Annotated in this window: 46 protein-coding genes (1 of these 46 cut by a window edge); 9 read left to right on the top strand and 37 right to left on the bottom strand. The window is 43.4% G+C overall.

Going from position 1 to position 57,671, the window contains the following annotated elements:
• A protein-coding gene (locus ACFP56_RS18185; protein WP_379237212.1) for a thioredoxin family protein crosses the window boundary here: on the top strand, positions 1 to 49 show its 3' end. Its footprint begins 275 nt before the window's first position; the window shows 49 of its 324 coding nt (coding positions 276–324); the start codon falls outside the window, past its left edge; the stop codon is at positions 47 to 49.
• A 37-nt stretch (positions 50 to 86) separates the two neighbouring features.
• Here ACFP56_RS18185 and ACFP56_RS18180 read toward each other — a convergent pair whose 3' ends face one another.
• Positions 87 to 1,379, bottom strand: a complete 1,293-nt coding sequence (locus tag ACFP56_RS18180) for a TraB/GumN family protein (protein ID WP_379237210.1) — start codon at positions 1,377 to 1,379, stop codon at positions 87 to 89.
• A 70-nt stretch (positions 1,380 to 1,449) separates the two neighbouring features.
• Positions 1,450 to 2,448: an LLM class flavin-dependent oxidoreductase gene (locus ACFP56_RS18175; RefSeq protein WP_379237208.1), complete on the bottom strand. Its 999-nt coding sequence runs from the start codon at positions 2,446 to 2,448 to the stop codon at positions 1,450 to 1,452.
• A gap of 123 nt (positions 2,449 to 2,571) precedes the next feature.
• On the opposite strand from ACFP56_RS18175, the gene ACFP56_RS18170 reads away from it, so the two are divergent.
• Positions 2,572 to 5,460, top strand: a complete 2,889-nt coding sequence (locus ACFP56_RS18170; protein ID WP_379237206.1) for a DEAD/DEAH box helicase — start codon at positions 2,572 to 2,574, stop codon at positions 5,458 to 5,460.
• A gap of 96 nt (positions 5,461 to 5,556) precedes the next feature.
• Here the strand turns inward: ACFP56_RS18170 and ACFP56_RS18165 are convergent, their stop codons facing one another.
• From ACFP56_RS18165 to ACFP56_RS18075, 19 genes are all read right to left on the bottom strand, one after another.
• The gene (locus ACFP56_RS18165; RefSeq protein WP_379237204.1) at positions 5,557 to 6,561 is read right to left on the bottom strand and encodes an HD domain-containing phosphohydrolase; all 1,005 of its coding nucleotides are present in this window, start codon (positions 6,559 to 6,561) and stop codon (positions 5,557 to 5,559) included.
• 41 nt (positions 6,562 to 6,602) lie between these two features.
• Entirely contained in the window at positions 6,603 to 7,310 is a 708-nt protein-coding gene (locus ACFP56_RS18160) for an HAD family hydrolase (RefSeq protein WP_379237202.1), read from the bottom strand.
• Positions 7,311 to 7,447: 137 nt separating this feature from the next.
• Positions 7,448 to 10,021, bottom strand: a complete 2,574-nt coding sequence (locus ACFP56_RS18155) for a beta-mannosidase (protein ID WP_379237199.1) — start codon at positions 10,019 to 10,021, stop codon at positions 7,448 to 7,450.
• 78 nt (positions 10,022 to 10,099) lie between these two features.
• Positions 10,100 to 11,680, bottom strand: coding sequence for a glycosyl hydrolase (locus ACFP56_RS18150; RefSeq protein WP_379237197.1), 1,581 nt, complete (start codon positions 11,678 to 11,680; stop codon positions 10,100 to 10,102).
• 72 nt (positions 11,681 to 11,752) lie between these two features.
• Positions 11,753 to 11,938, bottom strand: coding sequence for a hypothetical protein (locus ACFP56_RS18145; RefSeq protein ID WP_379237195.1), 186 nt, complete (start codon positions 11,936 to 11,938; stop codon positions 11,753 to 11,755).
• A complete protein-coding gene (locus ACFP56_RS18140) occupies positions 11,907 to 12,068 on the bottom strand; it encodes a hypothetical protein (RefSeq protein WP_379237193.1) in 162 nt (53 codons plus the stop codon). Before ACFP56_RS18140 ends, ACFP56_RS18145 begins: the two co-directional genes overlap by 32 nt.
• Positions 12,069 to 12,829: 761 nt before the next feature.
• Complete coding sequence (locus ACFP56_RS18135; protein WP_379237191.1) at positions 12,830 to 14,536, bottom strand: ABC transporter permease; 1,707 nt, start codon at positions 14,534 to 14,536, stop codon at positions 12,830 to 12,832.
• Between the two features lie 17 nt (positions 14,537 to 14,553).
• On the bottom strand, positions 14,554 to 15,561 hold the full coding sequence (locus tag ACFP56_RS18130; RefSeq protein ID WP_379237189.1) for an ABC transporter ATP-binding protein: 1,008 nt from the start codon (positions 15,559 to 15,561) through the stop codon (positions 14,554 to 14,556).
• A 20-nt stretch (positions 15,562 to 15,581) separates the two neighbouring features.
• Positions 15,582 to 16,670, bottom strand: coding sequence for an extracellular solute-binding protein (locus tag ACFP56_RS18125; protein WP_379237187.1), 1,089 nt, complete (start codon positions 16,668 to 16,670; stop codon positions 15,582 to 15,584).
• Between the two features lie 24 nt (positions 16,671 to 16,694).
• Complete coding sequence (locus ACFP56_RS18120) at positions 16,695 to 17,513, bottom strand: MBL fold metallo-hydrolase (protein ID WP_379237185.1); 819 nt, start codon at positions 17,511 to 17,513, stop codon at positions 16,695 to 16,697.
• Complete coding sequence (locus ACFP56_RS18115; RefSeq protein ID WP_379237183.1) at positions 17,510 to 18,673, bottom strand: GntR family transcriptional regulator; 1,164 nt, start codon at positions 18,671 to 18,673, stop codon at positions 17,510 to 17,512. The genes ACFP56_RS18120 and ACFP56_RS18115 overlap by 4 nt, the downstream gene beginning before the upstream one ends.
• A 309-nt stretch (positions 18,674 to 18,982) precedes the next feature.
• Positions 18,983 to 20,863 carry a molecular chaperone HtpG gene (gene htpG, locus ACFP56_RS18110; protein WP_379237181.1) on the bottom strand — a complete coding sequence of 627 codons (1,881 nt, stop codon included), beginning with the start codon at positions 20,861 to 20,863 and terminating at the stop codon, positions 18,983 to 18,985.
• Positions 20,864 to 21,023: 160 nt separating this feature from the next.
• Positions 21,024 to 22,205, bottom strand: a complete 1,182-nt coding sequence (locus tag ACFP56_RS18105; protein ID WP_379237179.1) for a sn-glycerol-1-phosphate dehydrogenase — start codon at positions 22,203 to 22,205, stop codon at positions 21,024 to 21,026.
• A 152-nt stretch (positions 22,206 to 22,357) separates the two neighbouring features.
• Positions 22,358 to 25,663, bottom strand: a complete 3,306-nt coding sequence (locus ACFP56_RS18100; protein ID WP_379237177.1) for a FecR domain-containing protein — start codon at positions 25,661 to 25,663, stop codon at positions 22,358 to 22,360.
• 31 nt (positions 25,664 to 25,694) lie between these two features.
• Positions 25,695 to 27,263, bottom strand: a complete 1,569-nt coding sequence (locus ACFP56_RS18095) for a stalk domain-containing protein (protein ID WP_379237175.1) — start codon at positions 27,261 to 27,263, stop codon at positions 25,695 to 25,697.
• An 87-nt stretch (positions 27,264 to 27,350) separates the two neighbouring features.
• Complete coding sequence (locus ACFP56_RS18090) at positions 27,351 to 29,231, bottom strand: CHASE2 domain-containing protein (protein ID WP_379237173.1); 1,881 nt, start codon at positions 29,229 to 29,231, stop codon at positions 27,351 to 27,353.
• A 137-nt stretch (positions 29,232 to 29,368) separates the two neighbouring features.
• The gene (locus ACFP56_RS18085; protein ID WP_379237171.1) at positions 29,369 to 29,746 is read right to left on the bottom strand and encodes a RidA family protein; all 378 of its coding nucleotides are present in this window, start codon (positions 29,744 to 29,746) and stop codon (positions 29,369 to 29,371) included.
• Positions 29,747 to 29,806: 60 nt separating this feature from the next.
• Entirely contained in the window at positions 29,807 to 31,078 is a 1,272-nt protein-coding gene (locus ACFP56_RS18080; protein ID WP_379237169.1) for an MFS transporter, read from the bottom strand.
• A gap of 27 nt (positions 31,079 to 31,105) precedes the next feature.
• Positions 31,106 to 31,555 carry a GNAT family N-acetyltransferase gene (locus ACFP56_RS18075; protein WP_379237167.1) on the bottom strand — a complete coding sequence of 150 codons (450 nt, stop codon included), beginning with the start codon at positions 31,553 to 31,555 and terminating at the stop codon, positions 31,106 to 31,108.
• A 180-nt stretch (positions 31,556 to 31,735) separates the two neighbouring features.
• On the opposite strand from ACFP56_RS18075, the gene ACFP56_RS18070 reads away from it, so the two are divergent.
• The 3 genes from ACFP56_RS18070 (at position 31,736) to ACFP56_RS18060 (ending at position 33,447) form a co-directional block, all read left to right on the top strand.
• The gene (locus ACFP56_RS18070) at positions 31,736 to 32,287 is read left to right on the top strand and encodes a ribonuclease domain-containing protein (RefSeq protein WP_379237165.1); all 552 of its coding nucleotides are present in this window, start codon (positions 31,736 to 31,738) and stop codon (positions 32,285 to 32,287) included.
• Positions 32,287 to 32,565, top strand: coding sequence for a barstar family protein (locus tag ACFP56_RS18065; protein WP_379237163.1), 279 nt, complete (start codon positions 32,287 to 32,289; stop codon positions 32,563 to 32,565). The genes ACFP56_RS18070 and ACFP56_RS18065 overlap by 1 nt, the downstream gene beginning before the upstream one ends.
• A gap of 117 nt (positions 32,566 to 32,682) precedes the next feature.
• Positions 32,683 to 33,447, top strand: a complete 765-nt coding sequence (locus tag ACFP56_RS18060) for a GNAT family N-acetyltransferase (protein ID WP_379237161.1) — start codon at positions 32,683 to 32,685, stop codon at positions 33,445 to 33,447.
• 59 nt (positions 33,448 to 33,506) lie between these two features.
• Here ACFP56_RS18060 and ACFP56_RS18055 read toward each other — a convergent pair whose 3' ends face one another.
• Complete coding sequence (locus ACFP56_RS18055) at positions 33,507 to 34,388, bottom strand: TetR/AcrR family transcriptional regulator (protein WP_379237159.1); 882 nt, start codon at positions 34,386 to 34,388, stop codon at positions 33,507 to 33,509.
• Between the two features lie 172 nt (positions 34,389 to 34,560).
• On the opposite strand from ACFP56_RS18055, the gene ACFP56_RS18050 reads away from it, so the two are divergent.
• Positions 34,561 to 36,063, top strand: a complete 1,503-nt coding sequence (locus ACFP56_RS18050) for a DHA2 family efflux MFS transporter permease subunit (protein WP_379237157.1) — start codon at positions 34,561 to 34,563, stop codon at positions 36,061 to 36,063.
• A gap of 117 nt (positions 36,064 to 36,180) precedes the next feature.
• Here ACFP56_RS18050 and ACFP56_RS18045 read toward each other — a convergent pair whose 3' ends face one another.
• The 8 genes from ACFP56_RS18045 to ACFP56_RS18010 form a co-directional block, all read right to left on the bottom strand.
• On the bottom strand, positions 36,181 to 37,011 hold the full coding sequence (locus tag ACFP56_RS18045; protein WP_379237155.1) for a DegV family protein: 831 nt from the start codon (positions 37,009 to 37,011) through the stop codon (positions 36,181 to 36,183).
• A gap of 139 nt (positions 37,012 to 37,150) precedes the next feature.
• Positions 37,151 to 38,122 (bottom strand): cation diffusion facilitator family transporter, encoded by a 972-nt coding sequence (locus ACFP56_RS18040; RefSeq protein WP_379237152.1) that lies wholly within the window; start codon positions 38,120 to 38,122, stop codon positions 37,151 to 37,153.
• A 169-nt stretch (positions 38,123 to 38,291) separates the two neighbouring features.
• Positions 38,292 to 38,504, bottom strand: coding sequence for a hypothetical protein (locus ACFP56_RS18035; protein WP_379237150.1), 213 nt, complete (start codon positions 38,502 to 38,504; stop codon positions 38,292 to 38,294).
• Positions 38,501 to 39,607 (bottom strand): GerAB/ArcD/ProY family transporter, encoded by a 1,107-nt coding sequence (locus ACFP56_RS18030; protein WP_379237148.1) that lies wholly within the window; start codon positions 39,605 to 39,607, stop codon positions 38,501 to 38,503. The genes ACFP56_RS18035 and ACFP56_RS18030 overlap by 4 nt, the downstream gene beginning before the upstream one ends.
• The gene (locus tag ACFP56_RS18025; RefSeq protein ID WP_379237146.1) at positions 39,604 to 40,782 is read right to left on the bottom strand and encodes a Ger(x)C family spore germination protein; all 1,179 of its coding nucleotides are present in this window, start codon (positions 40,780 to 40,782) and stop codon (positions 39,604 to 39,606) included. The genes ACFP56_RS18030 and ACFP56_RS18025 overlap by 4 nt, the downstream gene beginning before the upstream one ends.
• Positions 40,779 to 42,401, bottom strand: coding sequence for a spore germination protein (locus ACFP56_RS18020; protein ID WP_379237144.1), 1,623 nt, complete (start codon positions 42,399 to 42,401; stop codon positions 40,779 to 40,781). The genes ACFP56_RS18025 and ACFP56_RS18020 overlap by 4 nt, the downstream gene beginning before the upstream one ends.
• Positions 42,402 to 42,611: 210 nt before the next feature.
• A complete protein-coding gene (locus ACFP56_RS18015; protein WP_379237282.1) occupies positions 42,612 to 43,460 on the bottom strand; it encodes an ABC transporter ATP-binding protein in 849 nt (282 codons plus the stop codon).
• 244 nt (positions 43,461 to 43,704) lie between these two features.
• Positions 43,705 to 44,595, bottom strand: a complete 891-nt coding sequence (locus tag ACFP56_RS18010) for a LysR family transcriptional regulator (protein ID WP_379237142.1) — start codon at positions 44,593 to 44,595, stop codon at positions 43,705 to 43,707.
• 309 nt (positions 44,596 to 44,904) lie between these two features.
• On the opposite strand from ACFP56_RS18010, the gene ACFP56_RS18005 reads away from it, so the two are divergent.
• Both ACFP56_RS18005 and ACFP56_RS18000 read left to right on the top strand, forming a co-directional pair.
• Entirely contained in the window at positions 44,905 to 45,714 is an 810-nt protein-coding gene (locus tag ACFP56_RS18005) for a lipoate--protein ligase family protein (protein ID WP_379237140.1), read from the top strand.
• A gap of 280 nt (positions 45,715 to 45,994) precedes the next feature.
• Positions 45,995 to 47,773, top strand: a complete 1,779-nt coding sequence (locus ACFP56_RS18000) for a glycoside hydrolase family 13 protein (RefSeq protein WP_379237138.1) — start codon at positions 45,995 to 45,997, stop codon at positions 47,771 to 47,773.
• A 140-nt stretch (positions 47,774 to 47,913) separates the two neighbouring features.
• Here the strand turns inward: ACFP56_RS18000 and ACFP56_RS17995 are convergent, their stop codons facing one another.
• The 5 genes from ACFP56_RS17995 to ACFP56_RS17975 form a co-directional block, all read right to left on the bottom strand.
• Positions 47,914 to 48,600 carry an ABC transporter permease gene (locus ACFP56_RS17995; RefSeq protein ID WP_379237280.1) on the bottom strand — a complete coding sequence of 229 codons (687 nt, stop codon included), beginning with the start codon at positions 48,598 to 48,600 and terminating at the stop codon, positions 47,914 to 47,916.
• Entirely contained in the window at positions 48,584 to 49,507 is a 924-nt protein-coding gene (locus ACFP56_RS17990; RefSeq protein ID WP_379237136.1) for an ATP-binding cassette domain-containing protein, read from the bottom strand. The genes ACFP56_RS17995 and ACFP56_RS17990 overlap by 17 nt, the downstream gene beginning before the upstream one ends.
• A gap of 142 nt (positions 49,508 to 49,649) precedes the next feature.
• Positions 49,650 to 50,585, bottom strand: coding sequence for a sensor histidine kinase (locus tag ACFP56_RS17985; protein WP_379237134.1), 936 nt, complete (start codon positions 50,583 to 50,585; stop codon positions 49,650 to 49,652).
• Positions 50,586 to 50,588: 3 nt separating this feature from the next.
• Positions 50,589 to 51,287 carry a response regulator transcription factor gene (locus tag ACFP56_RS17980; RefSeq protein ID WP_379237132.1) on the bottom strand — a complete coding sequence of 233 codons (699 nt, stop codon included), beginning with the start codon at positions 51,285 to 51,287 and terminating at the stop codon, positions 50,589 to 50,591.
• Positions 51,288 to 51,399: 112 nt separating this feature from the next.
• Entirely contained in the window at positions 51,400 to 52,260 is an 861-nt protein-coding gene (locus tag ACFP56_RS17975; RefSeq protein ID WP_379237130.1) for a hypothetical protein, read from the bottom strand.
• 196 nt (positions 52,261 to 52,456) lie between these two features.
• On the opposite strand from ACFP56_RS17975, the gene ACFP56_RS17970 reads away from it, so the two are divergent.
• The gene (locus tag ACFP56_RS17970; protein WP_379237128.1) at positions 52,457 to 53,965 is read left to right on the top strand and encodes a carboxylesterase/lipase family protein; all 1,509 of its coding nucleotides are present in this window, start codon (positions 52,457 to 52,459) and stop codon (positions 53,963 to 53,965) included.
• A gap of 229 nt (positions 53,966 to 54,194) precedes the next feature.
• Here the strand turns inward: ACFP56_RS17970 and ACFP56_RS17965 are convergent, their stop codons facing one another.
• Entirely contained in the window at positions 54,195 to 55,280 is a 1,086-nt protein-coding gene (locus tag ACFP56_RS17965; RefSeq protein WP_379237126.1) for a response regulator, read from the bottom strand.
• Positions 55,281 to 55,427: 147 nt separating this feature from the next.
• Positions 55,428 to 57,671: S-layer homology domain-containing protein (locus tag ACFP56_RS17960; protein WP_379237124.1), on the bottom strand; the 2,244-nt coding region annotated here is incomplete at its 5' end.

The following is a 57,671-nucleotide window of genomic DNA, read 5'->3' as shown; positions in this document are numbered from 1 at the left end:
GGTGTATGCCATGCAATCCGTCTCCACCTTATATGATCGATTAAAGTAAAAAGCAGCAGAATTCGCATCTGCTGCTTTTTGCACTCCTATAAACGTTCGATTGTATACCCGCGATCCTCAAGCATTTTAATAATACTGTCTGCTCCTGCAAAATGCAGTGCTCCAGCGATAACAAAATACGTATGGTACTCGCCGCTGTTCAAGTACTGTTCGATTTTATCCGTCATTCCCACATTGCGCTTTGTTAACATACCGTCATAATATTCTGGGGAAGAAGTCTTCATGTCATTTGCAATCTTGTCCATTTCCTCAAGGTTGCCTTCTGCCCAAATATTTAGCAAAAAGCCTGTACTGCTGTCAGAAATATCATAGCCCTGTGCTGCATACTCAATCATCGTAATGGTTTGTTGAAGCAATTGCTCCTGTAATTCCTGTGAGAAGCCAGCAAGCATACCATACTGAATCATGTAGGTTTCCAGCTCTCCGTTAGGCAGACCATCCTGCTTTGCAAGCTCTAGGAAGTGAAGGTCAACGCCAAGTCCGGGCTCTGCTCCGCTTGTATCAGCAAGTGAAGAGTATAGAGTATTTACAAACCAAACCTGATAGGTTTCAAACTCCGCAAGCTCCTCACCTTCAAAGCCAATCTCTTTTGCAACTGACATTACAGATTCATATAGCTCAGGAGATAGATGATCCTTCAGCGTAGTTCCATCCTGATAAGTAAACAGTTTTTCGATTTCTAGCGATTCTTCCTCTGAAGGAAGACGCAAAATATCAATTTCTGTTACGACGATGTCAGATTGTTCATAGGCTTGATAGATTTCATCACGCAGTGGATACATGGATACATCTCCAACATGAATGGAACCAAGCATATAAACAGTCTTGTCGCCTTTTGTTACCTTCCATAAGTAGCCTTCAGGTGCAACATGCTCTTCCTCTTCCAGATATCCATAATCATCCTCAATATAAACGGCATTGGCTGCCTTGTCCCAACGAGTCGTTGTGATTGTAACAGGCTCAAGCTCACGAATTGGTGCATAATACGTATGGTTGCGATAAATTAGGTCAAGCTGTTCTGTAACAATCTTATCTTCTTCCGTTACCTGTAACGTATCCAAATGAATGATAGATTCATAATCATACCAATCCAAAATAATTTGCTTCGTAGAAGCTTTGTAACGAACCTCATATTCCAACTCTTCTAAAAAGCTTCTGAGTGGAACATAGGTTTTTCCCTTTTCAACAAAAGCAGGCTCACTTAGAATCAAGCGTTCTCCATTGTAATAGACGGAGATTCCACTTGATGCCGCTTGTGTTGGAAGTGCAAAAGAAAAGACAAGTAAAAGTGCTATAAAACTAGTGAACCATTTCTTCAAGTTGTTTCACCCTCCTAAAAGTCATAGTTTCACTAGTATAGCACATTTCTCCATATATTACCTGTTAAACCTATTCAATTTCTTTCATGACGGATGCAAAAAGCTGAAACGATTTGATCCGGGCGTCAAGATCGAAAATCGAAGCTGTGGCCATAATTTCGTCAACCTCTGTCGATTCAATTAGCTTTTGAATTTTTTCTCGAATCGTTTCCTTGCTTCCAATAATAGATGATCCGATCTGCTGTTCCACCATGAACTTTTCCTGCTCGGTCCACAGTTCATCCATATTTTGAACAGGAGGCTGCAGCGGCGTGCGCTGATTGCGAATAAAACCTAAAAACATCTGCTGCATTGAGGTCGCTAAATAATGCGCCTCTTCGTCCGTATCAGCTGCAATTACATTGACCGCAACCATACTGTATGGCTTAGGCTGGCTGTCTGATGGTACATAAGATTGCTTGTACAGCTTCAGAGCTGGAACGATGTAGGTTGGAGAAAAATGTCCCGCAAAAGCAAACGGGAGTGCTTTTTCTGCAGCAAGCGCCGCACTAAAATCACTTGAGCCTAGCAACCAAATGGGTACATCCGCGCCTTCACCTGGTATCGCACGAATTGCATGCTGTGCATGCTGAGTAGGGTGCATAAAGCGCTGCAGCTCTTCCAGCTGTTCAGGGAAATTTGCACCATTCGTATGTCGTTCGCCTCTTAGGGCGCGCGCCGTAATTGGATCCGTCCCCGGTGCACGGCCCAATCCAAGATCTATACGCCCAGGATATAAGGCATCTAAAGTGCCAAACTGCTCGGCAATTGCAAGCGGGGCATGATTGGGAAGCATAATGCCGCCTGAACCAACCCGAATCGTTTTTGTGTGCGAAGCAACATGACCAATAACGACAGAGGTTGCAGAGCTCGCAATATTGGGGGCGTTATGATGTTCAGCCAGCCAAAAACGAGTATAGCCGCTTTCCTCGGCAACTTGTGCGAGCTTAACGGTACGCTGCAAGGCATCTGCAATGCCTCCGCCTTGAACAATCGGTGCAACATCTAATATCGAAAACGGAATTTTCATCCCTATAGCCTCCTAATCTTATACTGTCCTTCTCCTCTATAGTATCAATTGATGACAAGAGAAGCAAAGTTGGCTCTGAAGCGTTATACTATATCATACAAGCTATTATATGGAGGACATTTTATGGAACTGAATAAGGCGATGCAACTGCTTCAAATTTTTGAGCAGGACAATAAGCCTGGTCAGCGTCGTATGCCTTTGCACTTTTCGTACTTGTGCTTATTGCAGCAGGAGCAGGACGGCTCCTACACCATATCAATCGAATTATCTGCTGGGGTCAAAAAGCTGTTTGTCATTACTAACCCTTATCGATTTCTTGATGCGGTGCTGAATCAGAAGGAATATATGATCTCGCGCAGCTTGCGTTATGATCCAACCATGTATGTGATTGATCATGAATCATTGAAAATATGCCAGCTATTGTGGCAGCAGCTTCAACATTTCACCGCTCAAGTCGCAATTAAAATGAAGCTTGTGCCTATACAAGGGAGCCTATGGAATCGTTTAACGCCGTTGCTAAATCAGCAAAATGTGCAGCTGCAATATTATATGGATCATCTGCCGCTTGATGAGCAGCTGCAGCATTTTACTTCGCTTCAATTTTCAACAGAAAAGCTTCCTGTTTCAATCCATATTGAGGAGGCAAAAGACCAATATAGGCTGAATGGAGAAGCCCTTGGGCAGGTGCTGTTGCTGCCAAGCTATGAGCTTGCTTGTATGAACGGGATTTTGTACGCCTTGTCGTGGGAGCAAGGCATGCAGCTGCTCCAATTAACCCAATTATTAAAGGAAGAGGCTGGTCAACTGCTGCTGACGCATGAAACGCTTGCCCAGTTCCTTGACCAAGCGTTGCCGAAGCTGCAAAAGATGATATCCATTCAGCTTTCAAATGAGATTAGTACGAAATTAACGACCACTCCTATGCAAGCAGTCGTCTATCTCGATCGAATTCGGGAAAGACTCCTTATTGGCATCGAGTTCCGCTACGGGAACCTGTCCATTCAACCGTATCAGCCACCAGGACGCTCTACTCATCATGATTATATCGTGATGCGTGAGCGCGAAAAGGAATCTGCAATCCTTGAGCTGCTCGCTGAGCTGCCTAGTCTGCAAACCGAAGGCGGCATTATTGTGGAGGGAGATGACGATGAGTATCTTTTTTTCCGAACGATACTGCCACGCTTGAAGGAGCTCGCTCAAATCCATGCGACGACAGCTGTTAAGCTGCGTTATGTTACCGAACAGGTATATCCTCAGCTAAAGCTGTCATGGGAGGAAAAAAGCAATTGGCTGCACTACTCCTTTTCGATGGCGGGCATTAGCAACCAAGAGCTGAAACAGCTTCTGGAAGCACTCGTACAAAAAAAGAAATACTATCGATTGTCGCAGGGAACGCTGCTTTCTCTTGAAAATCCGCACTATGAAGCTTTGCTGCGCGTTATGAAGGAGCTTGGATTAACGCATCCTTCGTTATATGACGACCAGATACCGCTTCAGCGAGCTATACCTGCAATGCTTGCACTGGATCAATCTCAAAGCGTAATCCTGTCGCGCAGCCTAAGAAACTTTATTAGTACGATTAAGCAAGGCAATGCTAGTACTTCAGAAATTCCTGAATCGATCATAGCACGACCGCGCGATTACCAGCTGGATGGTTTTCAATGGATGTGCAACCTCGCCCATTACAATCTGGGCGGGATTTTAGCTGATGAAATGGGACTTGGCAAAACACTGCAGGCCATCATGTTTCTTGCAAGTCGTTATGATGAGTGTAACCCCACTTCACATAGGCAGCTTATCGTCACGCCTGCCTCCTTGCTCTATAACTGGGAACAGGAGCTGCGCCAGTTCGCACCAACTTTGAAGGCCGCAGTGCTTGAGGCTAACCAGTTTCAACATAAGGAAGCGCGAGAAAAGTGGATAGACACGCCTATATGGATCGTTTCCTACCAAACGCTGCGGATGCAGCTTAGCATGTTTGCAAGCTTCAGCTTTGAGACTATTATATGCGATGAAGCGCAAGCCTTTAAAAATGACTACACGAAAACTTCGCAGGCGCTTCGTCAATTAACATCTACTTATCGCTTTGCGCTAACGGGCACACCGATTGAGAATCGTCTCGATGAGCTAATATCGATCATGAGCTTTGTTAATCCTGAGCTGTTTCATGAAAAGCACAGATGGCTGGAGCTTTCAAAAACGAAGTTAAAGCAGGTCGTCGCGCCATTCATGCTGCGACGCACCAAAAAGGAAGTGCTGCAGGAGCTGCCGCCTAAGTATGAATCAACCTACAGCGCACCATTAACGATGGAGCAGAAGCAGCTGTATCTCGCTTATTTAGCGAAGCTGCAGGAGGATTCACTGAAGCATTTGGACCCTAAAAAAAGAGGAGAACGGCGTATTAAGATTCTCGCTGGCATTACAAGATTACGGCAAATCTGCTGTCACCCAGCACTTTTTGTAGAGGGCTATAGCGGAGAATCGGCCAAGCTGAACCAATTGCTGCAGCTTGTAGAGGAAAGCTGCAATGCGGGAAAGCGAATTCTTATCTTCTCGCAATTTACATCTATGCTGCGCATCATTTCAGCAGAGCTGGAAATTCGCGGATATCAGCACTTTTATCTGGATGGGAACACGCCTCCTAAAGAACGCATTCAATATGTCGATCAATTCAATCAAGGTGAGCGTGAGCTGTTTCTGCTTTCCTTAAAGGCTGGCGGAACAGGCTTGAATCTGACAGGTGCGGATACCGTCATTCTGTACGACCTATGGTGGAACCCTGCCGTTGAACAGCAAGCTGGAGATCGGGTACATCGTATTGGACAGCAGCAGCCTGTTCATATTATACGATTGGTTGCAGAGGGGACTCTAGAGGATAAAATGATTCAGCTTCAAGAGCGCAAGCAGCAGCTGATCAGCGACATGCTGGAGCAGGATGAGCTAAGCTCCGCCTCATTATCGGAAGAGGATCTGCTGATGCTGCTGGAACATCAGGTATTGGCAGAAGCATAGCTTTCCAGATCCAGCGCCATATCATAAAAGACTCTCCGGAACGTCAGGTTATCACCTGGCTGTTTTGGAGAGCCTTTGCCTTTTGCGTATCAAACCTTAATCTAGTAGACCAGATTCATATAAAGTCACAAGTGCATCGACCACGTCAGAATCAAACTGCCTTCCCTTTTGCTCGACAAGCAGCTCAATCGCCGCCTTCTGACTCCACTTTTCCTTGTATGGGCGTTTAGTGGTTAACGCATCGTATACGTCGACTACACTTACAATACGTGCTTCAAGCGGAATTTCTTCTTCCTTCAGCCTTAACGGATAACCGGAGCCATCCCAGCGTTCATGATGGTGCAAAATAATATTTTTAGCAACTGAAAACTCATGTTCAAACAGCTCATCGTCCAACTCGCCATAGATTTTATCCAAAATATCAACGCCGATATGAGGATGCATTTCGATAATCGTTCGTTCATATGGGGCTAAAGAGCCCGGCTTATATAAAATACCTTCAGGAATTGCTGATTTGCCAATATCGTGCAATATGCTGCCATTTACGACTCGCATCATATATGTAGGATCTAGACCGAGCTGAAACAGCTCATCATAACGCTCCACCAAAAGCTCAGTAAGGCGCTGAACGCGAATAAGATGATTCTCAATGCCTGGATCGCGAATTTCACATGAGATTGCCAGTACTTTGAGTAGGGATCCTTGCAGATTACCCACTCTGTTCTCATCCAAATAATAGCCTCGATCAAGCTGTTCCAGCTCACGAAACACACCTACATAATAGGTTTCCCCTTCTACAACATACGGCGTTATCGTGATGGATGAGTGCCACAATTGACCGCAACGTTTTCGATTGGTAAATACGCCTGACCATGGCTGCGCGTTATGTAAGGCAGCATACATATGCTCATAGGTCTGCTTCGGCGTCAGGCCTGTTCGCAATAGGCCAGCTCGCTTGCCGATAACCTCAGCAGCATGATAACCGGTTATACGCTCATAAGACTCGTTCACTAAGCAGATATGATGCCTCTCATCCGTAATAATGACTGCATCGGATAAGTGCAGCAGCTGATTAAAATACGGGTATAATCGTTCATTCATTATTTCCATTCTATTCACTCTCACTGTTAGTTACTATGCTGTTATATGAAATACTGACGCAGCTCTTCATAGTTTTTGGCTTCTCCTAAAAGCGACATGCCTGCTTCACGCTTCATGCCTCGACAATTGAACCATACAACCTGCCATCCTGCCTGATTTGCTCCTACGACATCGTTACGCCATGAATCACCAACATAGATGCTCTGCTTGGCTGCAATGCCAGTTTCTCTATTGATGAGCTGGAAAATACCTGGATCAGGCTTATCCATGCCATAGACCCCTGATATAAAAATTCGCTGCTTCGGAATAATCTTATCCATTCCAAGCGCCTGAATTTTCTTCCATTGATGCGCTTCTGCACCATTGGTTAACAGTCCAACCTCATGGCCTTGCTCCTGCAGCTCAATTAGAAGCTCCTTAGCCCCTTCATAGCATACGATATTAAATTGACAAGCCAAATATGCCTGCTGTACTCGCTCAGCCTCCTGCTCAGTCAATTCAATCGAAAACTCCTTCAATGCAAGCTGGAATCTCTTCCTTCGCATGAGATTAGTAGAATCGCCTTCCTCCATCTGACCTGCTCCGCCCAGCTCCAGAGACAGCATATCGCTATAAAAGCGCATCCGTTGATAAGCCTGCTCGTACGGAAATGCATGTAGCTGTTCAGTCCATGGCTGAACAGCTGTTCGAAATGGAATTAAATGATCATACAGCGTGTCATCTACATCAAAAAAAATAGCTTTTTTCATCGTGTTGTTTCTCCTAGTCCCCATTGAATTACGTCTATTGTAGCAGAAATAATCCGAGGGTTGTAACAAAAACGATGCAGGCAAGCTCTAATTCAACGAGAGCCTATCTGCATCGTATAAGAAAAATGAATGAATGTTTATGCCTCCGTTGCTACAGAGGTCGAATGAATAACGTGCTCATACATCGATTGAATTTCCACTTTACCTGACTGTGAAGGACGGTAAACCGCTCCACCATCGTAGCTGTTGAATACAACCGTATGAGGTTTGCCAGGGATCAGGTCGAAATAATTGTCTGACCACACTCCTTCATGTTCAGCAATCAGCACGACCTGCTTAGCAACGACATCACTTGTCAACGTTATTATTGTACCGTCTTGCGTATGCTCCTCTTGAACCGTTATCGTTGGTTGTTGGAGCACAAGCTGCTGATTTTTAACGAAGTAATGCTCATATCGTGCAGTCTCGTTATTCTCTCCTAGCCAGGATGCAATCAGCACGACCTCCTCCTTGCGCGAGTCTCCAAGAAGTGCTGGAATCGGCAGACTCTGCACAAGCTGAGACGTATTGCAAGGCGAAGCAATCTCCTTGCTGCTGGACGAAAGCAGCTTCCCTGACAAATGGAACAGCTCAACAGTAAGCACGCCGCTCGTCGCCGTCAATTGATCACTGACCATATAAAGATGAAGCTGGTCATGCTCCTCCTGCCCCGATAACAGCAGCGGTGCAAAGCTTCTTCTTGCATAGTAATGCAGCGCCTTCCATCTGCCATAGTGATCAATGCCTGACCAAGATGCAACAGGCCAACAGTCGTTCATCTGCCAATAAAGCGATCCCATGCAATACGGCATTTTACGTCGATGCGCCTCAATCGCCATCTTCATCGCATCAGCCTGCAGCACCTGGCTTAAATACAGGAAGCTTTTGAAGTTTACTGGCTGCTTCATATATATATCCATATATTCCTTAATCAATCGGTTGCCGTCACCATTTTTCTGATGCGCCTTCATAACCTTTGAGTCAATAGCAAGCTCTTCCTCTTCGGCAAAGCTGCGAATTGTGCGGTACTCCGGGAATGATTGAAAGCCATATTCGCTCATAAAACGGCCTAGCTTGATTTGATAATGCTCGAACGGCTCCACGTTATGCCATACGCCCCAATAATGAATATCTCCCTCGTTCGTGCCTGGGTGCGCATGCTGCTCCTTCGAATTAGACACGGATACGAGCGGAGAGGACGGCCAGTAGTCAATGCTTGCATGGTATTCGCTCACGACATCTGGAAGAATCTCATGGAATATACGCTCATAGTCTCGCCACAGCTTTTCTCGCAGCTCCGTACTGAATTCCGTTTTCCAGCCCCAGCCGGCATTCTCGTCAAAATGCGACCAAGCGGAGTCGATCTCATTGTTGCCGCACCACAGCACAATCGAAGGATGGTTGCGCAGGCGTATAACGTTGTCAATCGCTTCCTGCTTTACATTTTCAAGAAAATGCTCATCTCCTGGGTACATGCTGCAGGCGAACATAAAGTCCTGCCATACCATAATGCCGTATTCATCACATAATTCATAGAATATATCTGCTTCATAAATACCGCCGCCCCACACGCGAAGCATGTTCATATTCGCTTCTGCCGCAGCAAGCACCTCTGCACGGTAGCGTTCTTCCGTAACTTCCGTTATAAAGCTATCATTCGGAATATGATTCGCTCCCTTGGCAAAAACCGGAATTCCATTCAGCTCAAAGTGAAAGGTAGCGCCTGTTCCTTCTGCATCGCGATCGCGTACCAGCTTGACAGCGCGAATTCCCGTCTTCACTGATTTAAGCGATTGATGCTTATTTCCTGCCTGCTCGGCATCAGCCTGCGCCGTAAACGTATAACGATGCGCCTCGCCAAGCCCTCTGCTCCACCATAGCTTGGGCTCGTTAATTACAATCGGTACTAACAGCTCATGAGCTCCAGCCTGCTTGTCGACCTGCACATCCCAGCTCATATCCTCCGTTGTCAGCTGCAGCGAAATAGTTCCGCTCGCTGTTGTATCGAGCTGAACGCGAGCAACGAGATTCGCTTGCTGCTCATTTACGGAAAGCTGATCAATATAGACATCTCGGATCAGGATGCCGCTGTAGCCTACCAATTCAACAGGTCTCCATATCCCGCTCGTTACAAAGCGAGGGCCCCAATCCCAGCCATAGTGATAAGGCGCTTTTCTGGCAAATATACTAACGCGATCCTCGCCAAGTCCGCCAAGCTCAGACTGGTCGTTCGAAGCAGGCAAGCGATATCCTAATGCCTTAAGCTTCGGCAAATCTTCATGAATAGGAGATCGAAATACGATTCTCAGCTCATTAACCCCTTCGCTAAGCTTGCCCGTTACATCCACACGCCAGCTTCGGAACATATTGTCAGCTTCCAATATGTTTTCATCATTCAAATAAACGCTCGCGTACGTATCCAATCCAAGAAAATGAAGCTCTTGAACCTGTTCACGAAGAAGCTCTGCTGACGCCACGAAGCTTGCTTTGTACTCCCAGTCCTGCTTGTCGATCCATTGCAAATCATGCTCATTTGTACCATAGAACGGATGCGGAATACGCTGTTCACGAAGCAAGTCCGTATGCACACAGCCCGGCACCTTGGCAGGCAGCCAAGTCGTATCCTGTACAGATTTGAAGTTCCATGATTCAATTGTAATTGTATGGCTCATCTCTTGTCCTCCAGTTCATCTATTAATCTTTTGAATCATTTGAATAATCGATCGATAACGCATTATGGTTATGTTTTGCTAAGGATTGCTTCCCCAATCAGGCAGCTCCTCAAGTGTAATGACTCGCGGATGCTGATAAACATATTGCAAATACTCATTACTGTTATGAAGCCCATCTGTCGTGAAATGATCGCTCCATGTAATAAACAGGCCCCAATGCGCACCGTACGCCTCCATCGCAGCAGGATCAGGGATCGATCCATTTTCCATCATCGCGATGTACTTCTTTCCGCCAGTCAGCTCGACCAATTCATCGTAAATATTAACAATCGGACTATGGTCTCCAGCTACTGGATAGCTGTCATAGCTCACGATATCTACCACGTCATCTCCTGGATACCACGCTGGATCTATCGAATTCCACACCCAGATCAAATTATGCAGCTGATGCTCGTTGACAAATCGATCATACATGATCTGGTAAAGCTCCTTCGCAGCCTCTGGTCCGCTTGCTCCCCACCAAAACCAGCCTCCATCTGCTTCATGCAATGGTCGAAACAGCACGGGTACATCGTTGAGCTGCAAAATTTTAATTTGCTGCGCAATCACGTCCATATCTGATAAGAGTAAAGCATACTCTTCACTCGTTTTGTCTGCCAATGCAGCAGCTAGATCAAAGGTTACAGAGTCAGTATAAAAGCCTCTCCACCATTCCTTGCCTGGTTCATCAATTAGGCCAGTCGGTGCATTCCAATGCCATAGAAAGGAAACAATTCCTCCTTGCTTATGCCAGTCTAGTGCAGCTTCCACTTCCGTGGACTGAGCACCGTACGACACCCTGGTAGGGGAATAATCGATGAAATCAAAGCCTACGACAGCTGGTCGCTTCCCGGTAATATGCTCAATATTTGCTATTTGCGAATAAAGCTGTTGCCCACTTAACACCGCCTTGCCTGCTTGTTCATTCAAGTAATTCATCAAAACAACCGCCTCTGGTGAAGCATTCGGATTGCTGAGCTTCTCTGTTGTTGGCGCATAGGCAAGCTTGCTTTCGTCCAATCGCTGTAGATCAATATAATCAAGATCATAATATCCCCAGCCACGACCTATTGTAATATCCGTTTCTCCCTTCTCCAGCAGCACCCTCGTTGCCTTAACTTCTTCAAAGCTGCTGCTCTCTTCAAGCTTCACCTGGCCAAATGGCTGCTCATTCACATAAAGGTCCGTTTCCTTATAACCATTCGGTGCCCGGTAACCGATATAGAGCTGGTACAAGCCCGGCTCTTCGACGGTTATATTAATGTTCACATAATCGCTATCATCAGTAAAATCCGTAACATAGCCATTTCCCGAGTAGCCATATGCTGAATCGGCTGCGAATGTCCCATGCATAACACCCTCTTCAGCCTCAAAGCGCAATCTCGGTGCATCCTCCAAAGCTAGATTAACAGGATCGATAGATTCGGAAATTTCCTGATTCTGGTCTATCACCGCATTTTCAGGATCTTGATGCGTCTGATCGCGAATTGCCGTTGAATCAACTGCAACGTTAGCCGAATTACTTTGGATTGCTTGTGTCGTCACAACAAGTATAATAGTGACTATTACAGTGAGGAGCACTGTTATACCAGCATACTGGTCATTGCTTGCTTCATTCATCGGATAACCCCAACCCTTCCTATTCGCAAATACATAAGATTAGAAGTCTCATTTTTATGTCTTTAGACTCGGTCAGTACAAGCTCGAACCTATGCTTGCCTTGTTCAAGCTCATCGCCACAATCAAACAGACGATACCATCCATCAGCACCGCGCCAGACCGGGCAATCGCGATTGGAATAGATCCATTCCCCTTCATCCAATCGGTAGTAAAATTCAGCTGATCGTTAGCCATAGTCAAACGCGATTGCAAAACCATGACCTTCAAACTCAAAGCTCAATCCCGCAGACATATCTGTTGTTTCCAGCATGAGATCAACCCATTCATAGCTGTGCCAGCGCTGCTCAACCCATCGACCTGTAGTTGAAATTGCTGTAAAATCAAGCACCTCAACTAACCCCAGCTTAATGGGTCAAGCGGCTGAGGCAGTTGTCCTAACTTGGTCTTATCATAAGACGACCACTCATGCTTGGCTCCATATATTATTCGTCTCTCTCAATGCTTTTCCTGCGTCACCGTATTTTCAACATATTTGTATGACATGCCACTAACATTGACTGACTGCAGCTGCCGCTTCCAGAGGTCAAAACGCTTCCAATTAACGATATGTTGCAGCTGCTTTTGGATCAATCAATGCCAGTTGCGAATACGAGGTCACACACCCCGCATCCATATTCCCATACCTCGTGACAGCCTCGATTGATAATATCTCGCTTAACAAAATAGGACAAATGCAGATATAAACCTAGAACTGAGTTCTCAACGTCATAACACCAACCAAATTGTTATGTTTGTTATTTTGTTAGCGCTTACTTTCATAACAAATATTAACACGCACATAACAAAATGGTCAATATGTTGTACATAACAAAATGGTCAATATGTTGTACATAACAAAAATGACAGAACAAAGCGATTATGCGAAAAAGGTGACTATTCAAGAAATAACAACGATGAATGTCAACATGGAGACAAACGCTCTGTTGAACTGCTGCTTTGGCGCATTATGATCCAGATCAGTCCTATGAGCGTAAGCTGCTTCATTCTGAACTCATACTAAATAAGCAATAGCTTACAGATAGTGTTGAACATTAAAAACGAGCAGGCCGGCCGATAGGCCAACCTGCTCGTTTTTAACGTTCATAAGGTTTATAGTTTTTTTCTACCATATACAAAATAAAGCGTAATGGTTGACATCACCATCAGTATGACCGAATAAACAAGCGTCAATGCTCTCGTATCGGCCAATGCCTGTGCATCTGTACTGTTTTTAATGACGACACCAAGCGGTTGATACAATGGATGATATAGAAAAACAGTCAAGTCATAATCAGCTAATGTGTTGTTAAAGTTCAATGCCAATACCGCAAGTGTTGATGGCAATATAATCGGCAGCAGCACTCTGCGGAAGGTATAAAATGATTTCGCGCCCAAATTCCTCGCAGCATCCTCCAAATTATTGTCCAAGGTGAAGAAGGAAGCTTTAACCATACGCAATGTGAACGGAATATGCACAATCACATAACCGAGAAACAGCATCCATACGGTTCCAACCAATACAGAATTACCAATAATAAACCTCGGTTCATTAAACGTTACAATTAATCCAATCGCAATTAATGTTGATGGCAGCATCCATGGAATTAGCAGCGCATACTCCAGGGCAGTAGCCCATTTGTTTTTATATTTATGCAGGATGCGTGAAGCAGCCAACGTAAGCAGCACGACCGTTACTGAAGCGGCTGCCGCATAAGCAATACTGATTAAATAAGGCTTAATTGCTGCCATATTGGAAAACACAAGCACATAATTGTCTAACGTAAAGCTGTTCCACGTTAATGTAGCAGTTGATATGCTCTGCGCATCGGTGAATGAAAAAATAATGATCAGAACAACCGGTATAATATAAATAAGGAATAAGAAATACGCCATGATGTGGGCAATAATATTGCCGGCTTTATTGTTGATTTTTTGTTTCACAAGCTCTGATTTAACTTTAGAAACGGACATGAAATTCCCTTTACGCTCCAGCTTGATCATAATGGTCAACAAGATCAACGTAGCCAAGCCTAGCACAAGAGCGAGCAATGCCGCCAAATCCCGAGACGTCATGCTTTTCGAGAATGTTAAGATCATAGGTGTAATCGTCTGGAACTCTGTTCCCCCTAAAATAAGAGGAGCAGACGTAGCTGCAAGGCCCGTCAGAAACACCAAAATCGTCAGCGCGAATAGCGTCGGCTTCAATACAGGCAGCACAACTCGAAGTAAAATATATAACGTCGATGCCCCCATATTTCTAGCTGCTTCAATCGTTTGATAATCGATCTTCCGAATCGCATTCCCTAAAAACAATACATGGTTGGATGTACATGCGAAGGTCATTACGAACAACACTGCCCAGTAACCGTGAAACCATGACGGATCGAAGGCTGGAAAAATGCTGGACAATACCTTTGTCATGAAACCGCTTTCCCCATATACAAATTTGTAGCCTGATACGAGCACGACTCCACCGTAGATCAATGTTGTAAAGTAGCCAAGACGTAATATTTTTGCGCCTTTAATCGCAAAGTACTCACCAAAAAGCACTAATGTAATACCGACAGTGTTCACTGTGATGACAAGTGATATCGCCAGCAAAAAACTATTAAACAGACTCGTCATAGCCCGCTTCGATGTAATCAGCTTCTCGATCGGCTCTAGCGAAAAACTGCCGCCCTTGAAGAAGATTTCATAGTAAATATTAAGATTAGGATAGATTAAAAATGCAACGACAAACCAAGCAATCAGACCGTACATAATGAGTGTGGCCGGATGAATGGACTTTAGCTTATTGCTCAAATTATGCGCCTTCATTGTCCTACCCCCACTCACTAATACTGTAAAATATGCTCTGAATTAATATAAATATCTACTCGGTCGCCGACCTTGCGCTGCTCAAGTCCGTTTTCCTTTTCAATCGTTTTTAATAGTGTTCCGCCAGCAGCCTTCAAAACGTATTTGCTGTACAGCCCATAAAATTCACGATCAACAACTTCTCCCTGAAGATGAACGACTCCCTCACCAGGCAGTGGAAGCAAGCTTACCTTTTCATTGCGGACGTAAGCAATTTTGCCAGGCTTAACAATCTGCTTCAAGCTGCTGTTCTCAATCAACTCAGGCTCTAGTCGATTAATGTCACCAATAAAGTTGCAAACAAATTCGGTTTGGGATCGATCGTACACTTCCTGTGGTGTTCCGACCTGCTCAACCACACCATTATTAAATACGGCGATACGATCAGACAACGTCAACGCCTCTTCTTGATCATGCGTGACGTATATCGTTGTAATGCCAAACTGCTTTTGCAGCAGCTTTAGCTCATTGCGCAGTTGTACTCTCAGCTTGGCGTCCAGGTTGGATAACGGCTCGTCAAGCGCAAGAATTGCGGGCTTTAACACAAGCGCTCTCGCAATGGCAACACGCTGCTGCTGACCGCCTGAAAGCTCAGATACTTTCTTGAACAGCTGCTCATCCTTCAGATCGACCTTACGGGCGATTTCGCGTACATCTTTGTCAATTTCAGCCTTTGATGCTTTCTTGACCCGCATACCGAATGCAATGTTTTCATACACATTCATCGTCGGAAACAAGGCGTAGCTTTGAAATACCATGCCGATTCCTCTTTTTTCAATCGGTACATGCGTAATGTCCCGTCCGTCAAGCGTAATATTGCCGCCTGACGGAGAGATGAAACCGACCAGACTGCGGAGAATAGTCGTCTTGCCGCAGCCCGATGGCCCAAGAAATGTGAAAAATTCGCCTTCGTTAATGTTTAGATTAAGATTTTTCACGGCATGAAAATCACCGAAATGAATTTGCACATCTTGAAATGTTATCATCATTATCCCTGCTTTTTTGTCTATTTCATTATTTGCAACTCAATTTTCTCTACCCATAGATCAATGTTATCCGCAATAAACGTCCAGTCAAAAGGCTGTGCTTTCAAATCTGCAAACAGCTCCTTAATCGGCTCATTTGCTTGTTCAGCGGCTACCGTATTGGCTGGCATTGCATTAAATTGTTGTACAAACTCGCCTTGCACCTCTGCAGAACCCATCCATTCAACGAAACGCTCTGCTGTATCTTGTTTTTTCGTACCATTAATAATCGCAACGTGTTCAACTACCATCGGTACGCCAATTTCAGGACTTACGATACCAGCTTTCACATTGTACTGCTCTTCCTTAGAAGACAATGTACCGGAAACGAGTGCGCCCATCGGCGTTTTACCACTAGCCAAATTCGCGTAGAAATCCTCGCCCTCTATCGCTCTTACACCATTGTCGTACAGCTTCCTGATTTCTTCCCAGCCTTCTTCAGAAATGCCAAGATCTCCGTTTTCATCCATGTATCGCACAAGAATGCCGGCAACGACCAAACGAGGTGTGTTTTGTCCAAGCAAGGTTGGCGCTTCATATTTGCCAATAAACGCTTCGTTTTGATACAAATCCGTCCAGTCCTTTGGAGCCGTTTCAGCCGTAAAGGCATCTGGATTATAACCAAGTAGAATCGCTTGCTTAATTAGACCGTGGTAAAACCCTTCAGGGTCATTCAAGCCAGCTTCTACTTCTCCAGCCCAGCTAGGTACATACGAAACGAGAACGCTTTCCTTTTTCAAACTTTCATAGAGCATATTGTTTAGTCCGTATACGACATCAGCAGTTGGGTTGTTTTTCTCAGCAATTAGACGGTTAGTCAAGTCCGCTCCGCCAGCGCCTACAATTTCAATGTCAAACCCTGCACTTTTTGCCTTTTCAACCAGCCATTCTCCACGTCCGTCTGAATTCGCGTTCGTATACACAATCAGCTTTTCATTCTTCACTTCAGCTTCAGGCGAATTACCACCTGCATTTGTTCCCGTATTAGCTCCTGAATTGCCACCACCACATGCTGCCAATGTTAAACAAAACAATAATGTAACTACAGCTGCTTTCATCAACTTTTTCATTTGTTTATCGCTCCCTCATCATCATTAAATGGTTAAGATCAATCCGTCGTAGGCAGTAATAATACCGGCTGGACTGAAAATATCGTTAAATTCTTCATAAAGCAATTTGGAATTATGACTAAAATGAGTAACAACGATTTTGCCATCTGGCTTTAATATATTATTGGCTTGAAATTCACGCTGAGCCTCAAACACCGTTTCGATGCACATATGGTTGCGGTCACGCGATTTACCAGTGTAACCATGCGTACAATCCAAAATTGCACAGTCCAGCTCTTGATCCTTAAGCCAAGCCCATGTCGGTTCTGGGAACCATCCGGAATCATGGCCATATAGCAGCTTCTTCCCGCCTTTTTCAACAACATATAGCAGGCAGGTTTCCATTTTATCGTGATCCGCAAGCAGCGGAGTTACTTTAGCATCACCTGCATAAAAGGTTTCAAAAGGTCGAAGCAAATGAAATTTATATCGTTCACCTTCAAACCTGCCGATCGCAGAACGCGTATGCGCCATGACAGCATCATTGCCGTAAATATGCATCGGATGCTCCAGATCGTGTGCAATTCCTATTCTGCGGCATTCCAAGTCCAATGCGTTAAAATGATCCATGTGGGTATGGGTCACTAGCATATGCTCGATCAAGCTGTAATCGAGGTTGTCTCTCAGTGCCTGCATGTAAGAATCAGGGGAATAGTCAAATTTGATGGTGTCGTCAATTATGGCCGAACTGCGTGTACGGATGTTCTTTCCCCCAAGCTCACGTGCTTTTACACAGCTCTCGCAACGACAAAATACGTTTGGAAAGCCTTCAGCTGCTGCCGTGCCGAGAAAATGAATTTTCATAGAGAAACTCCTTTGTCTAACACTGATTTTCTTTCAATAATTTCAGTTTTAATTTTAATGGTTAAATGTTTTTCTTTAGATAAATTGACCCTCTTCATTAGCAATTCAACCGCAGAACGAGCGAGCCGTTCCGTATCCTGCCTTACCGTAGTAAGCGGCACAGGTGTAAACGCTGACAGCTTTATGTTCGAAAACCCGGCTATCGACAATTGCTCTGGTACAGAAATCCCCATCTGCAGTGCGGTGAACAAGGTAGATATCGCGACATGATCATCCCCACACATGACAGCAGTCATCTCAGAATTATTGCTTATAAATTGCATCTGCTCTTGGTCCATCTCATTGACGCGATTTGAATCACACGGCTCGTCTCTAAAATGGATGTAATCCTTTTTCACCGGAATCCCATGGTCAAGCAGGGCTTGGATATAACCCTGATATCGCTCTTCTCGACTTGTAATATTCTCAATTGCATTTGACGTGTATCCAATCTCACGATGTCCTTTTGCAATCAAATATTTCGCCATTTCGTAAGATCCAAGGTAATGGTCGTGATAAACACAATCAATTTGCACTTCACGAAAAATACGGTCAATAATAACGATCGGGATTTGTTCCAGCTTTATGCGAAGCATCTGATCACTGCACGTTTTACGACCTTGAGGAAATAAAATCACACCCTCGATCCCAAACTCCATTAACCTTTGCAGATACCGATCTTCATCATCCTTGCTTTTGCTAATTTTAAGAATCATATCAAAATCATGCTTTTGCAGCTCTTGCTCAATGGCAAGAATAATTCTAGAGGTATAATCTGACATATGAGGCATAATCAATGCGATTTGCTTATTCTTTTTCTTCTCAGCTGCAGTCGTCACCAGGTTAGCCGAATCATTGCGAAAGATGGCCCCTCCCTCGCCTTTGTCGGCCAGAAATGTCCCTCTTCTCGGCAAGCGGTAGACAAGTCCTTGCTCTGCCAATTTCTCCAGAGCCAGCTTGCTCGTCATACGACTAACACCAAAAAGCTTTGCTAGTTCACCTTCCGAAGGAACAGGTTCATGAGGCTGCAGATTACGCTGATCAATCATTTCGATCACCTTCTCCGCAACCTGCAAATACAACTGTTGTTTTGGATGTTTAGATGAAAAGTCTGGATTCATAGTGGGACATTCCTCTTTCTTATAAACTGTTCAGGAAGCGCTTAAACCATTATCAGGCCTGATCTAAAACAACCTTACTATATGTCACTGACATATTCAATGACATATGTGTAAAGTGTTTGTAAAATCACACTTCCATCTATTAACATATCAGTGACACATGTCAGAAAATTGCTGGTTCATTCACTATCTCTTGAGGAAGGAATAACAAAAACTCCCACCCTAGTAGAAAATCGTCAGATTCTCTAACCAGAATGGGAGCTATTCCTTGCTATTCAGCTAATCATTAATTCGTGCTTAACGTTACTGTTACACCATCACTTTACAAATGTTGTTGCTTAGCTCTACCGGGTCTTCAATAGACAAACCTTCAATCAGCAACGCCTGACTGTAAAGCAGCTGCGTATACAGCTCGAACTTTTCCTTGTCGCCATCGTAAGCCTTTTTCAAAGCATCATATACATCATGGTTAATGTTGATTTCCAGCACTTTATCTGCTTTAATTCCACCAGCATCCGGCATCGCCTTTAGAATTTTCTCCATCTCGATGGAAAGCTCACCTTCAGAAGACAAGCAAACTGGATGGCTTTTCAAGCGCTTCGATGCTTTAACCGACGTTACTTTCCCTTCAAGCAGGGAAGCCATACGCTCAAACAGCTCTTTAGTTTCTTCATTGTCCGCTTCTGATTGCTCGTTGCTGTCATCCGCTTCAAAGCCCAGATCACCGCTTGCGACGTTGCGGAATTCCTTATCCTTGTAGCTTGCAATGATTTTAATCGCAAACTCGTCGATATCATCTGTCAGGTACAATACCTCATAACCTTTATCCAGTACGATCTCAAGCTGCGGAGATTTCTCAATACGCGCAATCGATTCGCCAGTAGCGTAGTAGATATACTTCTGATCCTCTGGCATACGCTCAACGTATTCAGCAAGGCTAACCAATTTTTTCTCCTTGGAGGAGGTGAAGATCAGCAGATCCTGCAGATCTTCCTTGTGCATGCCGTAATCGTTGTACACGCCGAACTTTAGCTGACGACCGAATGCTGCAAAAAATTTCTCATAGTTTTCACGCTCGTCCTTAAGCATGGATTGTAGCAAGGACTTGATTTTGTTTTTAATATTTTTTGCAATCAGCTTGAGCTGACGGTCATGCTGCAGCAGCTCGCGTGAAATGTTCAGCGATAGATCCTCAGAATCTACCATCCCTTTCACAAAGCTGAAATAGTCAGGCAGCAGGTCGCCGCATTTCTCCATAATAAGGACGCCGTTGGAGTAAAGCTCCAGCCCTTTTTCAAATTCCTTCGTATAGTAATCGTACGGCGCATTTTCTGGGACGAAAAGAATTGCATTATAAACAACCGCACCGTCTGCACTAATATGAACATGCTTAAGCGGCTTATCGAATCCATAACGCTTATCCATATAGAATTGATTATAATCCTCGTCTGTCAGCTCGCTTTTGTTGCGGCGCCAGATCGGAACCATACTGTTAAGTACTTGTTCTTCAACTACCTCTTCAAATTCACCCTCAGCGTCTGCTTTTGGCTTTTGTGTTTTCATATCCATTTTGATTGGGTAGCGAATAAAATCCGAATATTTCTTAACGATTGCTTTCAAGCGATAAGGCTCCAAAAACTCATCGTACTGCTCATCCTCTGTATTTTCCTTCATGTACATGACGATTTCAGTTCCAACAGTTTCTTTTTCTGCAGCCTCTATCGAGTAGCCATCCGCACCGGTAGAAATCCAGCGATAAGCTTCATCGCTGCCTAATGCGCGAGACGTTACAACAAGCTTGTCCGCTACCATAAAAGCGGAGTAGAAGCCAACACCAAACTGCCCAATAATGTTATGACCATCTTGAGCTTCTATTTCCTTTTTGAACGCTAGAGAGCCACTCTTCGCAATAACACCTAAATTATTATCCAGCTCTTCCTTCGTCATTCCAATCCCCGTATCCGTGATCGTTAACGTACGAGCATCTGGATCAACTGCTATCTTAATAAAGTAATCCTCTTTATTGAATACTAAATTATCATCTGTTAGTGCTTTATAGTAAATTTTATCAATTGCGTCACTTGCATTGGACAGAAGCTCTCTTAAAAATATCTCCTTCTGTGTATAAATGGAGTTAATCATCATTTCCAGCAATCGCTTGGATTCCGCTTTAAACTGCTTCTTCGACATCGTTGATTACAATCTCCTTTCAACAAAGAAATTCACATTTGTTAGCACTCACTGAGTAAGAGTGCTAATCTATAAAATATATACCATAATTTGAAATTGATTGTCAACAAAAGCGAGATTAAGGCTATGTCGCTTGAGTAAAGGACATCAAATTTCCGTCTTATTGCTCGACTTTCGTATTATAAGCATGAAGTAGGGTATAGCGTTCAGGACGCACTAAATGTGCATACTTCAGTGCTGTTTCGGCAAGCTCGCTCGGTACGCCAAGCTCTTCAATCGTGGTTGGTCCACCTACCTTGGCAATCATCGCTCTCAGCTCAGCTGCGCTCGGGATTTCTGCAATATGCTGCTTTATTTCCTCCCAGTTCACTCGAACTGACTCTCGGACATCAGACTGCAAACCAAACTCTTCTTCTGCCAAGCGATGGTATAGCTCAGCAATAATGGTGCAGGCTACCCCAACCTTTGCTCCATGCAGCAGCTGCTTTCTTCCTTGCTTAATAAAGTCCATTTCCCAATAATGAGACAAGTGATGCTCAGCACCAGAGGCGGGATGAGACTTACCGAAAATAAGCATCGCAATGCCCGATTCAATCAATCCGCTAATTAGATAGGCAATGCCTTCCTGATCTCCTAGCTCAATCAGATCAGCGGCTTTGACACATTTGTCGAGTGCATTCTTCGTTATAAGATATGCCTGCTCCATATACGGTTCCTGATTCGTTAGCTGACCAAACTTCCAATCAAACAAAGACGTGAACTTTCCAACGATATCGCCAAAGCCAGCTGCAATTAGTTCACGTGGCGCTTTTCGCAAAATATCCAAATCTGCAAAAACGGCAACTGGTCCAATAGAGACAATCGTTTTCTTTTCACCACGCAGTATCACTGGTGCACCTTTGGAGTTAAAGCCGTCTACAGATGGTGCAGTGGGCACTGAAATAAACGGAAGATTGAGTATGAAACCTGCCATTCTCGTAATATCATGCAATGTGCCGCTTCCTAAAGCGATCAATATATCAGGTTGAAATTGCTTGGCTGCTAATACAAGTTCTACGATGGACTGCTCGTCGGCTACTACATCTTCTATCGCGTTAGGCGAGATAAAAACAGTATGGAGACTTCGAGCATCTAAATTCAGTTCACTTTCCAATTTCTTTCCAGCGACCTTGTATGTATGTTCATCAACGACTAGCATAACATGCTGATATCGTTGCAGTACGTATGGAACTACCTTTTTAAGTGCTCCTGCTTCTACTACGATGGTATCCATTCCTATGCTTGCCCGCAATTCTGGCGCCAATCCATTCATGATCGAATCAATATCTGCTGTATAACTCATGAGCATCCCACCTAAGTTAATATATATTTTATTTGCTCAATCTTTGACAAGGCGACAAAAGGAGGTCGATGCCCAAAGTGACTGGCACTTTGGACGTGACCTCCTTTTATTATAGCCCTTGTTAATTCCTTCGTCATGTCTATGAGCAAATATTATACGCCACCATTAACAACGCCTCTAACTAAATAAACCTTTTCTTCCATTGCCGCTGAATCCCATAATGTCAGTCGATACATTACATCGCCGTACGTTTCTAGTCGAATAAAATAATTACCTTCCATATCTGGCGTGATCTCGATCCATTCCCCTTCAGCATTATATTCAAGCCTCACAATTGGAGCGGAAGCAGGCTGTACATATAAATGGTATGGCAGGTTCCAAGCAAAAATTCCACCCAGATCTAGTACACTTACATACTCTCCGTTCTGATCCGGATTGCTAGAATAGTCTTGCTCCCAGTAATCGCCTAGTTCTGATTCAGCATTTCCTACATAAAACCGGACAGGCATATACGTTGGATCAGTGGTAATGTTCAATTGCAGGTAAAATACAGTTTCTTCATATTCCGAATGATTCATTACAATTCCAATCTCATAATTCTGCTCATATCTAGGATTGACATACCAATAATAGCGACCTTCTTCATTATACATCTCCCCTCCATCAAACCATATATTGGAAATGTAATAATCTTCCGAAGACGATTCAAAATAAATCTGTGTTGGCTCTGTTAACTCAATTGGCTCATCTACAATTAGTAGAAAGTGGTCAGCACCATGTGTATAGGTGATTGGTTGTTCTTCTCCTTCGCTAGTTAACACAATATTAATTGGATTAAAAATTGTTTCCCAGCCTTGAGGAACTGGTTTTGTCATTACTACTACACGATAAGTTGCCTCACCCATTGTCTGATGGTAAACCTTAATTTCAATATTTAAAGTATGGCTAATTGGCTCCAGCATCCAGATAAAATTGTTATCATAATTCGGTACTAGTTCGTTATTCAAATAAACATCTCTAACTTCAAACTCACTGTTAATTGAGGAGATTTCAAGCATATCTCCCTCTGAGACGATGATCGTTTCATCGACAACATATTCAAGGCTTTCACCTGAACTGCCAAGGGCGAGTGGGGCTGATATTCCATCAGTATTCAGGTTAAGTGCAAACGGTGGCTCAATATCTTCCCAGCTTGGCGGTGCTTCTACATACAAGTAACCGTACAGTGCTAACTCTCCTGGACCATAGTCAACATGATCCATCTCGAGTGTCAGAACAAATTCGGTACTCTCCTCAGGTACATTCCATATGAACATATTACCATCAGACGGTAGTACTTCTCCGTTAAGCTTCACTGCACTGAGTGTAAAGCTATCATCCTTTGGTGTGAAGCGCAGCTGATCGCCTGTTTTTGCTACTACCTCTCCCAACGAGTAACTTAGCTCGTATTCATAAGGAGAATATTCCAGCCCTCTCGTGCCATCCGAATGCACGTGCACCACAGTAAACGGCGCTGCCTCATCGCTCCAGCTTGGCGGTACTTCTACCTGTACAACACCGTACAGCTTCAGCACGCCCTCACCATATTCCTCATGCTCCATCTCTAATGTCACAACAAACTCTGCCGTATAATCCGGTACAATCCATGCAAACCTATTGCCGTCTGCTTGCAGCACTTCATCGTTCAGCTTTACAGATTTTAGTGTGAACGATTCATCCTTAGGTGTAAAACGAAGCTCATCGCCTGACCGTGCTGTTACTTCTCCACTTAGCCTGTAGCCCAGCTCATCGCCATACGGCTCATAGCCTAGCTCTACCGTTTCCCCGCTTGATGACACATGTACCACAGTAAACGGCGCTGGCTCATCATTCCAGCTTGGTGGCTCTTCTACATACAAGTAACCGTACAGTGCTAACTCTCCTGGACCATAGTCAACATGATCCATCTCGAGTGTCAGAACAAATTCGGTACTCTCCTCAGGTACATTCCATATGAACATATTACCATCAGACGGTAGTACTTCTCCGTTAAGCTTCACTGCACTCAGTGTAAAGCTATCATCCTTTGGTGTGAAGCGCAGCTGATCGCCTGTTTTTGCTACTACCTCTCCCAACGAGTAACTTAGCTCGTATTCATAAGGAGAATATTCCAGCCCTCTCGTGCCATCCGAATGTGCATGAACTACATTAAAAGGCACGGCTACATCATCCCAACTAGGCGTCGGCGTCGGTGTCGGTGTCGTCGGTGTTGGCGTCGGTCTTGGTGGTGTCGGCACTGGTCTTGGTGTCGGCACTGGTCTTGGCGTTGGTGTAGCTAAAGCCTGTTCTCTATCTCGTTCAAATCGTGCCTTTTGCGCTTCGTCCAATTCACGCAAATATCTTTCTAATGCAGCTTGTTCCGCTCGCTGCCTTGCAAGCTCATTTTGCTGTCGTAGCTCCTCTTGTTTGCGGTTAATTTCTGCTATTATAGCATCTGATTGCTGTCGAGCTAGTTCTTTCCTAGTTTCTTCATCAAGTATAAAATCATAATTTCTTGAATTGTCGCTACTTAGTTGACCAGTTATTTGATCCGGTTGCTTGGAATTTCTGCGAACTTCATTCTCTAACTCTCTTTGCTCGTCCTCGCTGATCAATTCGTTGTTTCTTGCTGCTTGCAACAATGCTAATGCCAGGTTAGACATATTAGATTGAAACGCTTCATCGTTCAGCGGATCATTTTCATTATTACTACTAGAATTTCGAATTCGTTCGAGCATTTCTTCATTTTCCTGCTGAATTTCAATTAAGTTATCTAGAATTGCCTGAACTACTGAAGGACTAGCATTTTGCAGCAGTTGCTCCATTGTTTTATTTGAAATTTGACTGATATCATCTTGCTGCGGATTGGTGGATATGATCTGCGATGGGAATATCTTAGTTGGGCGATTATTGTTGCTTTGGCCTGATAAATCGATTCTACCAGATAATAATCCTATCACACTTTCCCCGTTATTAGGATTGATACCTACAAAAAAATTAGTACCTCTTACACCCATGATGGCGGTTGGTGTTTCCAGCTGAAAGTTATCATCGTTGGTCGTAATTGACTTCACATCTACCCATGCCTTGCCGCTTTTCATCTTCACTTTCGTTGTCGTTCCACTTCTGGAAGACAGTTTACTGAAGGTTACAGTTGAATTGCTCTCCAAAATAAGCGTATCATCCGTAGATGTTCCATTGGAAAACTTCAGTTCAACGCTGCTCTTGCTTCCTGTTGTAACAATATCGCCTTCATTCAGGCTCATATTTTTAAAGCCTTTAAGCGTCTTCTTACCACCTGATTTTTGTACCTCTACAGTCCCTTCCAGACTGGCTATAATAGCTACTCGGGAAGTTGACGCCTCAGCCATTCCAACATTTGCAGTTACCAAAACAAATGTAAAAATAAATGTTAGGCAAAATATAAAACTCTTTCTCATCCGTTACCCTCCTTTGATCGTAATAATAGCGTTATTCCAAAAATAGATACGGTCGTATAACAACATGCTTTTGCTCCTGGTCCCATTGAACGTCATAACCTAGCTCTTCTGTAACAAAGCGTACAGGAACAAACAAGCGATTTTGCACCATGATGCTAGTAGAGTCTATTGAAATAGCTTCTTCTTCTGTCAATCTCACAGTAGCTTCTCCACGATCAGAGAAGATCAAGGATGTATGCTCGTCAATTACAAGGCTTGTTTGTCTGCTGTCCTTGTTATACGTAATTTCATACCCAAGCTCTTCGGCCAATGCACGAAGAGGGACATAGGTACGGCCAGCATGCAGCTGCGGTACAACATCTGAAAGAAGAAGCTTTCCATTTATGATTACATGAATGCTTCCATCCTCTTCATGCTGTGGTTGCTCATAGCGCTTAATGATGCGCACCTTATTATTACTAGAATCTGTTATTGCAAGCGAGCCATCACGAAGCTCAATAACATCCGTTGGTTCGTTTAGCATTGCAGCATTCATGACTCCATCCGATCTTCCATGCTCCTCAGCCTGACCTGCCAAGGTATACACCACACCATCAGCAAGAAGCCTTATCGTATGATTGTTACGGTCAGCAATTAACACTGAGCCATCAGAAGCAATTGAAAGGCCCATAGGCGAGGAAAATCTTGCTTGTTCAGCAGCGCCATCCTGGTAAGCTGCCTCGGCATATAGGTCGTTTTGACCATACGAGCCGCCTCCAGCCACAGTCGTAACCTCTTGTGCAGTTAGATCAATATAGCGTATACGCTGATTGCCTGTATCACTTACATATAGATTTCCTTTTTCATCAAAAGCTAGTGCGGTAGGTTCATTAAACAAAGCCTCAGAAAGTGGACCATCATTGTAATCTCCAGCTTCCGAAACCATACCGCCGAAGAATTCAACTATGCGATCCGAGAGCTTATTCAGCGTCGTTACATTGCCTGAAGCATCAATTTTACGTATTGCATGATTAAGCGTATCTGCAACGTATATATTGCCTTTACCATCTACTGCTACATCTGATGGAGCATAAAACTGCGCATCTTTTCCTCGTCCATCTTTATAGCCAAGGACTCCTGTACCTGCAATTGTCTTTACTTCACCTTGCTGTGTAATGATACGAATGCTGTGATTATTGCTGTCGGCTACATAGATGTTGCCTTGCTGATCGATAGCCAGGCCAGACGGATGACTATAAAAAGCGTTCTCCTTACTGTCGTCATGGAATGCTCCAAGTGGATGTCCATGTTCATCAAGATCAAGAATCGTCCCACTGTAGCGTGTCACTTGATCATACGAATACAATCTCAATAGATGATTATCGGTATCGCTAATTAGCAATGTTCCATCATTCAGTTCCATAATAGAGGTTGGATTGTATAAGCTTGCTGTATGAGCGGAACCATCGAGAAATCCAGGCTGAAACTGTCCAGTCAATGTTCTTACTTCATACAAATGTCTATCCTTTAGCACCGCTTGATTGGCCGAAACGGACATTGGTGCCAGCAGCATTGCTCCACAAACAGATACTGCGAGTCCCCTTAATAATTTTTGCTTCATCACGTATCATCTCCTACTGCGCTGCACTTATAAAGCTGCGCATTGCTATTGTTTATCATACGACCTTTAATCTAAACTTTCTGTAATCTAGCTCTCAATATCCGGTTCTTTTTTTAGCCCAAGAAGCTCGTAGATTGGGATGGGCTGTGATTTCCCTTTAAAAAGCTTCTCTTCAGCGGGTCCATACTGTGCGATATCCGCAGTTTTTTTGTAAACTTCCTCTGATACTAAAATTTGCCCAGCAGTTGTGCCTGATTCAATGCGAGCAGCAGTGTTAACGCTGTCTCCAATTGCCGTATAATCCATACGCAAGTACGAACCAATGTTGCCAATTACGACATTGCCTGTATGTATTCCAATACCAATCGCAACTTCTACTCCGTACTTCTCCAGCAGCTGATCTCGGATCGGCTTCATATTTTTCTGAATTTGATAAGCCGTATACACTGCCATCTTTTCATGGTCCTCAACATCTAGCGGGGCGTTAAACAGAATCATTGCCGCATCACCTATGAACTTGTCAATGGTTCCATTAAACTGCAAAGTGGTATTCGTAATCATCGTAAATTTTGTATTCAATACATCGACGACCTCAGCTGGAGTGAGCTTCTCTGATAAAGATGTGAAGCCGCGTATATCCAGAAACAAAATTGTGATTCGCTTCGATATTCCGCCAAGTTGAATATCAATCCCCTGATCTACGATGCTCTTCACTAGATCGGGCGATATGTATCGTCCAAATTGACGTGTTACAAAGTTTTTTTGCTGCTGCTCCATGTACGACTTCAATGACACATTAAAGATATAAGCGATTACAATAGACGATATAAGATACAGCACGCTAAATTGATAGTTAAACTGCTTGAACAAATAAAGCTGTAGTGCATATACACCTGCAATTGAAATAATCGCAACAATGAACGTATATTGATTTTTGAAGCGCCAAGGCAGCCACATGAACAACAGAAAAGCAAGTATAATGCTTATCCACTCAAACGCATTAGGCGCGAATACAATGCGCGTGCCCTCTAAAAGCTGATTCGTAATGCCAGCATGGACATAAACGAGCTTGGTGTCTCGTTCCAGTGGTGTAGGACCAGAGTCCTGTCCGCTTTCACCAGATAAGCCGGTTGCAGTTACCCCAATAAATACAATTGAATCCTGAAAGGTTTCGGGCGGTATCTCGCCATATAAGACGTCGACAAAAGAGATCGTTAAGTAGTCCTCCGTCACCTGATTGTAGTCAATGGTTATAGTATTTTTCGCGATTGGATCACTCGTTTTTCTACGATCTGTCCAATCCTCGTACATTGATAAATCGGCGCCCGCCATTTCTGCTGCTCGATAAGCAAGTGATGGAATAATTTCGCCATCAGGTGCTTGCAGCTTCAGCCACGTTTGACGTATAACGCCATCATGACTAACTACTCGATTGATATGTGCATTTTCGGTATGCTGCGAGAACAGGTCGTAGGCATAATGGATATCATAGACCTGCAAATACTGATCGCTGCTCACATTTGTTGTACGAAACACATCACCTGTTGTAATCCCAACTGCTGGCAAAATAACGTTGGGATAAGCAGCAAGCGCTTCAGCAAATATCTCATCGCTATCCTCATTGCTCGGATCGCTGAAGACGATATCGAAGGCAATAGCTGCTGGCTCATAATTTGGTTCATTAATCATTGCTAAAAGGGAGGAGTAAATCGATCGATCCCAAGGAAATATGCCTAGCTCTTGCACGGAACGATCATCTATTGCAATGACTACGATATGGGGATCAGGATCATGCGTAGCTGTTTGTTTCATGTTATGGTCAAATATAAGAGATTCTAGTCTTTGAAAGGTATGAAAGGAATAGCTTAGTAGTATAACGATTAATAGGACAAGGTTTACTATGACTAAAGTACTACGTATTGAAACTTTCAATATAACCCCACTTTCTATCTCATATTGGTAAAACATCTATCTATTACATTATTAGACCAACACTGTTGAAAATCAATAGAAAGCTGTACAGTTTTATACGTTTTAAATAGGTTTATTTCAGCAAAAAAGCGAGATTTGTACTAGCATTAAATCTCGCTTTTCTATTTATCTATTTAGCCAAGCTGTACGATAACCTCGATTTCGACAAGGGCATCTTTAGGCAATCGAGCTACTTCAACAGCGCTACGTGCTGGAAATGGCTGTTCAAAAAAGCTCGCATATACTTCATTTACTGCTGCAAAATCATTCATGTCCTTCAAGAAAACCGTTGTTTTGACGATGTTGTTCATTGAAGCACCCGCGGCTTCTACGATTGCTTTAACATTGTTCAAGGACTGCTTAGCTTGCTCAGCTGCTGTTGCAGGAAACTCATTCGTAACAGGGTCCATGCCAAGCTGGCCTGAAGTAAACAACAAATTACCTACTTGAACGGCCTGTGAATAGGGACCGATTGCCTGAGGAGCCAAATCGGTATGTACTGCTTTCTTCATAACGACACTACCTTTCTGTGCATAATTGCAAATTTACGCTACTGCTTCATCTATTATAGCTTATTTTTTTGCTTTTCGAAAAACAATTGGCGCAACAATACATGCTAGCACAAGCAAAATAATTCCAAGCAGCAAAAACAGTCCATATTCCTGCAGCCACAGCGGATATGCCTTCAGTTCCTCGAACACAACTCCACCGAGGGCTGGCCCAATAAATCCCGCAATTCCTGTAATAGCAGAAAAAACAGCAATATAAATAGGACGTTCTGCTTTCGATGAAGATCCGATCATAAATATAAAAATTTGCTGGTTATAGCTTCCTAGTCCAAAACCAAGCAATAAATAGATCAGAATAAGCACAAGCAGCTGCGGAAGAAAATTCGTTACGCTCCACAATAACGATGCAAGCGCTAAAAACGGCAACGAGCTAAGCAGCAGCGTTCGCTCGCTGAAACGGCGAGACAGCAAGCCGCAAATGTAAAAGCCAGCCATGGAAGCAATCGTCTGCAAGATCACGAGATTAGCAACTGTCGCATAAGGAACATGGAGTACGTCCAGCATGACATATGAAAAGAAAGGATGCGTCATCGTAATAATCAATGTCCACGCTGTTAAAAAGATCAGCCCTTTAAAAAAGTTGCGATCATGAAATGGTCGGAGCACAAAGGTTCCTAGCTTCATTCCTTCGCTTTTTTCAAATGGTGGATTCGGGTATTTATTAAAATAAATGATATTCATTACGACTGTAACTGCTGCAATTGCAAACATGATATTAAAGCCCGCTGCCCCTGGAAAAGTATCGATTATGACACCCGTGATATAAAGCCCTGCACTATTCACAGCACTTGTAAGAACATTACGAATGCCAAAGTACTTTCCGCGAACCTGAGCCGGAACCATATCCGAAATTAAGGATGTCCAGATAACTCCTGCAAACGCGTTTATAAGACAATATAACAAAAACATAATTATGAAAGAAGTCAGCCACAAGTCCTTGGGAAATATGAAAGGAATCAATCCTGTAGATAGTCCCACAATACGGTGCGCAGATGTGAAAAGTATGAAAGCGCGTTTACGATTAGCAAGTTTTTGCATATACATAGCTGCTAGGACCTGTAATAAATTGGCTAAAGCGGGAATTGCCAGCACGATTCCAATTTGCTTGGAGTTTGCCCCCAAATATAACAAGTACGCTGTTAAAAAGGGACCCATCAGCATAGTTAGCAGCAGCATAGCCCACATACCTTCAATGACGGCAGTATGCATCCCTTGGCGATAGGTTGATTTTGCTCTGCTGTATGGATTGGTCAGCGATCGAATTGAAACTTTCACATTAAAGCCTCCCTAAGCTGTCTTTGCTTACAAAATATGAAGCGACATCTGAATATGCGGAATTCCATCCTCTAGGTATGGCTCTGATTCCGCTTGAAACCCTGCTTTTTCATAGAACTTCTGAAGTCGATGCTGTGCTGATATCGTAATCACCTTGCCATTCCAATGCTCCTTTATAAAGGAAACGGCTCGCATCACCAGTTGATCGCCATATCCTGTCCCTCGCAACGAAGGAGCGATAATGACTCTTCCAATTGAATAGCCTTCATAGCTAACCCCCTGATTAAGCAGCCTGCAATAGCCAACAAGTTGATCCTGCTCATCTCTAAGCTGAACATGATAAGCATCTAAGTCCTTGTTGTCACAATCGGAATAAATGCTTTCCTGCTCTACAACAAATACGTCGGTGCGCAGCTTAATCATTTGATAAACCTCTAGATTAGTTAGTTCATTAAAATGCTTGATGCTCCATTTCATACAGAATTACTCCTTTACCTTCACGCCTATTCAGTCTCATGTTGTTCCTTAACCATCATACACTGGATACGCAAAAAATCATATCACCAACATGCATCTTTTAACGTTTTGCGCTATAAAACATCTTCACGTATACTATTAAAAATACAGATACATATTGTGTACTAGGAGATGAAGCATTTGAATCCTTTTAATGTAAGACGTATTGCTAAACTAGCTGTTATCGCAATGCTATTCGCAATCATCGGATTGCTTTCTGGATGTGGAACGATAATAAGTACTCCAGTTAGCAGCTCCTCACCACAGAATGCCGAGCAGCATAATGCCGAAAACACATCTGCACGAGACGAGGCTGCTGCAGACGCAGAAAAGACAGCAGAAGTGCCTCTGCAAGCCTTGACCAGCTTTGAGGAGGTAGCCGCATACATACGAGAGCATGGCGAGCTGCCAGAAAATTTTATCACAAAAAACGAAGCGCAAAAGCGAGGATGGGTAGCCTCTGAAGGAAATTTGCATGACGTTGCCCCAGGTATGAGTATTGGGGGAGATCGCTTCGGTAATCGGGAAGGGTTATTGCCTGCTGCAGAAGGACGCGTATGGTATGAAGCAGATATTAACTATAATGGCGGTCATCGCAATGCAGATCGCATTGTGTTTTCCAATGATGGCTTGATCTATATGACAACAGATCATTACAAAAGCTTTACCGATATAACGGAGGGTATAGACTAATGGAAAAAACAATTGAGCTAAAACTGTCCGAGCTAGCTGCATATGAATCAGTCCATCATTGGCTCGCAGACAAGCTAAACTTTCCTGCTCATTATGGACATAATCTGGACGCATTATGGGATTGCCTGACAGGAGAAATTTCATTGCCTATAACAATTTTGTGGTACAACGATAGCAACAATGATACTGATTATTCCCCAATTACTACCATCTTCGAGGAAGCAGCAGGTGAGGTTGAAGCTTTAAGCTTCGGTTATATCGTGGATGAGGAAGAATAAGATATTCCTGGTTTTTACATGATCGCCTATTAAGGCGATCATGTATTTTTTTCCGTCCTATTGCATACTTATACATATTATTGTATCATTATTCATGTTAAGAAGGAGGGAAATGATATGTCATTACCACTACAACAACTTGAAGAGCTGAGCCTGATACATTGGCCAGCATTAAATACAGAATATATGGACGGGTGGAAGCTGCGAATGTCAAACGGCTACACCAAGCGTGCTAATTGCATCAGTACCATTCAAAGCTCCAGCAAGCAGCTGGATGTGAATATCGCTGCCTGTGAGCTAAAATATATGTCCATCAAGCAACCGACTATTTTCAAGCTAACGCCCTTCTCAGAGCCGCAGCTTGATGAAACGCTGGATAAATTGAACTATGACTTAATTGAACCTTCTCTGATGCTCACTATGTCTCTCGAGCAATTATCGAAGCAGCCGCCACAACCCGCTCTTAACGACTCTGCAGCAATTGAGCTCTGTATTAAGGAACATATTTCGTTGAAATGGCTGGAGCATTACTGTGAGCTTAGCGGAGTTGATCGTGCATTAATTCCAACGATGATCGATATGATCGCTGCCATGCCAGGAAAGCTTATGCTTGCAAGCTGCAGCATAAATGGCGAAATTGCAGCTTTAGCAATGGCTGTTGTCGATCAAGGATATGTAGGCATCTATGATGTCATTACAGCTGAGGCTTATAGAAATCAAGGGTTGTGCAGCTATTTGCTCTGGAGCCTGCTGAATGAGTGCAAGCCGTATGCTTCCAACAGCTATCTGGCTGTTGTAGCAGCTAATGAGCCTGCCAAACGTGTATATGCCAAGCTTGGCTATCAAGAGGCCTATACGTACTGGTATCGTGTAAAGCCGTAATAAAGCAAGCCCCTAACCGGCAATCATGTCTTATCGGTTAGGGGCTTTTTTAACTTTTATTATTTACCCTTCTGCTTAATATACGTCCACGTTACACTCATAATTTCCTTTGCCTGCTCAAAATGCAACGTATTTCGGAACGCGTCTATGAACGGGGAGAGCAGCGCATTAATAATGCTTATTCGCAGCTCGTTTCTTTCCAACTCCTGCTTCAATGCCTCGGTAAGCTCTTGCTGTACCTTAGTAAGCTGAGTATTTGCTATAAGATCAACGTACAGCAAAATTAATTCTTCGCGATAAATATGATCCTGTTCAAAATTATTTTTAAATAGGACCAGCTTCTCAGGATCAAGCACTGCTACCCCTTCATGCAGCAAATTATTGATAATATGCCTCAAATGGTGGAATACTGAGTTTGCTACTTGCTCTGCATTCGTACGCTGCTGGTGAATTATCTTGGCCGTAAACAGCAAATGCTGATGCATGCCGTAATACATAACAGCAGCCTCGATTGCGTGTGGCTTCAGGTCATCACCGAATACTTCAACAAGTCGATCTGCCAGCCATTCAATTTCCATCATTCGATATTGCAAGACTACTTTTTTTAATTCAACATCACCTGAATGCATAATTTCTTCGAACATTCCGCTTATGCCTTGCTGTTCATTCGTTCTAGACAGCATTGTAATTTGCTGGATAAGCAGTTGAATATCCTTTTCATCCTTACCAAGCTGCAGCTCTTGTCTACGAATATTCGTTTCAAATCTGGATTGCTCCAAAATGGCTGCTACACATTCATTTTTAGAAGAAAAGTAATTATAAAAGGTACCTTTTGAAATACCTGAACGTTCAATAATATCTTGAATCGAGGTTTGCTGTATCCCTTTTTCCAGGAAAAGTGCTTTGGCGTGATCAACGACCATTTTTTTACGCTTGTTCATATACGCCTCCTACTTGCAAGTTAACACTAGTATAACCACTACCCTCTTGTTTTTTCAACATTTTTAGACTGTCGGTATAAAAATGTTGAAATTAATGAACTGTTGATATAAAATCATCAAGTGACACTTTTTTTAATACTAAAATAAATTAACGATAGGAGCGTAAAACGTAATGAGCGATTCTTTACAACAGCTAAAGAAGCCACCCTATTTTATGCTAGGGATTTTGTTTTTCGGTGCATTTGTTTCATTTCTTAACAATTCATTATTGAACGTTGCCCTGCCAACGATTATGGCTGACTTCGAGATTACTTCATATGCTACAGGTCAATGGCTTTCTACAGGCTACATGCTCGTAAGCGGGATTTTGATTCCTGTATCTGCGTTCCTGCTTACAAAATTCACTAATCGACAGCTATTTATTACGTCCATGCTGCTGTTTACGCTTGGTACAGCAATGGCTGCTTTTGCCCCAAATTTTGCTTTCTTGCTCGCTGGACGAATGGTTCAAGCGGCAGGCTCATCCGTAATGTCGCCGTTGCTGATGAATACGATGCTAATCAGCTTTCCTCGCGAAAAGCGTGGAACTGCGATGGGGGTTTTCGGGTTAGTTATGATCGTTGCACCAGCACTTGGTCCAACGCTATCTGGATATATTGTTCAATACTACAACTGGCGTTTGCTATTCGAAATGATTTTGCCATTTGCAGTTATAAGCCTGGTGCTTGCCGTATTTAAGCTGAAAAATATTATGCCTACCCGTCATACAACACTGGATTATTGGTCTGTCGTGTTATCTACCGTCGGTTTTGGCGGCCTGCTCTATGGCTTCAGTACCGCAAGCTCAGAAGGCTGGAGTGACCCGGTTGTACTTATTACAATCATTGTCGGTGCAATCATGGTCATACTGTTCACACTTCGTCAGTTCAAATTGGATATTCCTTTGCTTAACTTGTCTGTATATAAGTATCCAATGTTTGCATTAGCATCGCTTATCTCGGTTGTAAACTCAGCTGCTTTGTTCTCAGGCATGATTCTTACGCCTGCCTATGTGCAAAGCGTACGCCACATTTCAGCTTTAGATTCTGGTCTGATGATGCTTCCAGGTGCTATTGTAATGGGGATTATGTCTCCAATCACAGGGAAGCTGTTCGACAAGTTCGGTCCACGCGTGCTTGGAATAGTCGGTTTTACAATTACGTGCTTAACGACTTATCAGATGACGCACTTTAATTTGGATACGACATATGCTCATATTATTTTGATCTACTCCATTCGGATGTTCGGTATTTCCATGGTTATGATGCCAATAATTACGAACGGTCTTAACCAGCTACCAACAAGACTAAACCCTCACGGGACAGCGGTTAACAATACGCTTTCTCAAGTAGCTGGTGCACTCGGAACAGCTGTGTTCGTGTCGATTATGAATTCAAGAGCCGAAAGCAGCATCACAGAGCAGTTCAGCAAGGTTGACCTTACAACCATTACTGATATTGAAAAAGCACAAATTACTCAGCTTGGCTTGCTTGAAGGGATTCAATTCTCTTTCCTTATTGCAACCTTGACAACAGCTGTAGCGTTAATTTTAACGTTCTTTATGAAACGAGTAGATGTTAGTGAAGAGGCCGTTGCCAAAATGGAAGCTGTCGATGCAGCTAACAATAAGTCATAAACCAATCTTAAGCTGCATACACTAATAGTGGACACGGCAGTAAACATTAAGAGGAGCAACGGTTATCGTTGCTCCTCTTTATGTTATTCGGTCATATTATACTATAAATTACAACAGCTAGAACGCTAAAATGATTCCTTTTTCATTTGCATACAGCGAGCTGACTCCACCTGTAGGCACAACAACAATTTCTTTAAAGTCAAAGCGCTCAGCGATGGCTTGCTTCAATCTATCCGCCAATTCCTCATTGTCGCAATGTGAAATGACCGCGTGCTCCCCACTAGTCTTCTTGCCGCTTTCTGTTATCGTATCAACAAGCTTTTTAACGATTTTTGTTTGCCCCTTCACATTAGAATAACTGACGATATTACCGTCTCCATCCGAACCAAGAAGTGGCTTTATGTTAAGCATATTAATCAGCTTTCCTTTAACTTTGCTTAGTCGTCCATTTTTCATGAGGTTATCAATGTTGTCTAGCACAAAATACGTTTTCATATGTGTAATGAATTGCTCCACACGTTCTATAATATCCGCTTTGGCTAAGCCAAGCTGGGCATATTCTCGAATTTTCAATACAACCAGCAATTGTCCCGCTGATGCGCTTTTAGAATCAAAAATATAAACATCGTTTTGCTTGGACTCCATCATTTCCTTGCCTAATACAGCACTGGAATAGGAGCTGGACAATTTGCTTGATAGCGTTACCGCAAAAGCATCCTCTGAAGCATCAAAGGCTTGTTGATATAAGGCAGGCGCGGGTGCGGATGAACCAACCTTCCCTGTACAGGCTTTCATATCCTGCATAAACTGGGTAAGATCCAATCGTTCGTCATCAATTATTTCGCGTTCGCCTAGCATCAAATTAAGCGGTATTTTTACCAGTTTCAGTTCTTTAATAAGAGACGCTGTTGCATCACAGCAAGAATCAACAATTAAGGAGAATTTCAAACCCTCGCCTCATTTCTCTAGTCTAGCTATCTAGTAAGTGTTATAGCATTTTGTAAACTATAACAGAGGTAAAGAACCAATAGCAACTTTTATTGCGGTCAACACAAAAGTGTCACATATTCACATCTCCTGCTTGCATTTATGGGACTGGATTTGGGTTTCCTTTGTTCCAGGTTGGGACATGATCATCCTCCTCGAACTCAATAATCACGTCGGTAACGGCTGGCATTGCTTGAATGTAGTTTTCAATCCGCTCCTTAATTTCAATAGCTTGCCCTACCGAAATGTCAGGCTCGATTTCCAGCTTCATTTCGATATGATAATCCTCGCCTTCCTTCATCGCATACAGAGCCTTAATATCCTTAATCTCTTTATTCGTAAAAATATATGCTGCTATAGCTGCCTCCAGCTCGTCATCAGCCTCGCCCAAAACACCTTTGGCATTATCAAGAAATACTCTGCCGACCACATAGAACATCATAGCGCCAATAATGATAGAAGCAATCCCTTCAGCAGCATGAAGCCCTGCATAATAGGAGAGCAGTATACCAATAATGGCGATAAGTCCACCCGAAGTTGCAACCAAATCCTCCATAAACACAAGCTTCGTTGCAGGTTTTGCTTTGGACAAATTTGCAAAGCTCTTCGGAATAATCGCTATCCCTTTTGCTTGCGAGTTTGTTTCACGAATGACCTCCTTCATCGCCTTGTACATCACATAGCCTTCAAGCAAAATTGCTGCCGATAGCACTGAGATATTAATCCATAATCCTGTCGATTCAGACGGGTGAATAATGTGATGAATGCCTTCTTTGATCGTTTCATAGCTCATGATGCCAACAATGATTACAGCAAACAATAAAACGAGGTTCACAACACGACCGAAGCCGTTTGGATATCGATCAGTTGGGCGTTTTTTCGATAACGCACTTCCGATAAAAACAAAGAATTGATTGGCAGAGTCGCCCAAAGAATGCATCGTTTCAGCAAACATCGCAACATTTCCTGTAAATATGTAGGCTGTACCTTTTATGACGGATATGACAGCATTCACAATCGCAGCCATTAGTGCTGATTTATTGCCCTGTCTTAATAAGCCTTCCTTCTTCATAGGTCATCCTCCTCCTGCAATGATTGTAAATTTACTTGAGCATAGTATGATGCACGAAGAGTAATATTATGAATGACGATAAAGGATTCATGAATATGAATTGGCTCCAGACATAAGGCAGACTGAAACTCATTTCGGAATTGCCCCTGCCTTATGCCAGAAAATCTCATTATTTGAGAAGAATCATTTGCTCTATGGAATCGAACATCACTCTAATCATCTCGATAATTTGAAAGTCATCTCTAAAGTAGTAAAGAACTTCACTAATGACAAGCAGGATGCTGTACAGCGTGATATATGGCTTCAATGGAACATTCCGCTGCTGCAAATAATACACTTCATAGCCTGCAAAAATCAAATATGCAATAGCAATAATAATCATAAGTTATTTTCCTCCTTTTGCTTCCTTCTTCTTCGTATAGAATCAACGAAATAATAAAAGAAAGGAATGAGATGGGAGAAGTAGATGCAGGTCATAACACCCCCATTGTGCAAGCTAAAGAACTGCGTATGCGTTCGAGCAATACTTAAGGAGCATACTACTGCAAACAAAGAAATCGGAAAAATAATTGGCTTGCTGTACTTAAGCTTGAGCGAGCGAGATATAATGTGACCGATGACAAAAATAATAAAGCTAATCTTAAGAAAAATACTGATTAGCCATAGTGAAATAATGACTGGGTCCAATGCCTCTAGAAATGATCCACTTTTTATTAGCCGAATAATATCAAGCTCTGGATAGTTTAAGTTTTGTGCCAAATCCGGTCCCAATATTAACAAAATAGGGACAATATGCAAAACGATAATAAATACCGAAAGCAGTGAAACTCTCGTTATCGTTCGCATCGAAGAGGTTGCTTCACTAATATAGGGATATATATATAGGAAAAGCGAGGCTTCTCCAATAACAGCTCCAATATAATAAGCAGTTGGCCATGCTTCCCGTAATGACATATGAGTAACAAAGCCTTGAGCCATAAACCATTCCACATTTGAACGGACGAGAAATGGGATAATGATAAAGGACAGAAGAGTTAGATAAAACAAACCTTCTGCTGCTCGGAACATTGATTTAATGCCGTAACGTGCCATATACGCGATACAAAGCCCACATATCATCGCAATAACCCAAGGCGGCGTTCCTGATAAATAAAATTGGAGTAAGAAATCTTGTATCTCCCAAATATTAATAGCTACTATACAAAAATTAGTAAAAACAACAATCGCCATTAACGGATAGTGAATCCAGCCCGTCATTATCTCTGCTCCGTAGTCCACAAAAAAATGATCAGGCCTACGCTTGGCAAATTTAAAAACAAACCATGTGATCAATAGACCAATAATAACCCCAATTACAATTCCATGAGGGGCATTGAAGCCGCTTTGCTGAAGCAGCAGCCCCATCATGAACATAATGACCGTCGTAATGAGATGTATTGAGAAATACTTGAATAGCTGCTTTTGAGTTACGACCTTGGTCGTCATGAGCCATCCCCTCCATCTTCATTCTCAGTAATGAATTTATTGTAGAACGATCTGACAGTAGCCCCCTTACGACGCAAATGAACGACAGAATCAAACTCTATCACTAATCGATCCTTGTAAAAATCACGCCAGTTATCTTTCAATTTTGCCATTTCTTTCGGATATTTCATTGCGTAATATCGATCAAAATGAAATACATCTGCACCTGACTGCTGAATAACTTCCATTGTACTTGTCAACTGCTCATTAGAATCATCCATAATCACTTTTTCAAGCTTTTCTATGTCCTCATTAATCGTTAAATTAATGGATGAGTTGTTGCCTGTTACGACAACCTCGGAAACAGGCTGTACCATTATCGTGTGATTTTTTATTTTCGTCTTCACATCGATGGATGTACTGTATAAACCTACGTCCTTCCCATCGGTTGGCGATTGGACACTAAAGTAATATTGGCCAAGTTGATTACGTATGCTTTGTGCAACGGAGGCTTGCTGTGGCGTCAGGAATGGCTCCACCAGCTTGCCATTTCTAATAATGGCAGCTCCTCCAGTCCCGGCTGTAGATGATAAGCCCACTACGGCGCCTTTACTTTTGTCCGAAAACGTAATAATAGGCAGCAGGCCGTCTCCCCCGCTAGCTTTTGAAAGCATAAAATCTTTGATCGATGTTTCCAGCACTGTACGATGCTCTATATATTTTTTAAGGATTGTGACCAAAAAACGTTCTGAAACAACATTCGAATTTGCTACCTCATCCTTCGCATAGCCATCTACAAAAAACAGATTTGTATTTAATCGAATGTATGGGTTCCTTGCTGCCATCTCCAAAATCGGTGTAATGCCGCTTTCCGCAAATGCTCGTCCAACAATAATATTACGATTTTGTCCAAGGTTAGCCCTTCTCGACAAGTCACCCTGAACTTTTTGAATGGCTTCTTCCAGGCTAGGAGCTGTTCTGCTGAAATAACCAAAAACTTGCCCATTAGCAGCTGACCCGGCAGCCTCGCCACCTGCCAGGTTGTTAGTTAAAGGAATTCCAAAGGTCACTTCAATCCCATCATCGTTGCGATCGATGATCATTAAGCTTATGAACGCCTGGTCATTCAGTTCAATAGACGACCAGCAGCCTGTCAGCATGCTCAACAATAACAAGGATAAAGCGAGCCGTCTCATTCCACATCCTCCTTTTCAAGCGTCCAGCCCCTTGCCTGCCTACGCTGGCGATTCCGATTGTTTGGTGATGCGAAAGAAGGGCGTTCGTTCATCTTCCACCACGGAACTCGCAGCCAAACATCCTTTGTCGATTCACGATTTACTGGTGCCATCGGCGATAGATAAGGAACTCCAAACGAATCAAGATTAATCGCATGCGTATAAATGAGCATCATGCCGCAAGCCATTCCAAAGATCCCAAACATTCCCGCTAGAAGCATCAAGGGAAAACGCAATAATCGGAACGTTAGCCCAAGGTCAAAGCTTGGAATAATAAAGGATGCAATACCGGTTACCGATACGATAATAACCATTGCTGCTGATACGATACCAGCCTGTACAGCAGCTGTTCCGATAATAAGCGCACCAATTATGGACACCGTCTGACCGATAGACTTCGGGATTCGAACCGATGCTTCTCGAAGCGCTTCGAATGAAACCTCCATAATAAAAGCTTCTAGTAGTGCTGGAAACGGTACAATTTCTCGAGCTGAAGCAACTGAGATTAACAAATTATAAGGAATCATCTCAGCATGAAACGTTGTAACGGCTATGTAAAAGGAAGGAAGCAGAAAAGATATAAATAAAAAAAGGTAGCGAATATGGCGAATCGCTGTTGCTGCAATAAAATTTTGATAATAGTCCTCGGACGACTGCAGCTTTGAAAATATCGTTGACGGTGCCAATAAAGCGATTGGCGTATTGTCTACTAAAACAGCTATTCTGCCTTCCAATATCGAGCTGCTGACAACGTCTGGTCGCTCGGTGTACTGGACTTGCGTAAATGGTGACGAAGGCCGATCTGCGATCACTTCCTCTATCTGACTGGAGCTTATTATTGCATCAATGTCCAAATAGCTCATTCTTCGTTTCAATTCTTGAATCAACGACTCCTTGCAAACACCTTCCAGATAAGCGATTACCACTCTTGTAGCTGAATGCCGGCCTAATGTGTACTCCTCAGTTTTGAAATGTTGGCTTTTAATCCTGCGTCTGAGCAAGCTGATGTTGACACGTATATCCTCGATAAATGCTTCTCTCGGTCCACGCAGTACCGTTTCATTCGGAGCCTCCACAATCGATCTTGTCTCGTACTTTGCATAAGGCAGGAGCAGCATCTTTTGCACGCCTTCAAATATGAGCACACCGTGGCCTTGCAAAATAGCATCCAGTGCATCATTTGCCTCCTCCACCCATTTCAATTCGGAAACAGGCAGCTGACTCCGTGCAAGCAGATACTGATCCAGCTCCTCCACCATATAGAACGTTTTATTCAGTATTGGTTCCATAACCTGTCGCTCTGCCTGTTGGATATCAAACATGCCGCTCATAAAAATAAGCATGCATTCATGACCGTAACTGATTGTAAAGTGATGATATACTACTTCTGCAACGCGATCTAACTGCTGCGTAAACCAATCCACCCGCGGTGACAGCTTCGAAGTGGGTTCAAATGGTTGCTGCTCGGCTTGAACGTCATCACGGACAGCTGAACTGGTTTGACTTGAGGAAGCTGATTGCTGCTGCATGCTGTCCTGCTCTAGCTGTTTGTTATCTGACTGCACATTGTCTTTATCCACTAACTTCACCACCTTTTGCAATTAGTTAATGATAGTTTGGTCTTTTTCCCAAAAAATATGAATGAAAAATAAATAATTCACAATAAAAAATCCCTCATCACTGAGGGCATATTGATTAATTCACATTTATTAATATTAATTTTTTATTTTCGCAATAAGAAAAATGACATGAGCAATGTATGCTCATGTCATTTTTACGTCATATAACAACTATCCAATAACCGCAGTTTCCATATTCCGTGTACGCGTATATTCTTCTTCTTTTTTCTCAACAGGCTTCTCTGGAAGCATATCATAACTATAGCAAACAGGACACCCAGTTTCCGGATCAATCATTATTCTTGCTGCAATATGATACACGTCTTCCAGCACCTCGGGAGTCATGATTTGTTCTGGTACTCCTTCGGCAATAATCTTTCCGTTTCTCATCGCGATAATTTGATGTGAGAAGCGCGCCGCATGATTAATATCATGAAGCACCATTACAATTGTACAGCCATGCTGCTCGTTTAGTTTTTTTACGATATGAAGTACTTCGAGTTGGTGAGCCATATCCAAATACGTGGTCGGTTCGTCCAGCAACAAGATCTTCGTTTCCTGAGCAAGCGCCATGGCTAGCCACACCTTCTGTCGTTGTCCGCCAGAAAGCTGTTCAATGTTCCGGTCACGAAAAGGAAGTGTATGTGTAATGCTCATTGCCCAATGAATCATTTCTTTGTCCTTCGGTGTTAAGCGACCAATATTTTTACGATGAGGATAACGCCCATACGAAATTAGCTCCTCAACCTTTAATCCGTTAGGCGCAATAGGATTTTGTGAAAGTACTGCCAGCTTCTGTGCGATATCTCTTGTATGAAGCTTCTCCATATTCTGATCCTGAATGTATATATTGCCGCTTTTTTTATGCAAAATTCTACCAATGGTCTTCAGCAGCGTAGACTTCCCGCATCCGTTCGGACCGATAATCGTTGATATTTTACCTTCTTCAATCGTCGTACTGAGCTTGGAAAACACCAGTTCCTTGTCGTAGCCCGATGATAGCTCCTCTACTGCTATCATATGTCTCACGTGCCTCACTCCTTATATGCTATAGCTCTATTGTAAGTTAGATAAGCAATCTTCTAATTATAAAAATAATGCCAATACGTATGCATCGATAATGATAATCCTTATCAATATACGATAAAACGATTAAATTGTAAATATAGCTATGCCTTATCTCATTATATAAGTAATAACTCCTGCTTTAGAGCGAGACTGGCTGCAATATACCAGACGCACAGCAGGAGTTATATAAATGATACTATTGCTTCATATTTTCAATTGCAAACCAGATAAAAGAAGAGAGCTGTCCCGGCAAGGAGGCTTCATTGCGGTGTACAAGACATATGCAGCGTCTATCTTCATAAGAAGGAAGAGGATGAGCAAGCAACGTTCCATCCTTTAGCTCGCGGTCTACGCTGATTTGAGGAAGTATCCCTATGCCCATATTACATTTAATCCCTTCCTTAATCGTCTCAATAGCACCAAGCTCCATAGCATGATGCAGCCGCAAACCTGTTGATTTCACCCAATCATCCGTCACAGTTCTGGAAGTAGAACCCGCTTCATGCAATAAAAAGGTCTCACGCCCAAGTTCTTCAACAGAGATTTTTTCAAGCGATGACAACCGATTTTCGGGTGCAAATACAAGCAACAATCGGTCTTCTACTAAAGGGTGTAGATTCAAACCTTCAATTGTAAAATCAGGTAAAGAAATAATGGCAAGATCAAGCTGATGGTGACGCAGCATCTCGATCGCAGTTAGTGTCTGATTAACTCTAACCTGAACTTCAAGCTCAGGGTGCAGCTTTTGAAATTGTTTAATAAAAGGAGGCAAAAAATAAGTAGCAGGCGTATGGCTTGCTCCGATACGAAGCTTGGGTTGCGATAGCCCATTTACTTCAATCACTCTACGCTTGGCCTCTTCCATCAACTCGAGAATTTGCCTGGCATATGGAACAAGTTCAAGACAAGCTTTTGTCATTTTTAGATTTCGACTCTGTTTTTCGACTAGAGGAACACCTAGCTCCTCCTCCAGCTTTTTAATATGAAAGCTAACCGTTGGTTGGGTTAGCTCCAATCGATGGGCAATTTCAACAAGGGTTCGTTGCTGTGACAGCTCAATTATGATTTTAAGTTGCTGTATATTCATATTCGCCTCCTAAAACATCGGCTGACCTATACGGTAACATTCCATAATCCAACGTTACAATACCCTAGTTCACTATACATCGTTACTTAGAACAATCATTACAGATACATAGTGCCTTTTATAACAGGAGTTACTAGTCATCATCTCTTTATGTTCCTAATAATATAGTATACACAAAATGGAAATGTCATGATGATAAATAAAGTATTTACGTTGTATATTTTCCTAGACAATCCTTTCATAAGTAGGCCAGCAAGCATGCTATAATGGTAACTATATTCTTAAACAAAAATAAAGGAGTGAGGTGTCATGGGACAAAATATCGCTTCTTGGGCAAGCGGCATGTCCATACTTGATCGAAGCGATCAATATGAATCATATGACCCGCTTCATGCCTTTGCAAGAGACGAGCTATTGTGCAAGCAAGCCGCGAGCAGTCAAGCAACGATCTGCCATATATGGCTTCATCCAAACGCCTTTGTGCTTGGGCAGCGCGATTATCGATTGCCATTGGCCAAACAGGCAATGGAATGGCTGAGGACTAATAACTTTTTGCCTGTTATACGTCATTCTGGCGGTGCAGCAGTTCCTCTCGACCCTGGTGTCGTTAATCTATCGCTCATATTCCCTATACGAGAGACATCATTCCATCACGACTTTACAATGATGGTACAACTTATACAAGAAGCGCTAGCCTTTACCGGCTTATCAGTTGATGTCGGAGAAATTAACGGAGCTTATTGCCCTGGCGACTTTGATCTAAGCATTAACGGCAAAAAATTTTGCGGCATTGCACAGCGCAGACAATTGCGTGCTTTTAGTGTACAGGCGTTCATTAATGCAGAAACCAGTCATTATAACCGTGCTTCATTAGTACGTCAGTTCTATGAACGGGCGACTGCAGGAGCTAAAGCAACAAGCTACCCTAAAGTAACTGAGCACTCTACTGCAAGCCTTGAGGAGTTGGCACATTTAGGACCACAAGCAGCACAAACATTCATTACAGCCATTAAGGATACCTTGATTGCTAATGGTGCACAATTATCCAATATGCAGCAACCAAGCAATGAAGACGTGCATGAATTGGCAGCTCTTCTCAAGCAGCGATATGAATCTTAATCTCATCCTTTAAGAACTATCATTATACCATTTCACCACTTATCTTTTTAGCATTTTTTTGAAATAACTACTATGCCTATGGTACATGTTGGTGTATAATATATTTTGTTGAGAGATACAATAGAAAGGCAATGCTACCGTAAACCATATGTTCGCTATGCTTTGCGAGAACATTGATGTTGGAGAAGGTACAACCTCGGATTTTATAGTCCTGGTTGTGCCTTCTTCTTGTTTTATCTCCACATTTTTAGTCTAGTCCAAATAATAAGGAGTGAATCGTATGATGCTTGAAGCTGTTTATCACCGCCCGAAGCAAAATTGGGCCTATGCCTATGACAAACAAACGATCCATCTTCGCTTGCGCACTAAAAGAAATGATTGCTCACAGGTCGAAGCTATCGTCGGAGACAAATACACATGGAAGAGCACTGTTGAAACGATTCCTATGCGAATTTTTGCTCAGGATGAGCTGTTCGACTATTGGGAGACAAGCGTTATCCCACCTTATCGTAGACTTCGCTATGCGTTCCAACTAGTTGACGCTAAAACGGAGCAGAACATCATTATGACAGAGCGTGGATTCGTAGAGGAACTGCCTGAAGATCCGAACAGCTTCTTTGATTTTCCGTTCATTAACCCGATTGATGTTTTCGAGCCTCCTGCCTGGGTTAAGGATGCGGTCTTCTATCAGATTTTCCCTGAACGATTTGCCAATGGAGATCCATCTATAAGCCCAGACAATGTTGAACCATGGGGAGGCAAGCCTACACCAAAAAATTATTTTGGCGGGGATCTGCAAGGCGTTATTGATCATCTTGATCATATTGCCGAACTGGGCATCAACGCGATTTATTTTACACCTCTTTTCGAAGCAACAACCAACCATAAATACGATACACAGGATTACTTGAAGGTTGATCCTCACTTTGGCACAAATGAAAAATTAAAGGAGCTTGTTGAGGCTTGTCATGCACGCGGCATTCGCGTGCTGCTTGATGCAGTATTCAATCATTCAGGCAAAACATTTCCTCCATTTGTCGATGCACAAAAAAATGGGCAGCAGTCCAAGTATGCTGACTGGTTCCATGTTCGCAGCTGGCCGCTTGAAGTGGTTGACGGCATTCCAACCTATGACACGTTTGCCTTTGAACCGCTCATGCCGAAGCTGAATACCGAGCATCCCGAGGTAAAGGAATATCTATTCAAGGTGGCACGTTACTGGATTGAGGAAATTGGAGTTGACGGATGGCGTCTCGATGTTGCAAATGAGGTCGATCATCAGTTTTGGCGTGAATTCAGAAAGGTTGTAAAGGATGTGAATCCTGATGCGTATATTCTTGGCGAGGTATGGCATGATTCCATTATGTGGCTGCAAGGTGATCAATTTGACGCAGTCATGAACTATCCTTTCACCAATGCTGTGCTTGACTTTTTCGGACATCAGACCCTTACTGCCGAAGCTTTCACGCACGCAATCGGACATCAACTAGCTGCTTATTCGCAGCAAGTCACAGAGACAGCGTTCAATCTACTTGACAGTCATGATACGCCGCGTTTGCTAACCATCTGTGATTCAAATGAATCTGCAATGAAACTAGCAGCCTTGTTCCAGCTGACGTATCCGGGAACACCTTGTATTTATTACGGGGATGAGGTTGGCATAGACGGTGGAGGAGATCCTGATTGCCGCAAATGCATGGTGTGGGAGCCTGAGCAGCAAAACACTGATTTACTTGCATTCTACAAGGAAGCCATTGCTTTGCGTCATCGACATGAGGCGCTTCGCTCAAGCGATATTCGTTTTGTTCATGCCGGAAGAGACGCATCGGATGGTACGCTCGTCTATGAACGAAGAGAGGGCAGCCAGCGTTTGCTTATTGCAATGAACGCCCGCTCCACCGAAACTGATTTTCCATTGCAGGTCGAACAAGCGACCAAGTGGACAACGCTGTGGGAACATGGCAACGCTCAGCTGATCGCCACTGCAACCAAGCAGCAGGATAAGCTTATGCTTTCGCTGCCAGCATACAGCTTTATCGTACTGCAAGCGGAGGCTTAAGCTTCTTTCAATAATAATTTTTAATTGTGCAAGAGCTGCTCAGGCAGCTCTTTTTCATTGTAATGTATGCTTTCTATTTTATTCGAACTGCCGACGTCTTGAAAATTGTTTTATCGCACCATGCAAGTAAGGCTGCTGCCTTAAGTTTCGCCGAGCTGCTCGGATAGTTGAATGGAAAGCCAGATGCTAATTGCGCCCATCACTGCGAATACGATAACAACCAAATCGGGCTCAATCCCAACAAATTGTGCAAAGTTCGGCAGCTGCATTGAGAATATTGAACAAATAATTAACGGTACTACCGCACGTTTCCATATGCCAAACAGTAAAAGTGGAGCAAAGCTCATTAATGTAATCGCAACTGAGCGAGCTGCCGATGTTGCCAAGTAAGTGATAATATCGAGGCTTGTAAGCGTTCCGTCGATCATAGGAAAAAACTGATTAATCGTGTACGTTGCTACCCCCGACAATATAAAGGAGCATAGCGTAAGCCCAAATACAAAGCTGGCGATAAATAACACCTTGGCAGAAAACAGCTTTTTTCTGCTTATGGGATAGCTGAATGCTAGTGCCATCGTCTTGTTTTTATATTCCTCAATAAATACATGATTAATCAATGAGCCACCCATTAGAATGAAGCCCATCTGAATAAAGCCATTCAACTCCATTGCCGCGGCATAGCTTTGTCCCATCTCGGGTAAGACCACTTTAATAAAAAATGTAGGCAGCAGCATCAATATTACGATATATATTATAATTTCGCTTATGACCATCACGCGATTAAGCTTTCTCCATTCCAGCAGCATTAATTTAGTCAAGCTGACCACCTCCATGAATGAGTTTGTAGAAATAGTCTTCCAATGAACTGGTTCGCTTCTGAATCTCTACAAGTCCGATATGGTTGGAAATCAACACTTTTGAAATCTCCTGCTGGGTATGGGTTAGTTCGTAAATGCGAACTCTGTCTCCCTGCATCAGCTTTATATTGGTTATGCCAAGCTCATTTTCAAGCAAAAAGACCGTCTTCTTCGGATCGTTCGTCACCAGCTCAATGTAATCCGTGTTTTGCTTGCGAATGTCATCCAGCGCCACTTCCTTAAGCAGGCAGCCTCCTTCAACGACTCCGATTCGATCAGCTATCTGCTCGATCTCCGCTAATATATGACTGGATATTAGAAACGTAATCCCATACTGCTTATTCAGCATGATAATGAGATCGCGAATATCTTTTATGCCTATCGGATCGAGACCGTTGGTCGGCTCATCCAGTATAATCAGCTCAGGCTTGACGACAATCGCTCTTGCTAGGCCGAGTCTCTGCTTCATGCCGAGTGAAAACTCGCTGACCTTCTTGCCATCGATCGCAGACAACTGAACCATATCAAGCGCTTGCTTCATCCCTTTCTCATCGTAATAACCTAAATATTCGCAGTGCAGCTTCAAGTTTTCTATTGCGGTTAAATGCTCAAAGAAGGTTGGATATTCAATCATGCTGCCTACTCGCGTTAGCAATGCCTTGGATTGCTCTGTAAAGCGCTGACCAAACAGCTCCATTTCCCCAGTTGTCGGCTTCGTGATTCCTGTCATCATTTTCATAATGCTTGTTTTACCCGCGCCATTTTTGCCAAGCAATCCATAAATTTCACCACGATAAATGGTCAAACTCACATCTGAAACGATCATCTTTCCTCTTATTCGCTTGGTCAGTCCCCATGTTTTCACGACTTCGTTCATAATGTCCTCCTTCTACGTCTTTTCGTATACTTAGATTACAGGTGATGCCTCTCTTTTTCCTTTCGTATTCCTTACAAATTTCTTAAGCAAGCTGCAGGAAAGAAAAAAGAGGCTGTTCCCCTTGAACACCCTCTGATGTGGCCTAATACGAAATGCGTCTAAAGCGGCATGTAAACATCGTCTGCTCATAAGGCACACTGCTTAAATGAATGGTTCCGTTCATTGCTTCTGTCAAATGCTTCGTTATGCTAAGTCCAAGTCCGCTGCCTTGAAACTTGGGATTTCTGGCATCATCCAACGTGTAGAGCCGTTCGAACACCCGATCATGATGAACCTCATCAATCCCTCTACCCTTGTCCCATACATCAATAGCTATATGATCGCCGATCTCACGCACAGCAAACCCAAATACACCACCGTCACTGCCATATCTGAGCGAATTAGATATCAAATTGCTTAAAATGCGCTGTAGAGCATCTTCATTACCCATTATATAATAATTGTCCTCTGGAATTTCAACCTTTACCTGCAAGCCCTTCGCTTGTAATAACTCATAATATTCAAGGAGATGCATTCTGCACAGCTCGCTAATGCATACCTTCCGCATAGGCAGCCGATAGTCCTCCGATTCCAGTTTGACTAGCTCGAAAAATTGATTGAGCAGCGCAATTACGCTTTCTGTTTTTAGGTGCAAACGGTCAATGACCGCCTGCCGCTCCTGATGGGACATCGTGTGATCGAGCTTCAGCTTTTCTACATAGCCCAGAACGACGGTCAACGGTGTTTTCATATCATGCGACATGTTGGACATCATTTTACGCAGGCTTGTTTTCGCTCGCGCATAATCGGCAATTACCTTTTGGTTGTAATCAAGCAGCCTATTGATCTCGTTAAGCAGCCGCCGAATCGTTTCGTGGTCCGTATGCAGCAGCAGCTTCTCTGAGGTTTCGTGCTCAACGATATCTGATAGCTTGGTAACGATATCATTTAGCTGCCTTGCTGTCTTCCTGCGTGAAGCATACAGCAGCACAATAATCACGAGCTGCACGAAAATTACTACAGCCAATAGCAGTACCATCGACTACTCCCCCAGTTTATATCCAATTCCCCAAATGGTACGGATGTACACAGGTTTGGAAGGATCATGCTCTATTTTTTCTCTTAGTCTGCGAATATGAACATTGATTACATTCTCATTGCCAATAAAATCTTCCTGCCAAATAAAATGGAAAATTTGCTCCTTCGTGAACACTCTGCGCTGGTTCGTCATAAACAGCTTCAAAATATTGAATTCCTTTGATGTTAGCGGAATGGATTCGTCCCCAACTTGTGCTGTAAAGGTTGCCAAATCGAGCTTGAGATCCTTGTACTCCAGCACTGCCGCAGCAGCAAGCTGGCTCGCTCCAGAAAACGATTGCGTCGCTCTGCGGATCGCGGCATTAATTCGCGCAACAAGCTCAATCATGGAAAATGGCTTGCTTATATAATCATCAGCGCCTAATTCAAGCCCCAACGCCTTATCGATATCGCTGTCTTTAGCTGAAATAATAAGCACAGGCGTTGTGCTGGCTGCTCTAATTCGTTTAAGCAGCTCCAGCCCACTAAGCTTGGGCAGCATAAGATCTAGCAGAACTAAATCAAATCGGTTATTTTCCAGCAGCTGAGCTGCCGCTGCTCCGTCAAAGACAGTCAGTACCGTAAAGCCTTCCTGCATCAGATGGCTAGTTACGAGCTGGCTAATCTCTCGATCATCCTCTATGAGTAGAATTACTTTTTCCACGTATACACTTCCATTCATTATCGGCTTTCAAGCTCTAGCTCTCTGATTATAGCATCTCCGAGCGTTATGCTAGCATCTCTACCATCTACCTCTATCATCTATACAGGAAATTCTACCATTGTTGCAGCATGCAGTATAATAGGCGTTCGGCTTCAAAGCGAAAACCAAGCTCTTCAAGCCGATCAAACAGCAGTCGAATGACTCGCGCATTGTCAACATAATGACACTGGCAATCTCTAACGAACGACAGCAGTGTTTCAATTTCAGCATCGTGTACAAAAGCAACCAGCTTGTCCCAGTCTTCATCCCAGCGATGAAAGTCAAGCTTCTGATTCACCCACGGATGCGCTTGATACACTGCTTTTTCTCGTGATTGCAATGGTATAATCCCTAGATGATCTTCCGTGCTTATAACGATGCTTTCAGCTCGCTTATCGCGCAGCTGCTTCACATAATCATAGGGGGAATCAATCTGCTTAAGATTAAATTGCTTAAATGCTCGCTCTTTTACGATTTCTTTTTGCTTTTCCCACTTCACATGATCAAAATACTCGGAATACTCCTTCGTTTCTCTTTCCTTCAGAAACTGTTCATAAGATGCCTTCGATTGAAAATCATTAAATAAAAAGCTATCATGTCCCATCAGGCTTAGTGAGAAGAAATCAAACAAATTGTCCGCAACGACGCGTACAAAATTGCCAAAATCCATAGGCGATACGCATATGACAGGCGCTTGACTCAAATCCTTATTCAGACCGAAATCTGTAAGCAACGCAAAGTGAACACCGTCACAGCCAGTATCTGCAAATACAATAGAGTCGCAGGGAGAGCATCTATATCCCCCATTAACTTTAGGATTAAAGCTTAAAAAGTAGCCTGTCGGCGTTTCTAAGTACGGAACATCTTTTGCGATTTCCTTCTCCCAGCTTATAATACTGCTTAACAGCTCTGGAATCTCAATAGGGCTAGACATATCCATTCACCTCAATTGATATTGATCTATCTATTATAAGGCATACTATCATACAAAATCTCTTTATTCACTCCAAATTAGTCATGATTAAAATACTTAGACATTGTGAACTTCTTATACTACAATAATTTCCATATAGAATTATATCAAGGTCAATTTAACATATATTTTCACAATAAAGGGGAGGTGGCTCACAGTGGAAAATAGCTTTACCGACCAACGCTCCAAATCAGCAGGCAAAAAGCTGCCTGGACCGATCGTGCGAACCTCACTTGGTTTCTTGCGCGGCATATTTGACCATGATCGACTTGCCTTTTATGGTGTGCCTTATGCTGAACCGCCAACAGGTCCTCAGCGCCGCTTTCGTCCGCCACAGAAGAAAATGCCATGGCAAGGCATACTTGAAGCGAATCGTTATGGTCCGGCAGCTTGCCAGCCAGGTGTGCTGGACTTTAACTCGAGACAATCCGAAGACTGCCTAACACTCAACATCTGGACAAAAGCAACAAAAGGCCCGCTTCGTCCCGTGCTTTTATTTATTCACGGTGGGGGCTTTACAGGCGGCTCAGGGGCAGATCCTGCTTTCCACGGTGGAACATTTGCAGATCAAGGCCTCGTCGTTATAACAGTAAACTATCGTTTGGGCGTGTTCGGCTTTCTTGATTTGTCAGACTGTCTGGGTGAAGATTATCGTTCGTCAGGCAATTGCGGCATACTCGATTTGATAGAAGCGCTGCAATGGACAAAAGCTAATATTACGGCCTTCGGTGGAGATCCGAATCGAATAACAATTATGGGACAATCGGCTGGAGCGAAGTGTGTTGGCGGCTTGCTGTCTTCACCGTTAGCGGATGGCTTATTCTGCAGCGCTATCGCACAGAGTGGAGCCGTTCAGGCATTACGCGAGCAAAGCACAGCTACGGCAATCGCGGACAGGTATCTACAACTGCTGGAGTTGCAGCGAGACAATGCTAGGAAGCTACTGGAGTTGCCGGCAGAAGCTCTAATGGATGCACAATCAGCACTATGCCGCGACTTTAGCGGTGTCCACTTCTTTGGACCAGTCGTTGACAACGTAGTTATTGAATCACCGCCAATGAAGTCTGTTCAGAGGAAGCGACATTCAATGCCAGCGTTGTTAATCGGGACGAACCGCCACGAAGCAGCCAACCTGGAGATCGGTACGCCTGGCGAAGGTGCAGGACCTGACGGCTTTCTCAGCCGCATGTTTGGCGATCGCGCGCCATTAGTGGAAGCAGCCTATTTGCGACGAAGCGGACGCGCCCTACTGCAAGAGCCTTCCGACCTACCAGCTTGGCGGGCTGTAATCACGGACTATATGTATCGCATCTCCGCCGCCCGTACTGCGGCTGCATACAACAGTGCTGGAGCAGACGTGTGGATGTACAGCTTTGAGCGCAATGGTGAATTGAATTCGGCACATGGCGACGAAATGCCGTTCGTCTTCGGCCGCGCAACAGGCGAGAATGAGCAAAAGCTTGCCACCGTTATGCATGACGCATGGGCAGCTTTTATACACACTGGCAATCCTGAAACGGTCGGTACTGGAAAATGGCCGCGCCATCATGTGCAGCAATCTGCCGTTATGCGCTTCACTGATTCAGGCAGTGTGCTAGGGCAGCTCGACATCGAGGACGATCCAAACTTTCCAGATCAAGTTTATTGCATTGACGGAGCATTCTGAAAAGTAAAGACCAGTAGATGGAAAACGGGGTAGCGCTATTTGAAGCAAAAAGTTATTTCTCTTTAGGAGATTTTACACGACCAAAATTCCAAAACACTTACTTAAAAGAAGCTGTATTCTAACGAGTCCTTTACAAGACTTGGAATACAGCTTCATGATTTTTATGCAATTATGTATCTTTCCATCTATTAAGGATGATAGCATTCTTATTTATACTTGAACAACTATATCACTCCCACTCCTTCTCTGATCTGGAAGATAATAACCAATACTGCTCTTCTACTCCTCCTTTATCCCCTAAGGCATCATATAATTCTATTAAGGTAAAGTATGTTTCTTCTTCATCGGGAAGCTGCTGCTGAACGGTTCTATACACCTGAATGGCCTTTTCCATCATTCCATGCTTAATATATAGCTTGCCCAAGCTTTTGGTATGGTTTAACCACAATATTCGCAGCCTTTCCCGTTCGTGCTCAGCCCACAAGTACTCGTAATCTCCTAAATAATTTCCTTCAAATTGTTGGAAAATTTGCTCGTACTCCTCAACAAGCTCGAGGCTTGGAGCAGCCAATTGCTTCAGTTTGTTTTCCCACTGCTCTACATCCACTTGGACTTCTCCAACTGTTAGTCTATATCCCGTTTCTAAATCTACACTATTGATCGTGACCGTATCCATTCCGATTCTTTTTAGTGTTTGACGAATATGATAAATCGTAGTGTAAAGCTGCTGCTGTGCACGCGACTCTTCAAGATTGGGCCATAAGAGCTCCGTCAGCGTGCTTCGATCAACAGAACGGCCACGGTTATGCAACAAAAAAGCGAACAGCTCGCGTGCTTTGCTTGTGCGCCATTTGATCGGTTGAGGCTCTTCCCCAGGCAGCTGATAGCGAATTTGATTAAAGCAAAACAAAAAAGGGGTATTCATTTCCTTGGGCTGACTTTCATTTTTAACCTTAATTTTTTCAGACAGACGTTGCACGGTTAATTGTAAACGCTGCGAATGTACCGGTTTCATGATGTAGTCAATAGCGTAAAGCTCAAAGGCTCGCACTGCATAACGGTCGTATGCTGTAACGAATACGATTTCTATACTGGGCATAGACGACTGTAGGCGCTCCCCCAGCTTTAAGCCGTTGACTTCAGGCATCTGAATATCGAGAAAAACAACATCTGGCTGATGTCTAGTTACGATTTCAACTACCTCGTGTGGATTGGAACAGGTTTCAACAACGTCAACTCCCTTGATGTCATGTTCGAATATTCTCTTAAGCTGCAGCAGAGCCAATTGCTCATCGTCCACAAGTACGGCTCTCATTATTATCCCCTTCCTACTCGAACTTCTAGCATAATAAGCTTACCACGTTTTAACTGATATTTGTCATAAGTTCCGTTAAACTCCACTAGTTCGTAAAGATAAAACAACCGCCATCGGTCATAAAAACCGATAGCGGCTGCTTCCTAATCAATCTATTAGCTGTGTTGCTTTTAACAATCTTTGGATCAATGCTGCCGCTTCTGCACGTGTCATTTCACCTTTTGGATCCAACAATTGCTCGTTCTTTCCTTCGGTAATCCCTTGGGAGATCAACATAGCGATTGCTTCCTTCGCCCATGGCGCTATTTTATGAGCATCATCGTACGTAGAAAGTACTGAATTAATTTGATCTTCACTCATAGATGCTTCAGGATTAATCAACTGGAAGCTGCGATAGATCATCGCCATGCCTTGCTCTCTCGTAATCTCCAGATCGCCGCGGAACGCACCATCATTATAACCAAGCACGATTCCAAAATCATTAGCAATCGTAACTGCATCATGGAACCAAATTGCTGTTGACACATCGTGGAATTTGTTTTGCTCCACATCCAAATGCATTAAGCCTAATCCTCTTACGATAAATACAGCAAACTCAGAGCGTGTAATGACACGGTCAGGCGTGAAGTTGTTATTTCCTGTTCCTTCAATCACCAATCTTGCTGCCATATTGTTTACACTATCTTTTGCCCAGTGAGTTTTCACATCATTTAAATCTCTAGGATTCCAGATGACGGAGTATGTTCCGTAGCTGCGCAAATCGTTAATAAGAGCAAAGTAACGATTGTTAAACTTCGTTACAACTGTTGGAACATGAAGTACCGTTCCGTCCGGCTTAATAACTACTCCCGTTGTAATACGGTTTGGATCAATGCCTTCAGGAAGCGCAATGTACTTCACAGCATATCCTGCTAACAGATCCGCTTGATTCGTTTGACCGTCATGTGTAAAGGTCAAATCAATCTCAACAGGATGGACTAGCAACTCATAGCCTTTTGCAGCCACCTGTTCTGTAGCAAGGTTAGCCAGAGCTTCTGAAGAACGCTTAATCTTGATGTTAACTTCAATCTCGCTAAGCGGTGTGTTGCCAAATTGACTCACAATCTCGTCTAGCTTCAATTGATCCGCTGGAACTGGATAAATCGCAAGCAAATCTTCAATATCCAAGCTAGAGCCAGTATCGATAAGCTTCTTCAGATCTTCAACAGTCAAGCCTTGAACATCAACATCTCCACTGCCAGGGACCTGGATACCAAGCTTTTGACCTGTGCCCTCGTTTAGAAGCTCGGACAGCTTGTCTCTTTCCACTTTGATCGTAATTTGTGAACGATCACCTGTTTGTACAGTTGAGGCTGAAGCGAATGGAACTTTAGAACCGTCCGCTGTTGAAATAATCGGGCTCTCTGGCGTCGGTGTTGGTGTTGGAGCTGGTGTTGGAACCGTACCGCCACCGTTGCCTGGAGAAGTTGGTGCTTTTACTAGTTTCGCATATGCATCTGATAGAGCAGCTAGTGCGCTGTCTACTTCTGCTTGTGTTGCATTCGCGTCAGCAAGGACAGCTTTCGCTGCTGCTTGTGCAGCTTGCAAAGCTTTCCAGCTGTCAGCTGTGTAGTCTGCTCCTTTTAGCGTGCCTGCTTCGATCGCTTCGTCTATCGCTTCAGCTTTTGCTTGAAGGGCAGTTTTGTCGACTGCTGGTGCTGTTGGCTCTTCTACTTCTACTAGCTCCTTATGTGCTTTTTCCAGTGCTGCCAGAGCTTCGTTCACTTGCTCTTGCGTTGCATCTTCATCCGCTAACACTTTCTTCGCTTCTGTTAATGCTTCTTCAAGCGCTTGCCAGCTTGCTTCTGTGTAGTCTGCTCCTTTTAGCTCGGCTGCTTCAATCGCTTCGTCGATCTCATCAGCTTTTGCTTTAAGCAACGTTTTGTCCACGTTTGGTACAACTGGCGCTGGTACTAGCTTCTCATGCGCATTTTCTAATGCTTCTCGTGCTGCATCCACTTCCTCTTGCGTTGCATCTTCATCCGCTAGCACTTTCTTCGCTTCTGTTAATGCTTCTTCAAGCGCTTGCCAGCTGTCAGCTGTGTACGCTTCTTCCTTCAGCTCGCCTGCTTCAATCGTTTCGTCGATCTCATCAGCTTTTGCTTTAAGCAACGTTTTGTCCACGCTCGGTACGACTGGCGCTGGTACTAGCTTCTCATGCGCATTTTCTAATGCTTCTAGTGCTGCATCCACTTCCTCTTGCGTTGCATCTTCATCCGCTAGCACTTTCTTCGCTTCTGTTAATGCTTCTTCAAGGGCCTGCCAGCTTGCTTCTGTGTACGCTTCTTCCTTCAGCTCGCCTGCTTCGATCGCTTCGTCGATCTCATCAGCTTTTGCTTTAAGCAACGTTTT

Origin of the sequence: Paenibacillus septentrionalis, assembly GCF_042659865.1 — a bacterium.
Classification (GTDB): domain Bacteria; phylum Bacillota; class Bacilli; order Paenibacillales; family Paenibacillaceae; genus Pristimantibacillus; species Pristimantibacillus septentrionalis.
This window is presented reverse-complemented; position numbering and strand designations above follow the sequence as displayed.

Excerpts from the sequence above, each read along its gene's own strand:
- ACFP56_RS18010 (WP_379237142.1), bottom strand. The coding sequence starts at position 44,595 with ATGAATATACAGCAACTTAAAATCATAATTGAGCTGTCACAGCAACGA.
- ACFP56_RS18025 (WP_379237146.1), bottom strand. The coding sequence starts at position 40,782 with ATGAGACGGCTCGCTTTATCCTTGTTATTGTTGAGCATGCTGACAGGC.
- ACFP56_RS18130 (WP_379237189.1), bottom strand. The coding sequence starts at position 15,561 with ATGATAACATTTCAAGATGTGCAAATTCATTTCGGTGATTTTCATGCC.
- htpG (WP_379237181.1), bottom strand. The coding sequence starts at position 20,863 with ATGTCGAAGAAGCAGTTTAAAGCGGAATCCAAGCGATTGCTGGAAATG.
- ACFP56_RS17985 (WP_379237134.1), bottom strand. The coding sequence starts at position 50,585 with ATGGTACTGCTATTGGCTGTAGTAATTTTCGTGCAGCTCGTGATTATT.
- ACFP56_RS18075 (WP_379237167.1), bottom strand. The coding sequence starts at position 31,555 with ATGAAATGGAGCATCAAGCATTTTAATGAACTAACTAATCTAGAGGTT.
- ACFP56_RS17975 (WP_379237130.1), bottom strand. The coding sequence starts at position 52,260 with ATGTCTAGCCCTATTGAGATTCCAGAGCTGTTAAGCAGTATTATAAGC.
- ACFP56_RS18035 (WP_379237150.1), bottom strand. The coding sequence starts at position 38,504 with ATGATTATTATTGCTATTGCATATTTGATTTTTGCAGGCTATGAAGTG.
- ACFP56_RS18170 (WP_379237206.1), top strand. The coding sequence starts at position 2,572 with ATGGAACTGAATAAGGCGATGCAACTGCTTCAAATTTTTGAGCAGGAC.
- ACFP56_RS18095 (WP_379237175.1), bottom strand. The coding sequence starts at position 27,263 with ATGAAGCAAAAATTATTAAGGGGACTCGCAGTATCTGTTTGTGGAGCA.
- ACFP56_RS18135 (WP_379237191.1), bottom strand. The coding sequence starts at position 14,536 with ATGAAGGCGCATAATTTGAGCAATAAGCTAAAGTCCATTCATCCGGCC.
- ACFP56_RS18055 (WP_379237159.1), bottom strand. The coding sequence starts at position 34,388 with ATGAACAAGCGTAAAAAAATGGTCGTTGATCACGCCAAAGCACTTTTC.
- ACFP56_RS18120 (WP_379237185.1), bottom strand. The coding sequence starts at position 17,513 with ATGAAAATTCATTTTCTCGGCACGGCAGCAGCTGAAGGCTTTCCAAAC.
- ACFP56_RS18145 (WP_379237195.1), bottom strand. The coding sequence starts at position 11,938 with ATGGTTTTGCAATCGCGTTTGACTATGGCTAACGATCAGCTGAATTTT.
- ACFP56_RS18030 (WP_379237148.1), bottom strand. The coding sequence starts at position 39,607 with ATGACGACCAAGGTCGTAACTCAAAAGCAGCTATTCAAGTATTTCTCA.
- ACFP56_RS18165 (WP_379237204.1), bottom strand. The coding sequence starts at position 6,561 with ATGAATGAACGATTATACCCGTATTTTAATCAGCTGCTGCACTTATCC.
- ACFP56_RS18115 (WP_379237183.1), bottom strand. The coding sequence starts at position 18,673 with ATGAATCCAGACTTTTCATCTAAACATCCAAAACAACAGTTGTATTTG.
- ACFP56_RS18150 (WP_379237197.1), bottom strand. The coding sequence starts at position 11,680 with ATGAATGAAGCAAGCAATGACCAGTATGCTGGTATAACAGTGCTCCTC.
- ACFP56_RS18100 (WP_379237177.1), bottom strand. The coding sequence starts at position 25,663 with ATGAGAAAGAGTTTTATATTTTGCCTAACATTTATTTTTACATTTGTT.
- ACFP56_RS18060 (WP_379237161.1), top strand. The coding sequence starts at position 32,683 with ATGTCATTACCACTACAACAACTTGAAGAGCTGAGCCTGATACATTGG.
- ACFP56_RS17990 (WP_379237136.1), bottom strand. The coding sequence starts at position 49,507 with ATGAACGAAGTCGTGAAAACATGGGGACTGACCAAGCGAATAAGAGGA.
- ACFP56_RS18090 (WP_379237173.1), bottom strand. The coding sequence starts at position 29,231 with ATGTTTTACCAATATGAGATAGAAAGTGGGGTTATATTGAAAGTTTCA.
- ACFP56_RS18050 (WP_379237157.1), top strand. The coding sequence starts at position 34,561 with ATGAGCGATTCTTTACAACAGCTAAAGAAGCCACCCTATTTTATGCTA.
- ACFP56_RS18125 (WP_379237187.1), bottom strand. The coding sequence starts at position 16,670 with ATGAAAAAGTTGATGAAAGCAGCTGTAGTTACATTATTGTTTTGTTTA.
- ACFP56_RS18175 (WP_379237208.1), bottom strand. The coding sequence starts at position 2,448 with ATGAAAATTCCGTTTTCGATATTAGATGTTGCACCGATTGTTCAAGGC.
- ACFP56_RS18005 (WP_379237140.1), top strand. The coding sequence starts at position 44,905 with ATGGGACAAAATATCGCTTCTTGGGCAAGCGGCATGTCCATACTTGAT.
- ACFP56_RS18015 (WP_379237282.1), bottom strand. The coding sequence starts at position 43,460 with ATGATAGCAGTAGAGGAGCTATCATCGGGCTACGACAAGGAACTGGTG.
- ACFP56_RS18160 (WP_379237202.1), bottom strand. The coding sequence starts at position 7,310 with ATGAAAAAAGCTATTTTTTTTGATGTAGATGACACGCTGTATGATCAT.
- ACFP56_RS17965 (WP_379237126.1), bottom strand. The coding sequence starts at position 55,280 with ATGAGAGCCGTACTTGTGGACGATGAGCAATTGGCTCTGCTGCAGCTT.
- ACFP56_RS18000 (WP_379237138.1), top strand. The coding sequence starts at position 45,995 with ATGATGCTTGAAGCTGTTTATCACCGCCCGAAGCAAAATTGGGCCTAT.
- ACFP56_RS18155 (WP_379237199.1), bottom strand. The coding sequence starts at position 10,021 with ATGAGCCATACAATTACAATTGAATCATGGAACTTCAAATCTGTACAG.
- ACFP56_RS18065 (WP_379237163.1), top strand. The coding sequence starts at position 32,287 with ATGGAAAAAACAATTGAGCTAAAACTGTCCGAGCTAGCTGCATATGAA.
- ACFP56_RS18105 (WP_379237179.1), bottom strand. The coding sequence starts at position 22,205 with ATGAGTTATACAGCAGATATTGATTCGATCATGAATGGATTGGCGCCA.
- ACFP56_RS18040 (WP_379237152.1), bottom strand. The coding sequence starts at position 38,122 with ATGAAGAAGGAAGGCTTATTAAGACAGGGCAATAAATCAGCACTAATG.
- ACFP56_RS18085 (WP_379237171.1), bottom strand. The coding sequence starts at position 29,746 with ATGAAGAAAGCAGTACATACCGATTTGGCTCCTCAGGCAATCGGTCCC.